Annotated in this window: 43 protein-coding genes (2 of these 43 cut by a window edge); 27 read left to right on the top strand and 16 right to left on the bottom strand. The window is 62.3% G+C overall.

Features of this window, described 5'->3' with window-relative positions:
* Window positions 1-1,788: the 3' portion of an OmpA family protein gene (locus E5K00_RS21745; RefSeq protein WP_167856995.1), read on the top strand. 210 nt of this gene lie to the left of the window's left edge; 1,788 of the gene's 1,998 nt are visible here — the last part of the coding sequence; the start codon falls outside the window, past its left edge; its stop codon occupies window positions 1,786-1,788.
* Window positions 1,789-1,918: 130 nt separating this feature from the next.
* Here E5K00_RS21745 and floA read toward each other — a convergent pair whose 3' ends face one another.
* Window positions 1,919-2,920: a flotillin-like protein FloA gene (gene floA, locus E5K00_RS21740; protein ID WP_135465416.1), complete on the bottom strand. Its 1,002-nt coding sequence runs from the start codon at window positions 2,918-2,920 to the stop codon at window positions 1,919-1,921.
* A gap of 75 nt (window positions 2,921-2,995) precedes the next feature.
* Window positions 2,996-3,463: an NfeD family protein gene (locus E5K00_RS21735; RefSeq protein ID WP_135465415.1), complete on the bottom strand. Its 468-nt coding sequence runs from the start codon at window positions 3,461-3,463 to the stop codon at window positions 2,996-2,998.
* 114 nt (window positions 3,464-3,577) lie between these two features.
* Here E5K00_RS21735 and E5K00_RS21730 point away from each other — a divergent pair, with 114 nt between their 5' ends.
* From E5K00_RS21730 to E5K00_RS21720, 3 genes are all read left to right on the top strand, one after another.
* Window positions 3,578-4,162: a Crp/Fnr family transcriptional regulator gene (locus E5K00_RS21730; RefSeq protein WP_135465414.1), complete on the top strand. Its 585-nt coding sequence runs from the start codon at window positions 3,578-3,580 to the stop codon at window positions 4,160-4,162.
* Window positions 4,163-4,235: 73 nt separating this feature from the next.
* Window positions 4,236-4,811 (top strand): DinB family protein, encoded by a 576-nt coding sequence (locus E5K00_RS21725; protein WP_135465413.1) that lies wholly within the window; start codon window positions 4,236-4,238, stop codon window positions 4,809-4,811.
* A gap of 43 nt (window positions 4,812-4,854) precedes the next feature.
* Entirely contained in the window at window positions 4,855-5,100 is a 246-nt protein-coding gene (locus E5K00_RS21720; RefSeq protein WP_245328390.1) for a hypothetical protein, read from the top strand.
* Window positions 5,101-5,231: 131 nt separating this feature from the next.
* Here E5K00_RS21720 and proS read toward each other — a convergent pair whose 3' ends face one another.
* On the bottom strand, window positions 5,232-6,707 hold the full coding sequence (proS, locus tag E5K00_RS21715; protein WP_135465412.1) for a proline--tRNA ligase: 1,476 nt from the start codon (window positions 6,705-6,707) through the stop codon (window positions 5,232-5,234).
* Between the two features lie 195 nt (window positions 6,708-6,902).
* Between proS and E5K00_RS22995 the strand changes: the two genes are divergently transcribed.
* Entirely contained in the window at window positions 6,903-8,273 is a 1,371-nt protein-coding gene (locus E5K00_RS22995) for a hypothetical protein (protein ID WP_210114352.1), read from the top strand.
* Window positions 8,274-8,332: 59 nt separating this feature from the next.
* Window positions 8,333-9,844, top strand: coding sequence for an OmpP1/FadL family transporter (locus E5K00_RS21705; RefSeq protein ID WP_135465411.1), 1,512 nt, complete (start codon window positions 8,333-8,335; stop codon window positions 9,842-9,844).
* A gap of 67 nt (window positions 9,845-9,911) precedes the next feature.
* Here E5K00_RS21705 and E5K00_RS21700 read toward each other — a convergent pair whose 3' ends face one another.
* Window positions 9,912-10,874 (bottom strand): hypothetical protein, encoded by a 963-nt coding sequence (locus E5K00_RS21700; RefSeq protein WP_135465410.1) that lies wholly within the window; start codon window positions 10,872-10,874, stop codon window positions 9,912-9,914.
* Between the two features lie 300 nt (window positions 10,875-11,174).
* Here E5K00_RS21700 and E5K00_RS21695 point away from each other — a divergent pair, with 300 nt between their 5' ends.
* The 4 genes from E5K00_RS21695 to E5K00_RS21680 all read left to right on the top strand — a co-directional run bounded on the left by E5K00_RS21695 (window position 11,175) and on the right by E5K00_RS21680 (window position 18,337).
* On the top strand, window positions 11,175-11,843 hold the full coding sequence (locus E5K00_RS21695; protein WP_135465409.1) for a hypothetical protein: 669 nt from the start codon (window positions 11,175-11,177) through the stop codon (window positions 11,841-11,843).
* Between the two features lie 8 nt (window positions 11,844-11,851).
* Window positions 11,852-14,380, top strand: a complete 2,529-nt coding sequence (locus E5K00_RS21690) for a T9SS type A sorting domain-containing protein (RefSeq protein ID WP_135465408.1) — start codon at window positions 11,852-11,854, stop codon at window positions 14,378-14,380.
* Between the two features lie 143 nt (window positions 14,381-14,523).
* Window positions 14,524-16,746, top strand: a complete 2,223-nt coding sequence (locus tag E5K00_RS21685; RefSeq protein ID WP_135465407.1) for a S9 family peptidase — start codon at window positions 14,524-14,526, stop codon at window positions 16,744-16,746.
* 109 nt (window positions 16,747-16,855) lie between these two features.
* Complete coding sequence (locus tag E5K00_RS21680; protein WP_167856994.1) at window positions 16,856-18,337, top strand: energy transducer TonB; 1,482 nt, start codon at window positions 16,856-16,858, stop codon at window positions 18,335-18,337.
* Between the two features lie 84 nt (window positions 18,338-18,421).
* Here E5K00_RS21680 and E5K00_RS21675 read toward each other — a convergent pair whose 3' ends face one another.
* The gene (locus E5K00_RS21675; RefSeq protein WP_135465405.1) at window positions 18,422-19,864 is read right to left on the bottom strand and encodes an aldehyde dehydrogenase; all 1,443 of its coding nucleotides are present in this window, start codon (window positions 19,862-19,864) and stop codon (window positions 18,422-18,424) included.
* A gap of 88 nt (window positions 19,865-19,952) precedes the next feature.
* On the opposite strand from E5K00_RS21675, the gene E5K00_RS21670 reads away from it, so the two are divergent.
* Together E5K00_RS21670 and E5K00_RS21665 are read left to right on the top strand one after the other, a co-directional pair.
* Entirely contained in the window at window positions 19,953-21,488 is a 1,536-nt protein-coding gene (locus E5K00_RS21670; protein ID WP_167856993.1) for an ArnT family glycosyltransferase, read from the top strand.
* A 60-nt stretch (window positions 21,489-21,548) separates the two neighbouring features.
* The gene (locus tag E5K00_RS21665; RefSeq protein WP_135465403.1) at window positions 21,549-23,303 is read left to right on the top strand and encodes a hypothetical protein; all 1,755 of its coding nucleotides are present in this window, start codon (window positions 21,549-21,551) and stop codon (window positions 23,301-23,303) included.
* A 27-nt stretch (window positions 23,304-23,330) separates the two neighbouring features.
* On the opposite strand, the gene E5K00_RS21660 is transcribed toward E5K00_RS21665, so the two are convergent.
* The 4 genes from E5K00_RS21660 to E5K00_RS21645 all read right to left on the bottom strand — a co-directional run bounded on the left by E5K00_RS21660 (window position 23,331) and on the right by E5K00_RS21645 (window position 29,206).
* Window positions 23,331-24,875 carry a DUF2079 domain-containing protein gene (locus E5K00_RS21660; RefSeq protein ID WP_135465402.1) on the bottom strand — a complete coding sequence of 515 codons (1,545 nt, stop codon included), beginning with the start codon at window positions 24,873-24,875 and terminating at the stop codon, window positions 23,331-23,333.
* A gap of 17 nt (window positions 24,876-24,892) precedes the next feature.
* Window positions 24,893-25,879, bottom strand: coding sequence for a glycosyltransferase family 2 protein (locus E5K00_RS21655; protein WP_135465401.1), 987 nt, complete (start codon window positions 25,877-25,879; stop codon window positions 24,893-24,895).
* 48 nt (window positions 25,880-25,927) lie between these two features.
* Window positions 25,928-26,677 carry a class I SAM-dependent methyltransferase gene (locus E5K00_RS21650; protein ID WP_135465400.1) on the bottom strand — a complete coding sequence of 250 codons (750 nt, stop codon included), beginning with the start codon at window positions 26,675-26,677 and terminating at the stop codon, window positions 25,928-25,930.
* Between the two features lie 222 nt (window positions 26,678-26,899).
* Complete coding sequence (locus E5K00_RS21645) at window positions 26,900-29,206, bottom strand: hypothetical protein (protein ID WP_135465399.1); 2,307 nt, start codon at window positions 29,204-29,206, stop codon at window positions 26,900-26,902.
* A 178-nt stretch (window positions 29,207-29,384) separates the two neighbouring features.
* On the opposite strand from E5K00_RS21645, the gene E5K00_RS21640 reads away from it, so the two are divergent.
* The 3 genes from E5K00_RS21640 to E5K00_RS21630 all read left to right on the top strand — a co-directional run bounded on the left by E5K00_RS21640 (window position 29,385) and on the right by E5K00_RS21630 (window position 32,947).
* Entirely contained in the window at window positions 29,385-30,290 is a 906-nt protein-coding gene (locus E5K00_RS21640; protein WP_135465398.1) for a hypothetical protein, read from the top strand.
* A gap of 189 nt (window positions 30,291-30,479) precedes the next feature.
* Window positions 30,480-31,037, top strand: a complete 558-nt coding sequence (locus E5K00_RS21635; RefSeq protein WP_135465397.1) for a carbohydrate binding domain-containing protein — start codon at window positions 30,480-30,482, stop codon at window positions 31,035-31,037.
* An 8-nt stretch (window positions 31,038-31,045) separates the two neighbouring features.
* On the top strand, window positions 31,046-32,947 hold the full coding sequence (locus tag E5K00_RS21630) for a hypothetical protein (RefSeq protein ID WP_135465396.1): 1,902 nt from the start codon (window positions 31,046-31,048) through the stop codon (window positions 32,945-32,947).
* Window positions 32,948-33,029: 82 nt separating this feature from the next.
* On the opposite strand, the gene E5K00_RS21625 is transcribed toward E5K00_RS21630, so the two are convergent.
* The gene (locus E5K00_RS21625; RefSeq protein ID WP_135465395.1) at window positions 33,030-33,821 is read right to left on the bottom strand and encodes an SDR family oxidoreductase; all 792 of its coding nucleotides are present in this window, start codon (window positions 33,819-33,821) and stop codon (window positions 33,030-33,032) included.
* A 190-nt stretch (window positions 33,822-34,011) separates the two neighbouring features.
* Here E5K00_RS21625 and E5K00_RS21620 point away from each other — a divergent pair, with 190 nt between their 5' ends.
* From E5K00_RS21620 to E5K00_RS21590, 7 genes are all read left to right on the top strand, one after another.
* Window positions 34,012-34,545, top strand: a complete 534-nt coding sequence (locus E5K00_RS21620) for a 3-hydroxyanthranilate 3,4-dioxygenase (RefSeq protein WP_135465394.1) — start codon at window positions 34,012-34,014, stop codon at window positions 34,543-34,545.
* Window positions 34,546-34,587: 42 nt separating this feature from the next.
* Window positions 34,588-35,628, top strand: coding sequence for an amidohydrolase family protein (locus tag E5K00_RS21615; RefSeq protein ID WP_245328389.1), 1,041 nt, complete (start codon window positions 34,588-34,590; stop codon window positions 35,626-35,628).
* An 84-nt stretch (window positions 35,629-35,712) separates the two neighbouring features.
* A complete protein-coding gene (locus E5K00_RS21610; protein WP_135465393.1) occupies window positions 35,713-36,234 on the top strand; it encodes a hypothetical protein in 522 nt (173 codons plus the stop codon).
* A gap of 172 nt (window positions 36,235-36,406) precedes the next feature.
* Window positions 36,407-37,744, top strand: coding sequence for a hypothetical protein (locus E5K00_RS21605; protein WP_135465392.1), 1,338 nt, complete (start codon window positions 36,407-36,409; stop codon window positions 37,742-37,744).
* A gap of 144 nt (window positions 37,745-37,888) precedes the next feature.
* On the top strand, window positions 37,889-39,175 hold the full coding sequence (gene kynU, locus E5K00_RS21600) for a kynureninase (RefSeq protein WP_135465391.1): 1,287 nt from the start codon (window positions 37,889-37,891) through the stop codon (window positions 39,173-39,175).
* 72 nt (window positions 39,176-39,247) lie between these two features.
* Window positions 39,248-39,943 (top strand): hypothetical protein, encoded by a 696-nt coding sequence (locus tag E5K00_RS21595; protein ID WP_135465390.1) that lies wholly within the window; start codon window positions 39,248-39,250, stop codon window positions 39,941-39,943.
* A 5-nt stretch (window positions 39,944-39,948) separates the two neighbouring features.
* Complete coding sequence (locus E5K00_RS21590) at window positions 39,949-40,548, top strand: alpha-ketoglutarate-dependent dioxygenase AlkB family protein (protein ID WP_135465389.1); 600 nt, start codon at window positions 39,949-39,951, stop codon at window positions 40,546-40,548.
* Between the two features lie 51 nt (window positions 40,549-40,599).
* On the opposite strand, the gene E5K00_RS21585 is transcribed toward E5K00_RS21590, so the two are convergent.
* Window positions 40,600-43,329, bottom strand: coding sequence for a TonB-dependent receptor (locus E5K00_RS21585; protein ID WP_135465388.1), 2,730 nt, complete (start codon window positions 43,327-43,329; stop codon window positions 40,600-40,602).
* 466 nt (window positions 43,330-43,795) lie between these two features.
* Between E5K00_RS21585 and E5K00_RS21580 the strand changes: the two genes are divergently transcribed.
* The gene (locus E5K00_RS21580; protein ID WP_135465387.1) at window positions 43,796-45,175 is read left to right on the top strand and encodes an FAD-dependent oxidoreductase; all 1,380 of its coding nucleotides are present in this window, start codon (window positions 43,796-43,798) and stop codon (window positions 45,173-45,175) included.
* A gap of 28 nt (window positions 45,176-45,203) precedes the next feature.
* Here the strand turns inward: E5K00_RS21580 and E5K00_RS21575 are convergent, their stop codons facing one another.
* Window positions 45,204-45,761, bottom strand: a complete 558-nt coding sequence (locus E5K00_RS21575; protein ID WP_135465386.1) for a hypothetical protein — start codon at window positions 45,759-45,761, stop codon at window positions 45,204-45,206.
* 217 nt (window positions 45,762-45,978) lie between these two features.
* Here E5K00_RS21575 and E5K00_RS21570 point away from each other — a divergent pair, with 217 nt between their 5' ends.
* Window positions 45,979-48,627, top strand: a complete 2,649-nt coding sequence (locus tag E5K00_RS21570) for a T9SS type A sorting domain-containing protein (protein WP_135465385.1) — start codon at window positions 45,979-45,981, stop codon at window positions 48,625-48,627.
* Between the two features lie 235 nt (window positions 48,628-48,862).
* Window positions 48,863-51,859 carry a T9SS type A sorting domain-containing protein gene (locus E5K00_RS21565; protein WP_135465384.1) on the top strand — a complete coding sequence of 999 codons (2,997 nt, stop codon included), beginning with the start codon at window positions 48,863-48,865 and terminating at the stop codon, window positions 51,857-51,859.
* Between the two features lie 95 nt (window positions 51,860-51,954).
* Here E5K00_RS21565 and rpoN read toward each other — a convergent pair whose 3' ends face one another.
* Complete coding sequence (gene rpoN / locus E5K00_RS21560; RefSeq protein WP_135465383.1) at window positions 51,955-53,541, bottom strand: RNA polymerase factor sigma-54; 1,587 nt, start codon at window positions 53,539-53,541, stop codon at window positions 51,955-51,957.
* A gap of 241 nt (window positions 53,542-53,782) precedes the next feature.
* Between rpoN and asnS the strand changes: the two genes are divergently transcribed.
* Window positions 53,783-55,186 (top strand): asparagine--tRNA ligase, encoded by a 1,404-nt coding sequence (gene asnS, locus E5K00_RS21555; RefSeq protein WP_135465382.1) that lies wholly within the window; start codon window positions 53,783-53,785, stop codon window positions 55,184-55,186.
* A gap of 111 nt (window positions 55,187-55,297) precedes the next feature.
* Here asnS and E5K00_RS21550 read toward each other — a convergent pair whose 3' ends face one another.
* The 3 genes from E5K00_RS21550 to E5K00_RS21540 all read right to left on the bottom strand — a co-directional run bounded on the left by E5K00_RS21550 (window position 55,298) and on the right by E5K00_RS21540 (window position 57,244).
* A complete protein-coding gene (locus E5K00_RS21550) occupies window positions 55,298-55,549 on the bottom strand; it encodes a hypothetical protein (protein ID WP_135465381.1) in 252 nt (83 codons plus the stop codon).
* A 55-nt stretch (window positions 55,550-55,604) separates the two neighbouring features.
* On the bottom strand, window positions 55,605-56,654 hold the full coding sequence (locus E5K00_RS21545; RefSeq protein ID WP_135465380.1) for a hypothetical protein: 1,050 nt from the start codon (window positions 56,652-56,654) through the stop codon (window positions 55,605-55,607).
* 116 nt (window positions 56,655-56,770) lie between these two features.
* On the bottom strand, window positions 56,771-57,244 hold the full coding sequence (locus E5K00_RS21540) for a hypothetical protein (protein WP_135465379.1): 474 nt from the start codon (window positions 57,242-57,244) through the stop codon (window positions 56,771-56,773).
* Between the two features lie 286 nt (window positions 57,245-57,530).
* On the opposite strand from E5K00_RS21540, the gene uvrA reads away from it, so the two are divergent.
* Window positions 57,531-57,671, top strand: partial view of an excinuclease ABC subunit UvrA gene (gene uvrA, locus E5K00_RS21535; RefSeq protein WP_135465378.1) — the beginning only. The gene runs 2,778 nt beyond the window's last position; the window shows 141 of its 2,919 coding nt (coding positions 1-141); the start codon lies at window positions 57,531-57,533; its stop codon lies beyond the right edge, outside the window.

The raw sequence follows: 57,671 nt of genomic DNA, 5'->3' as shown, positions 1-57,671 counted from the left end.
ATCATTGCCAAGCAAGTGACGGTCGTCGAAAACTTCAATCCGGGCTCCATCACTAAAATCGAGCTGGTCGATACCCGGGGCACCAAGCACCAGGTCTACGAAAACAAGAGCCCCGGCCCCGTTCCGGAGCTGTTTCGCTCCCTGAGCGTCACGTTTGCCGCCGGCACCTACCGCACCATCGGCGTGGTGGTTTCCATGAATACCAAGGCCGTGGAAGGCGTCAACCAGATCGACGCCATCGGCATTGCCGACGTGGCCGAGACGATGGTAAAAAAGGAGTTCAAGGGTGAAGCCGAAGGCGTGAGCTTCGACTCGGCCATGGTGAACCTGGGCCAGAACGTCAACTCGAAGTACGTGGATACCCACCCGGTGATTTCGCCCGACGGCAAGACCCTGTTCTTTGCCCGCCAGGAAAGCCCGCAGAACGTGGGCGGCAGCAACGACGTGCAGGACGTGTGGTACAGCACGCTGGCCAATGCCGCCAAGAAAACCTGGAACCAGGCCAAAAACATCGGTGGCCCCATCAATACGCCCGGCCCCAACGGCCTGGCCTCGGTGTCGTCGGACGGCAATACGGCGGTGCTCATCAACGTGTATAACCCCGATGGCACGCTGGACCCGAAAGGCGCCAGCATCTCGCGCCGCACCAAGACGGGCTGGGGCATGCCCGTCAAAATTGAAATTGAGGACTTTTATAACGACGACGAGGAAAACGTCGACTACTTCCTGGGTACCTCGGGCAAGGTGTTGCTGATGGCTGTGCAGCGCAAAGACGGACAGGGCCAGCAGGATATCTACGCCAGCTTCCTGAAGGAAGACAAGCGCACCTGGACCCGGCCCAAAAACCTGGGCAGCACGATAAATACCAAGAAAGCCGAGTTTGCGCCTTTCCTGGCCGCCGATGGCAAGACGCTCTACTTTGCCTCGGAAGGACTGGGCGGCTACGGCAAGAGTGATATTTTCTCCTCCAAGCGCCTGGACGACAGCTGGACCAACTGGAGCAAGCCCCGCAACCTGGGCCCCAACATCAACTCCCCCGACTTCGACGGCTACTTCACGCTGTCGGCGGCCGGCGAAGATGCTTACCTAGTGTCGTCGCGCAATGGAATCGGCGGCTCGCGCGACATCTTCCGCATCAACCTCACGCCCCAGTTCAAGCCCGAAGTGGTGACGCTGGTGCGCGGCCGGGTGCTGGATGCCTCCACCAAAAAGCCCGTGGCGGCTACTATCAAGTACGAAAACCTGCTGACGGGCGAAGAAATCGGGGTGGCGGAAACCAGCCCGGTGGACGGCTCCTATACCATCGTGCTGCCCTCGGGGGCCCACTACGGCTACCGCGCCGAAGCCGAAAACTACCTGGCCGAAAGCGACAACCTGGACGTGACGGACCGGCAGAACTACTCCGAGGTGACCCACGACCTGTTTCTGGTGCCGTTTGCCGTGGGCTCCACCATCAAGCTGACCAACATCTTCTTTGCCCAGAGCAAATACTACCTGCGCGACAACTCCTACCCCGAGCTGTTGCGCTTGGTGCGGGTTCTGAAGGACTACCCGACGGTGGAAATTAAGCTGGAAGGCCACACCGACAACCAGGGCGACCCGGCCCTGAACCTGAAGCTCAGCCAGGACCGCGTGAACGAGGTGAAAAAGTACCTCGTGTCGAAGGGCATCAGCGGCAACCGGATTACCACCGAGGGCTTCGGCGACACCAAGCCGATTGCCAGCAACGACCAGGAAGAAACCCGCAAGCTCAACCGCCGCGTCGAGTTCCGGATTACGAAAAAGTAAGACGCTGGCGGTGTCGACTGGCTAAGGCAACCACTTAGCGCACGGCAGCTCCAGGATAGGTAGTTTACCACAAAAAAGCCCCATCCGGTAGCGGATGGGGCTTTTTTATGGTAGGAAATAGCTGCTAGCCCTAGCTAAGACGCTGCTCGTCGCGGCCGGGTTTCGTGCTGCTGCTCTGGCCGCCGGGGTTGGCTATGGAGTCGCGCATGTCGGTGTCGGCCTGCACGTTGCGCATCTTGTAGTAGTCCATCACGCCCAGGTTGCCCGAGCGGAAGGCGTCGGCAATGGCTTTCGGGATTTCAGCTTCGGCCTCTACCACGCGGGCCTTGGCTTCCTGGGTTTTGGCGCGGTTTTCCTGCTCCACGGCCACGGCCATTGCCCGGCGCTCCTCGGCTTTGGCCTCGGCCACTTTCAGGTCGGCCGTAGCCTGGTCGATCTGGAGCTTGGCCCCGATGTTTTCTCCGATGTCGATGTCGGCAATGTCGATGGAGAGAATTTCGAAGGCCGTGCCGGCATCCAGGCCCTTGCTGAGCACGAGCTTAGATATTTTGTCGGGGTTTTCGAGCACTTCCTTGTGCGAGAGCGACGAGCCGATGCTGGTCACGATGCCTTCGCCGACGCGGGCCAGGATGGTTTCTTCGCCGGCCCCGCCCACGAGCTGGGTGATGTTGGCCCGCACCGTGACGCGGGCAATAACGATGAGCTGAATGCCGTCCTGCGACACGGCCGCTACGTTGGGCGTGTTAATTACCTTGGGGTTCACGGAGGTCGTCACGGCCTCAAACACGTTGCGGCCCGCCAGGTCGATGGCCGTGGCCTGCTTGAAGTCGAGCGGAATGTTGGCTTTGTCGGCCGAAATCAGCGCTTTAATGACGTTGGGCACGTTGCCGCCGGCCAAGTAGTGGGTTTCCAGCTCGTTGCTGGTAATGTGCAGCCCGGCCTTGGTGGCGGTTATCAGCGAGTTGACGATCAGTGTGGGCGACACCTTGCGCACCCGCATCAGCACCAGTTGGAACAAGCTGACCCGGACGCCGGAAAAGATGGCCGTAATCCAGAGGCTGATGGGGAAAAAGTACAGGAATACCAGCAGCGCAATGGCGGCTATGATAATCGGGGCGAAGGGCAGGTTCATGGAGGAGGGCTAGGTACCGGGGCCGAGTTACGAGTTTTTAGCTGGTTTTCCGTGCAGCTTGGCAAGCAGCGGCCCTCAGGCGGCCTGCTCCACCACGATGCGGTTTTGCTCGATGCCCAGCACGCGGACCATCGTGCCGGCCGCCAGAAACTCACCCCGCGTCACGACTTCGCGCCGGTCGTCCTCGAACAGGGCCGTGCCCGCCGGGCGCAGCGCCGACAGCGTGCGGCCCACTGAGCCCGGCTCGATATCGGGGCGCCGCGCGTCCCGGACGCTGCTGTTGTTCACGTCGGTAAGGGCGAACTTATGCAGGTTTTTGGGCCGCAAGCCAATGTAGAGAATCAGGCCCGCCAGCACGGCCGCCGTAACGAGCGTGATGTGGCCGGTCGAGCTGCCAAAGTCGCGGTAGCCCAGCCAGATGCCGGTGGCCAGCAGCGCGAAGCCCACCAGCCCGACCAGCGTGGTGCCGGGAATAAACAACACTTCGGCCACCAGAAACAGCAGGCCAAACAGGAGCAGTAGCGCAATGGTAATCCAGTCCATAAGCAAGGTGGGTATAGGGTATGCTAAATATACGCAGAAAAGGATGGCCCGCCGCGCCGGGCAACGGCTCGGAACTGCTATTTTAGGCGCAGTATTTCCCTTTACTCTCGTTGTATGTCCGCTGCGCCTCCCGATGATGGGTTAGCCATGCTGGCGGCCGTGCTGCGGCCCGTACCGTATTTGAGCGCCGCCGATATCGAGGAGTTTCTGACGCTCTGGAAACGGCGGGTCACGCTCCGGCGCGGCGACTTTCTGATTCAGGCCGGGCAGCTGGAGCACCACCTGTACTTCGTGACCAGCGGCGTGCTGCGCATCTTTTTTCCGACCCCGGCCGAAGAAATCTGCGTGGGCTTCGGCTACGCCAACAACATGGTGTGCTCCTTTCCTTCGTTCGTGGCCAATCAGCCTTCCGACTACTGCCTGCAGGCCCTGAAAAAGTGCGAGCTGCTGGCTCTTTCCCGCACCGACTTCACCGAGTTTGTGGAGCGTAACGCCGCGTTTGCCCGGTTTTGGCGGCAGGAGCTGGAGCGGGTGCTGGTGGGCCGCATCGAGCGGGAAATTGACTTGCTGCTGCCCGAGCCCGAGCGGCGCCTGGCCCGGCTGCTGGCCCGCAGCCCGCATATTTTTCAGCTGGTGCCCAAAAAGTACATTGCCTCCTACCTGCGCATGACGCCCGAAACCCTGAGCCGGCTGCGCTAAATCTTGATTCCGGTCAAGGTTTGGCAGGCGCGGGGCCGCCACCTTTGGGTCTGTCAACTTTCACGCCCTAGCCATGCTTTCAACCATTCTTTTGCGCCAGCTCACCGACCAGGTACGGGAGCTGCAAACCGCCGCCCGCCACCTCCAAACCCTCGACCTGGCGGCGTTGAATTTCAAGCCCACACCCGCCAGCTGGAGCGCCCTCGAATGTCTGGAGCACCTGAACCGCTACAGCCGGTTTTACAACTCGGAGCTGGCACAAGCACTGTCCGGCAAGGCGGTAAATATGACTCCGCACGAAGTCGGCTTTTCGTGGCTGGGCCGCAAATCCTACGACACGGTGCGGCCCGACAACGGCAAAAAGCACACGACCATCAAGCACATGAACCCGGCGGGCAGCCAGCTGGGGCCGGAAGTAGTAGACGAGTTTCAGCAGCACCAGCAGCGCCTGCTGGAGCTGCTGGCCGCCGCGCCGGGCACCAACCTGAACCGCAAGGCCGTGCGCGTCGAGTTTTTCCGGCTGCTCAAGCTGCGGATCGGCGAGGCCCTGCAGTTCGTGGTAGCCCACCAGCAGCGCCACGTGCAGCAGGCCCAGCGTGCCGTTGCGGCGGCCGCCGTTCCGCGCTCCGCGCCGGTGCTGGTCGTCTGAGGCCGGCGCGCATCATTACCGCCGGGGCCGCGTATGCAGCCCCATGATGAAACAACGCGAAGTAACCACCGCCGATAACACCCGCTGGACCTGCGTGCAGGCCTACGCCGCCGTAGAAAGCAGCACCGCCGACCAGGCCACTTCCCTGAGCGAAACCGAAGAGGGGGCCGTTCCCGTCGTGTGCACGCCCAGCGGCGGGGCCCAAACCGTGCGCCTGGAGCTGGGCAAAGACTGGCTCGACAACCTCTCTGATGACGAGCTGGCCACCGCTATTCAGGCCGCGCAATAACTGCCCAAAATCAAAAGCCCCGCTACCAGTGGTAGCAGGGCTTTTGGTTAAGTCGGGACAACAGAGCGTCCCGAAATCCGGCCAATCCGAGAAATCCGTCGGAACGGAGCTCGGCGTAGCCGATTCGTGGTCTAGTAGGCCCGGGCGAAGTACACGCGCCGGCTGCTGGGCTTGCCGGTCAGGATGCAGGTGCCTTCTTCCTCGGGCTCGTTCAGGGCAATGCAGCGGATAGTCGCCTTAGTTTCCTCTTTGATGCGCTCCTCGGTTTCGGAAGTGCCGTCCCAGTGGGCCACCACGAAGCCGCCTTCGCCTTCCAGGGCCTGCTTGAACTCCTCGTACGTATCCACGCGGGTGGTATGCGTTTCGCGGAAGTTCAGGGCGCGCTGGTAGATGTTGGTTTGGATGTCGGTCAGCAGCTGGTCTACGCTGTTCACGATGTCGGCCAGCGGCAGGTTCATTTTCTCCTTCGTGTCGCGGCGAGCCACTTCCACGGTGCCGTTGTCCAGGTCACGCATGCCCACGGCAATGCGCACCGGCACGCCTTTCAGCTCCCACTCGGCAAACTTGAAGCCGGGCCGCTCGGTGTCCCGGTCGTCAAACTTCACGCTGATGCCGCGCTCGGCCAGGCCCAGCTGCATGGGCCGGATCCGCTCGGTGAGTTCTTCCAGCTGGCCGGTCTTGTAAATCGGCACGATGACCACCTGAATCGGGGCCAGCTTAGGCGGCAGCACCAGGCCTTCGTCGTCGGAATGGCTCATGATCAGGGCGCCCATCAGGCGGGTGCTTACCCCCCACGAGGTACCCCATACGTGCTCCAGCTGGCCTTCCTTGTTGGTAAACTGCACGTCGAAGGCCTTGGCGAAGTTCTGGCCCAGGAAGTGCGAGGTACCGGCCTGCAGCGCCTTGCCATCCTGCATCAAGCCTTCGATGCAATACGTGTCGAGGGCGCCGGCAAACCGCTCATTCTCGGTTTTCACGCCTTTCACTACGGGCAGCGCCATCCATTCCTCGGCAAACTGGGCGTACACTTCCAGCATCTGCCGGGTTTCGGCTACGGCTTCCTCGGCGGTGGCGTGGGCCGTGTGGCCTTCCTGCCAGAGGAACTCAGCGGTGCGCAAAAACAGGCGGGTGCGCATCTCCCAGCGCACCACGTTGGCCCACTGGTTGATCAGCAGGGGCAGGTCGCGGTAGCTCTGAATCCAGTTTTTGTAGGTGCTCCAGATAATAGCCTCCGAAGTGGGCCGCACGATCAGCTCTTCTTCAAGCTTGGCGTTGGGGTCCACGCGGAGCTTGCCGGGCTTGTCCGGGTCGTTCTGCAGGCGGTAGTGGGTTACTACGGCGCATTCCTTGGCAAAGCCTTCCGCGTTTTTTTCCTCGGCTTCAAACAGGCTTTTGGGCACGAACAGCGGGAAATACGCATTCTGGTGGCCCGTGCGCTTGAACATGTCGTCGAGCTGGCGCTGCATCTTCTCCCAGATGGCGTAGCCGTAGGGTTTGATGACCATGCAGCCCCGCACGGCGGAGTTTTCGGCCAGGCCGGCCCGCTTTACCAACTCGTTGTACCACAGCGAATAATCTTCGCTGCGTTTCGGCAAACTTTTACTCATCTTCGAGGTATCTTTGGGTAAGCGAAATAGTTCCCCAATCTGGTATAAGATTTGTCATAGGAAAAGGGCACCGTTTCGGGGCCAAATTACGTTATTAAACTGGAGCTCACCGCGCCAGTCTATAGAAGTCAGGCAACCATTCGGCGGTTTCTCCCCTCTGTTCCTTGCAAGGTCTCCTTTTCAGCGTCAGCAGCCATGAAATCAATCCTTAATACCGTTTTGCCCGCCATGGCCCTGCTCGCGCTGGGCGGCTGCGCAACAACCTCGGGTCTTACCTCCACGGAGGGCGACGGGGTGTATTATTCGTCGAAAGACCGCACGACTTACAACGCCCCGGCGCGCAGCACGGCGTCGGCCCCGGATAACTCGCCGCAGGACAACACCTCCTCCGACGCAGAAACCAATCCGGACTACGCCAGCTCCGGTTCTGGCCGTTCGTCGGCCCAGGGTGGCAGCTCAGAATATTACGATGACGACTACAGCTACTCGGCCCGGATCCGGCGCTTTCACCAGCCCGTGTACCGCAGCTTTGGCTACGGTTACTACGACCCCTTCTACTCCGACCCGTTCTGGTACGGCGGCGGGGTGTATTCCTACGGCTACTCGCCCTACAGCTGGGGCCCCGGCTACGGCTATTATGACCCCTTCTACGGCCCATACTACGGTGGCTCGGCCGTAATTATCAACATCGGCATTGGCCGGCCCTATTACAACCCCTGGCGCTACGGCTACGGCGGCTATGGGTACGGTTACGGTGGCTACGGTTACGGCGGTGGCTATGGCCTGGGCTACTACGACGGCTACCGCAACGGCTTATACCGCAACAGCAATTATGGCTACGGTGGTACCGTGCGCAACGTGCGGTATGGCCCACGTAGCGGCCGGAGCGTAGAAGCTACGACGGCCAGTGGCCGCACGACTACCGATGCCGGCTCCGGTCGGGGCCGCGGACGGGAAGGCGGCGTGGCTGCTCCCGTCGATGGTGTTACCTCCACGGGCAATGCGACGGGGACCAGCACCGCCACGCCTTCCTGGAATGGCCGCGGCCGCCAGGCTCAGCCGCAGGCCGCGGGTGGCGTAACCGAAACGCCGGTTTCCACTACTCCCAACGTGCGCTCGGGCCGCAGCCGCTCGGCTATCTTCGAAGATACCCGGGGGCGGGTAGTAGAGGGCGGTGGCACGCGGGAGCAAGGCATGGAGCAACCTCAGGTGACGCAGGGCAACACCCGCCGCTGGCGCACCGTGGAGAATACCGGGGAACAAGGCGTTTCGACTCCCTCGGCCCCGAACTACGAGCAGCGTCGTCGTTTTGGCAACATGAACCAGGGTAGCCAGAACGACGGGCAGAACTCGGGTGGCCAAGCCGTAGAGCAGCCCGTTCGGCGGCAGCGCGTCTACAACTCGCCGCAGCAGCCCCAGCGCACGTACGAAGCTCCGCAGCGGAGCTATGAGGCCCCAAGCCGCTCGTACTCGGAGCCTTCCCGTGGCAGCTCCTCGCCCTCTATGGGCGGCGGCAACAGCGGTGGCGGCGGTGGCCGCAGCAGCGGCCGGGGCCGTGGTGAGTAAGTAGTTATCTGGAAATCCTATCGTGGCCGGCATCTAGTCGGCCACTTCCTTTCCTTCCCATGAAAAACCTAAAATATCTGCTCGCCGTGGCCTTCGTAGGCCAGGCCAGCTACGGCTTTGCCCAATACCAGGTAGACGCGCTGCGGTTTTCCCAGACCCAATTCGGGGGCACTGCCCGCACGTTGGGCAGCGGTGGTGCTAACGTGGCCGTGGGTGCCGACCTAGGCAGCTTAGTAACCAACCCCGCCGGCTTAGGCATGTACCAGCGCTCGGAGTTCAGCTTCTCGCCGGGCCTGGGCCTGGGAAGCACCGAAAGCACCGGCCTGGGCACCACGACGTCTGATAACCGCAACAGTCTGTTTATTGGTAGCCTGGGCGCGGCCTTTGTGAATCGGAGGCCCGATAGTGACAACAACAATTGGCGCGGGGGCACCTTTGCGCTGGGCCTCACCCGCCTCAACGACTTCAACCAGCGCTTCCGCTACCGGGGCAAGCCTAGTGCCGAGCAAGATATCTTTCAGCGCCTGAGCGAACGGAAGGACCGGGTTGGCTACGATCCGGACCCCCTGGACGACTTGGCCTACAACACTTATCTGACGGAGAAGGACTCGAAAGGGTACTACGTTCCGGCGGATTACAAGGCATCGCGCGGTAACCTGAACCAGGAGGAAACCGTGCTGACCACCGGTTCCCAAACCCAGTTTGACCTAGGATACGGCGCCAGCTACCGCGACCGGCTTTACATCGGCGGCGCTATCGGTATCATCAGCACGCGCTACTCTTCTACCAGTACACTGACGGCCAACGACCCAGCGGCGCCCAGCGCGGCGGTTGGTACCGCTTTCGGCTCCCTTTCCTACCGCGAGACGCTGGAAACCCGCGGAGCTGGTATCAACGCACGTATCGGGGCCATCTACCGAGCCAACGACGTGATTCGCGTCGGTGCCTCGATCCAGACGCCGACCTACATGACCTTGTCGGAAACGTATGGCGAGTCGATGAACGTGACGTATGATCAGCCGATTGATACTGGCGGCGGTAAGACCATTACCTCGGCCAGCGAAGCCTCGGACCCCGGCGAGTTCAACTACGCCCTGACAACGCCGTTCAAGGCTTCGGGTGGGGTGGCAGCCATTATCGGTAAGCACGGCTTCGTGAGTGGGGATGTAGAATACCTTAACTACGGCAGTGCCCGCCTCAGCAATGATAACAGCGACCCGGCGGTTAGCAACGACTACTTCTTTGATACGGATAACGACAACATTCGCCAGCTGTACCGGTCGGCGGTGAACGTGCGGGTGGGCGGCGAGCTGCGCTTCGACATCTTCCGGCTGCGGGCCGGCTACGCCCGCTACGGCGACCCCTACAAGCAGAACGACTTCGACCGGACCCAGAATTACTTTACGGCCGGCGCTGGCATTCGGCAGAGTAATTTCTTCGTGGACGTGGCCGGCGTGTATGGCACCAGCAAGCGCTTCTACAGCCCGTATGCCCTCGAAAACGGTGCGCCCGTAATCGGTATCGATGGCAACCGCTACACGACTACCGTTACGGCTGGCTGGACCTTCTAACCAGCATAGCGTAGCAGCAAAAAGGCCGCCCTGTGGATACAGGGCGGCCTTTTTGTTGGTCAGGAATTTACTTGGCAATGCGGACCTGCAGATTCAGGGTAGGTACCGGCGTGGTCTTGACATCCTGCACCAGCAGTAAGCCATACTTATTATCAGCCGTGAGGAAGGCTACCAACTGGTTTTTCTTTAGCAAGCCCGTTGAGCTTGGATCTGCGGGCACGGGTGCACGGCCGAAAATTGCCTGGAAGCTTGCCGCGGAAGTAGCCGAGCCAAAGCCGGTACTGTCGCTACGGCTTACGAAGCGGAGCTGCGTGGTCCGGCGGTTGGCGGTGGCCCAGGTGGAGGTAGAGCCCAGATAGGGCTTAGCTTCCGGGCTGGCAGGGGAGGCCAGCACCACGCCGGCGGCGGTGGGCAAATAAATCAGGTCAATCAGCTGCTGGGCGGCCGGGTTGGTGCGCACCGTGAACTTGGGCAGGGTGAGGCCCGGCAGCAGCGCCAGGTAGCTGCGGCTGGCGGCCGTGTTGGCCCGTTGCAGCCGCACGGCGTAGCGGTGGTACACCAAGGCCGAGTCGGAATTGCGCAGTGTGAGGCGGTAGCTGCGGCTGGCGGTGCGCTGCTGGCTGTCCTCGATTTCGAAGCGCCACAGCTCCCGCCCCGAGGTAGTGCGAGTGCCATAAGTAAACTGAAACGCCAGCTCCTTCAGCGGCGGCTTGGCCCGCAGCGCGGTGTCGAGGTATACCAGCTCTTCCTGCTGGCCTTCCACACTCCGCGGGTCGTAGCCGGCCGGGTACGACAGCGGGTTTTTCTGGGGGCTGTACGTCACCGTGATGCGCAGGCGCTGGAGCGAGTCGCTGCCGGCCAGGTTGGCAATGGCGGCGTACACCTTGCTGGTGAGCGTGTCGCCGGGAGTGCCGATGGTGCGGTTGGTGCTGACGTAGCGGGCGCTGCCCACCAGATCCAGATACGGGTTGGGGTCCGAGTTCAGGTCAGAGGAGCAGGAGGTTGCCAGCCAACCGAGTAGGAGCAGCAAGGGGGGGCGGTGGGGGCGGCAAGTCGTCATGGAAGCGGGGCGTTTGAAGCTTCAAATTAACGCATAAGATTACGGTGCAGTATGGACCGGCTACGAATTGACCGCGCTGCCAGCCGTAAAAGTATTCGCCCAACAGCCTGTTGTTATAACGGGCCGGTGAGTTGGTCCGTGGCAAACCCGGTGTTGGTGTATCAAATTTCGGAGACTGACTCAGGGCTGACAGTTTTGGCCGCAGATCCATATCGCCAATGGTAGGGCCTGTAGTCGTCTTTTTATTTCTAAGCCATCAATCCTGCTCCAATGAAATCAATTCTTACGCTTGTAGTAACCAGCCTGTGCCTGGGGGCCGCCCAGCATGCTGCGGCCCAGGCTCCCGCCTTTGGTTCCAACTCGGTAATCGGCAACCAGGCCACCGGCAACTTTTACATCCAGCAGGCACCCAGCGGCGGCGCGGGTTCCTACGTGGAGATGATCAATAACAACTCCGCTGATGCCTCGCGGGCGGGTAGTATTGGCTACATCGCCGGCTATAACGCGGTAAACCCCTCGGGAACATCGCACACTTTCTACACGCGCACGGGCGGTGGGGGCTGGGTGTCGCAGCTGCGCATTACCCAGGACGGCAAAGTGCAGATCGGGGCGCAGATGCCCCAGTCGCAACCGGATTACCGGCTCTGCGTCGATGGTAAAATTGTAGCACAGTCGCTCTATATCACCAACCCCAGCGGCTGGGCCGACTACGTGTTTGAACCCAGCTACGTCCGGATGCCCCTTAAGGAAGTGAAGTCTTACGTGGCGCGCTACAAGCATTTGCCCGAAGTGCCCACCACCGCCGACGTTCAGCAGAATGGCGTGGATCTGACCGCCATGAACGTGCTGCTGCTGAAAAAATTGGAAGAGCTGACGCTGCACCTGATTGAGGCGACCGAGCGTATCGAGAAGCTGGAAGCAACCCAGGCCATCAAATAAGCGGGGGTATGATGAAGCTAACCCGCCAACAACGCGCCCTGGGCCTTGGGGCTGCCCTGCTACTGCTGGGCGGGCTGCCTGCGGCCCAGGCCCAGACCCAGCAACCCGCCACCTGTATCACTACCCCCGATGTGGTGAGCGGACAGCCCAACTGGAACTGGGAAGTCGATTTATACGACCCCAACTACCGCAAAACCTGGTCGGCCTACACCTACAGCAGCGCCGTAGGTTCAAACAGTTCGGTGGTGATGGGGGCTCCCTGGAATACCAACAGCACCGAGCAACTGGCCCAGATAGCCGCTACCCGCGACTATACCAAAGCCAAGGGCTGGCAGCTGCTGCGGGTCAATTTTGGTTGCGCCGCCGCCGAAGAGCACCCGTGGTTTGTGCTTTATAACAAGTACACCGGCGTCATTCGGGTGTATATATGGCTCAATAATGTGAACAACATGAATCAGGGAGCCATGATTTCGCTTAAGCAGTCGGGCTTCCGCATTACGGCGCTGGGGTCCAACGCCAACGTGCTGCGCCGCGCCCCCGACTCGTACCTGACCACAAGTCCAAATCCCGACACCGATTACGTATCGGTGCTGGTGACGACGGCCGGCTCGGTAAAATGGGCCTCCGCTGACTTCCAGACCACACTGGATCCGAATGTCGGCAACTCGGCGTATACCGGCTCCGAGCTGGTATTCCAGATTCACGCCATTCAAAAATCCACGGTCGATTTGGCCGGGCAGTTCAAGTTTACCACCGAGGAAGCCACGCCCGCTCTGGCCGGCGCGCCCACGCCTACGCCCAATGTCGCCCGTGGCAGCACGTTCGTGGCAGACAGTAAAAAGGTTATTGCCAACGTCAACAGCGGCCTGAAAGGAGCCCAGAAAGTGCTGGGTCAGATCAACTCCGGCGCCCTTGAGGTTAAAAAATTCGTGGCCAAAGGTGCAAGCACCGATGCCACCGGCCGGCCCAACCTTAAACAATACGTGCTGGACCTGGCTACCACGGTAGCCGACCTCACGACCCCGCCCAACGGCAACGCCAGTGGCTCGGCCATTCAAAGTATACTCAAGAAGGCGCTGAAAGTGGGTTCCGGGGTGGCATCCGCTATTCCGGCCCTCAGCTTCCTGGGGCCGGTGCTGGGTATCATGTTCCCCAGCGACGACGAGACGGCCGCCAAGAGCATTCCGTTTACGCCCACCATTTCGACCGGGGAAATGTCCCTGAAGGGCACAATCGAAACCATAACGTCCCAGAACACGCTCCGCATTCAGACGCCGGGCACCGTGCATAACGACGCTGTGAGGCCGACGCTGCCGTACTACAACTGCCCGCTGGGGGTTTTCAACATCTCCAACACGCCCGTGCTGCTGAAAAGCGCGCCGCGCACCGTGCTGCTGGAGCGGGGCTACTACGATGAGTACGACGACTGGAACCGGCAGTGGTACCAGCAGCCCTTCACGACTAATATGGACCTGGTCGTGTACAAGCTCAACAATGATTTGAACCCGGTGTTCAATGCCTCGGCCGGCGTGACGCCCCTGTCGGTGCAGGGCGCCCTGGTGTTCCGGCGGCACAACCGGCCCAGCGACAGCCGCAACGGCGACTACGGCACTGCCGCCACCGACCTGCTGGCCGACCCCTATACGTACTACGACTACGCCATGAACACGCACGTAACCAGCTCCAGCAACCCGATGCTGCAGCAGTTCGAGGCCGGCAACCTGACGGTGAATACGATGAATGCGTCGAGCATCGAGTTTCAGACGCCCTTCGTGAACGTGAACTGCCTGAAGGGCGTCACGGCCCAGGTGCCCGCCGACGTATCGGTTTTCGTGCGGGTGCGGGCCATGTTTACGCGCAACGATGCTCCCTCGGAGCCGCCGATTGTGCTCGTCTACGACTACGCGGTGCAGGAAACGCCCAATGCCAACGTCACCCATGCCTACCCGGTGGCGGGCAGTGCTACCGACTACTGGCCGGTGTCGCAGCCGGGCTCGGGCTACCAGACCCTGGGAATCTACGGCGACGAGTTCAGTCCGCTGGTATTTGGCACCGCCGCCGGTTCGGCGGGCAACAATCTGGTGGTACGAGCCGGCAACAGCATTGAAGTGGAAGGCACGGTGCATATTCCGGCGGGCAGCACTATGGCTTTCACCACCGAGTTTCAGCCTGTAAGCTGCACGACCAACAGCCTGGCCGCCAGCGTGTCGGGCACGGGCTGCGAGGCCTACGCCCAAACCTGGTGGCGGCCTGAAAAAGTGCTGGCCGCGGCCCAGCCGGAAACTGCTCCGACTCGCCTGGAGGTATTTCCCAACCCTACCCGGGGTGCCTTCAGCGTGGAGCCGCACGTGGCGGCCGGTGAAACCGTGCACCTGACGGTGCACAACCTGCTGGGGCAGCAGCTCTACGCCCAGGATTACGTGTACCAGGGCCACGCCCTGCTGGTGACGCACGCCGCGCTGCCGACGGGTATGTACGTGGTGAAAGTGTCGTCGGCCAAGACCGGAGTGCGCACGGCCACGCTGCAGGTAAACTAAGTAGTCCATTTTCGACCCGCAGCCACACGAGGCCCGTTACCCCTGGTAGCGGGCCTCGCGTGGCTGCGGGCCGCGTGCAACCATAGGGGCATCTTTCTCTACCTTTACCCTCTGCGTTTTAGCCGTTCACTTTTTCCGCTTCTATGAATTTTCGCTTTCTCGGTCTGGCTTTCTTTCTGACCACTGCCAGCCCCGCCCTGCTGCCCGCCTCGGCTCCGATGGCCGTAGCCCAGCAGAAACAGAATATTACCCTCGAAGATATCTGGTCCAAAGGCACGTTTCAGGCCCGCACCGTGCCGGGCTTCAACTGGATGCGGGACGGCCGCTACTATTCCTCGCTCGACAACGGCGACCTGGTGCAGCACGACGTGACCAGCGGCAAAGCCGTGCAAACCCTGGTGGCCGCCCAGGACCTGAAACTGGCCGGCACCACCCAGCCCGTGCCGGTGGAGGGCTACGTGTTCAACTCCGACGAGAAGAAAATCCTGTTCTGGACGGCCGAAGAGCCGATTTACCGCCGCAGCTCCCGCGCCACCTACTTCGTCTACGACCGGGCCAGCAAGCAGCTGACGCCCCTGAGCGCCGGCGGCAAGCAGAGCTACGCCACTTTCTCGCCCGATGGCAAGCGCGTGGCCTTCGTGCGCGACAACAACCTGTTCGTGACCGACCTGGCCACGATGCAGGAAAAAGCCGTGACCACCGACGGCGTGCAAAACAAGATCATCAACGGCTCGACGGACTGGGTCTACGAGGAGGAATTTGAGTTTGCCCAGGCCTTTTTCTGGTCGCCCGACTCGCGGCAGCTGGCCTTCTACACCTTCGACGAGAGCCAGGTGCCCGAGTACAACATGCAGGTGTGGGGCGAGCTATACCCGCAGGACTACCGCTACAAGTACCCCAAGGCCGGCGAGAAAAACTCGGTCGTTAGTATTTCGGTGCACGACGTAACGGCCGGCCGCACCACCAAAATGGACGTGGGCCCCGAGCCCGACCAGTACATTCCCCGCATCATCTGGACCGAAACGCCCAACCTGCTTAGCATCCGGCGCCTGAACCGCTTGCAGAACAAGCTCGAAATCCTGCACGCCGACGCCAACAGCGGCAAAACCCAGGTGGTGCTTACCGACGCGGACAAGGCTTACGTGGAAGTCAACGACGACTTGCGCTACCTCGCCGACGGCAAGCAGTTCCTGTTCAGCAGCGAAAAGGACGGCTACCGCCACCTCTACCTCTACAACATGCAGGGCCAGCTGGTGCGCCAGCTCACCAAGGGCAACTGGGAAATCACCAGCATCGACGGCTTCGACGAAGACAAGGGCATCGTGTACTACAGCAGCACCGAGGCCTCGCCCTTGCAGCGCCAGCTTTACCGTATCAACCTGAAAGGCAGCGGCAAAACCCGGCTGAGCGAGGTGGCCCACGGCAACAACACCGTGAACATGAGCCCCGACTGCCGCTATTTCCTCAACTACTTCTCGGCCGCCGGCGAGCCCACCACGGTGAGCGTGCGCAACGGCAAGGACGGCAAGGTGGTGAAGGTGCTGGAAGACAACACCAAGCTGCGCCAGACCCTGAGCCAGTACAACCTGGGCAAGCTGGAATTCATCAGCTTCAAAACCTCGGAAGGCGTGACCCTGAACGGCTCGATGCTGAAGCCCGCCAACTTCGACCCCAATAAGAAATACCCGGTGCTGATGTACGTGTACGGCGGCCCCGGCTCCCAGACCGTGAAAGACGACGTGGGCGGCGGCATTGCCCTGACCAACTACCTCTGGCACCAGCTGCTGGCCGAGCAGGGCTACATCGTCGTGTCGGTGGATAACCGCGGCACGGGGGCCCGGGGCGCCGAGTTCAAGAAAAGTACCTACGCCAACCTGGGCAAGCTCGAAACCATCGACCAGGGCGAAAGCGCCAAGTATCTGGGCACCCTGCCCTACGTGGACAAGGCGCGCATCGGCATCTGGGGCTGGAGCTTCGGGGGCTACATGACGGCCCTGGCCATGACCAAAAACGCCGATCTGTTCAAGATGGCCATTTCGGTGGCGCCCGTCACCAACTGGCGCTACTACGACTCGGTCTACACCGAGCGGTTCCTGAAAACGCCCCAGGAAAACCCCGGCGGCTACGACGACAACTCGCCCGTGCAGTTTGCCCAGCAGCTCAAGGGCCGCTACCTGCTCGTGCACGGCACCGGCGACGACAACGTGCACTTCCAGAACTCCATTGCCTGGGTTGATGCGCTGGTAAAAGCCAATAAAGACTACCAGACGTTATACTACCCCAACCGCAACCACGGCATCTACGGGGGCAACACCCGCCTGCACTTATATCGGCAAATGACTGACTTCGTGCTGAAAAACCTGTAAATAGCGGGTGCTACGCACCGTTATTACCCGCTTCACGTAAGAAAATGCTGGTCGACGGCGTTTCCTTCGGATAGTTTTCGCGTAGAGTGACTTTATGCGCATGCTCCGAATGAAACGCCGTCTACTTTTTAGTTTATTAGGAATAGCCGCTCTGGCGGGTTGCCAAAGCGAAAAACCGGCCCGGGTCGAAGCGGCCCGGCCCGCCGAGGTAGCCCCGGCCCTGGCCGACTCACTGCCCGACATGCCCGCCTCCGGTGCCGTGGGTACCCGCGACTGGCACCACCTGAGTAGCCGCACCAGCCGCACCGCCCCGCTGATCGTGTACCGGCGCGGCGTGCTGCGGGCCCCCGGCTCCGATACTACCGCGCTGCCGCCCTCCGAGGCCCAGCTCCATGACCTGACGCTGAAGGCCAGTGAGTACTTCCAGATTGACCCCACCCAGCCCGCCGAAGTGCACGGCCGCGAAGGCACCGTGGTCCGGATTCCGGCCGGGGTGCTCGTGACCAGCGCTAACCAGCCCGCCGCTAACCCGGTGTGGGTAGAGCTGAAAGAGTGCTACAGCGTGGCCGACATGCTGCTTTCCAACCTCTCGACGGTGACGCCCGATGGGGAGCTGCTCGAATCGGGTGGCATTGTGCTGGTGCGGGCTTCGGCTAAGGGACAGCAACTGCGGCTGGCCCCGGGAGAAGCGTTTCAGCTGGAGATGCCCGGCCCGGCGGCCCGCAAAAAAGAGCTGAAACTATTTTACGGCCAAGGTGGCCGGGGCCGGCAGCCGGTGCGCTGGGTAGCCGCCGGTCCTGCCGCCGAATTGCCCTTGCCCGCCAAAACCGCCGCCGCCGCCGACCAGATGCCGTCTTACGGCAGCGGCCCGGCCGACATCAACAAGCTGGTGCGCTACCCCCAGACGGCCGTGGCCAGCCGCACCGAAGGCATCGTGTACGCCTCTTTCCTGGTTGATGAAAATGGCCGGGTCGAGTCGCCGGAGATTGTGCGCGGCATCGGGGGCGGCTGCGACGAGGAAGTACTGCGGGTGCTGCGCCAGACCTCGGGCCAGTGGACGCCGGCCCGTAGCGGCGGCCAGCCGGTAAAGGTGAAAATGATGCTGCCCATCCGCTTCGCCTTCCATGATGGCCTGGCCAACGCCGCCGAAACTCCCGCCACCGCCGACTCGGTGGTGCCGGGCGCTACGGCCCGGGAAGCCGCCACCGACGAAGCTGATGCCGAGGAAAGCAGCGCCAACCGCCGCGTGTACACCTGCCGCCGCCTGGGCTGGCTGAACGCCGACAAGCCCCTGGCTGCTCACTCGCCCGTCGACTTTACCGTGCCGGTCGACGTGGAGCCGGGCACTAGCATCCGGCTGGTGCTGGAGGATTGCCTGGCCATTGCCGAAGCCCGCCCCCAGACCGATGGGTACTCGTTTCAGGGCATTCCCGGCAACCGCAAAGTGTTGATTATCGGGTTGCAATACCGCAACGGTACGCCTTTCGTAGCCATGCGTCGCACCGTGACGGGCCAAGCCGCTTCCGAGCAGCTGGAGTTTCAGGAAACCACCCTGGCCGACCTGGAGCGCACGATGGAGCGGCTGCAATAGGCCCGGACAAGCTCCCCACAGTGAAGGCCGCGGCTGTTCGTTTGCTACGAACGGCAGCGGCCTTTTTTACGGGCGCCTTGGCTGCTACAATTTCACGCACACGTTCTGGGGCTCGGTGAAGAAGCGCAGGGCTTCCAGGCCGCCTTCCCGGCCCACGCCCGAGTTTTTCATGCCCCCAAACGGGGTGCGCAGGTCGCGCAGCAGCCAGGTGTTAATCCAGACCACGCCGGCGTGCAGCTGGTGGGCCACGCGGTGGGCCCGGTCCAGGTCGCGGGTCCAGATGGTGGCCGACAGGCCGTAGTCGGTGCCGTTGGCCCAGTCCAGCACTTCCTCTTCGGTGTCGAAGGGCGTGAGGGTGACGACGGGGCCGAAGATTTCCTCGCGGTTGGTGCGGCAGTCGGGGGCCAGACCCTCAAACACGGTGGGCGCCAGGAAAAAGCCGTCGGCACAGCGGCCTTCCAGGTGCACGCGCTGCCCGCCGGCCAGCAGCTGCCCGCCTTCCCGCTGGGCCAGCTCGATGTAGGACAGCACTTTTTCCAGGTGGGCCTCACTGACCAGGGCGCCTTGCCGGGAGCTTTCCAGCAGCGGGTCGCCGACTTTCAGGCCCTGCACCCGGGCCAGAAATGCTTCCTTGAACTGCTCGTAAATGGGCCGCTCGATAAAAATACGGGAGCCGCACAGGCAGATCTGGCCCTGGTTGCTGAAGCTGGACTGCACGCTGGTGCTCACGGCCGCCGCCAGGTCGGAGTCGGCGAAAATCAAGTTGGGGTTTTTGCCGCCCAGCTCCAACGAGAGCTTCTTGAACATGGGCGCGGCGGTGCGGGCAATATGCTCGCCGGTTTTGGTGCCGCCGGTAAAGCTGATGGCCTTCACCAAGGGGTGCTCCACGATGGCCTGCCCCGCGCCGGGCCCCGTGCCGTGCACGATGTTGAGCACGCCGGCCGGCAAGCCCGCTTCCTGGCACAGCTCGCCCAGCCAGTAGGCCGTGGCCGGCGTGATTTCCGAGGGCTTGGCCACCACGCAGTTGCCGGCGGCCAGGGCCGGGGCTATTTTCCAGGTGAACAGGTACAGCGGCAGGTTCCAGGGCGAAATGCAGCCCACTACGCCCAGCGGGTGGCGCACGGTGTAGTTCAGCGACTGGCCTTCCTGGAAGTGGCTTTCGGAGGAAAAATGGCCGATGCCGGTGCCGAAAAAGGCGAAGTTGCTGGCCGCCCGCGGAATATCCACGACGCGGGCCAGGGCCACGGGCTTGCCGTTGTCCTGGCTTTCGGCCTGGGCCAGCCGCTCCAAATCCCGCTCGATCAGCTCGGCGATGCGCACCAGCAGGCGGCCCCGCTTTTCGGCCGGCAAGGCCCGCCAGGCGGGAAAGGCGGCCTGGGCGGCGGCCACGGCCTGGGCCACGTCGGTGGCGTCCGAATCCGGTATCTGGCTGTAGACCTGGCCGGTGGCGGGTTCCACGTTGTCGAGGTAGCGGCCGGCGGCGGGCGGCACAAACTGGCCGTTGATGAAGTTCTGGAGCTGAAGCATGGGCGGGCGGGCAGGGTGGGCGTTGTACAAATCTAGCCATAGTAAACCACTACTTTTGCCTTTCCGGCCAAGCCCGAATGCTGACCTTATGAAATTACCTCTCCTGGATGGCCACTCCGTGCCGCGCTGGTTTTGGCCGCTGCTGCTGGGCCTGAACCTGCTGCTGCACGCGCCGTTTTTCAATCAGCCGCCCAACAGCGTGCACGTGTGGCGGCAAAGCAACACGATGGCCGTGGCCCGCAACCTCTACGAGGAGGACATGAACCTGCTGCGCCCCCGCGTCGACCGGCGCAACGAGTCGGATGGCGTCACGGGCATGCAGTTTCCGAGCTACGAGTGGCTGGTGGCCGTCGGCTACAAGGCCCTGGGCTTCCACGAGGCCATTCCGCGGGTAGTCACCTGGCTGATCTTCGCGGCCGGCGTGGTGGCGTTTTTCGGGTTGGTGCGCCTGCTGACGGGCTCCCGCTGGCTGGCGGCCGTGGGCGCGTGGGGACTGAGCTGGAGCCCGGAGCTGTTCTACCATTCCATCAACGCCCTGCCCGATATTCTGGCGCTGTCGGCCTCCATTGCCGGGCTGTATTTCTTTCTGCGCTGGTATCAAGGGCGGGCCGGCATCCATTTCTGGCTGAGCCTCGGGCTGACGACCCTGGCCGGCATGACCAAGCTGCAGTACCTGGTCGTCGGGTTTCCCATTGCCGTGCTCATTCTGCGCGACCTGTGGCAGCGCCGCCTCTCGTGGCGGCGCGACGCGGCCCCGCTGGTGCTGTTTGCCCTCGTTGCGGTGGGCTGCACGCTGGCCTGGTACGCCTACGCCGTGCGCCTGATTGAAACCTCCGGCCTGGCCGACTTCGGCCTGGAGCTGCGCCCCGCCACCGACCTGGGCGTGGCCATCAAGACATTGACCCACAACATTATTTCGGATATTCCGGAGCTGCTGATCAACTACGGCAACTTCGCGCTGTTGCTCATCGGGCTGTTTGCCATCGGGCGGGGCCGCTACTACCGCAGCGCCTGGTTTGGGCCGGTGCTGGTGTGGGCCCTGGCACTGCTGGCCTACCACCTGATTGAGCTGCGGCAGATGAGCGTGCACCAGTACTACATGCTGCCCTACCTGCCGGTGCTGCTGCTGCCCGTCGTGGTTGGGGCCGGCTGGCTGGCCCGGCAGCCCCGGTGGCGGCCGGTGCTGGCGCTGCTGTTCGTGGCCCAGCCCGTGCTGGCCTTCGTCCGGATTGCGCCGGCCCGCTGGATGGGCGGGGCCCGCGAGGTGCCCGTTGAGCTGTTTGAACCCGCTACCCGCGCCGCGCTGGAAAACGCCGTGCCCAACGACGCGCTGTGCGTGGTCGGCCCCGACGAATCGGGCTGCAAGTACTTCTACTTCCTGCACAAGAAAGGCTTCGGCTACAACGAAAGCGCCCAGCTGTTTCAGCCTTTCGTGGGCGCCCAGCCCTATTTGGCCAACTGCATTCAGCGCGGGGCGCGCTACCTCTACACCAACGATACCACGCTGGTCGCCAGCCCGCAGCTGCAACCCTATCTGCGCCGGGTTATCAAACGGGTCGGCGACTTTCAGGTGGTGGAACTACAATCTGCTGGTACTCAATCCGATTCTTCCGCTATTCGCTAACTCCGGCACCCGCGCTACGCTATTCGGCCCGGCCCGGCGGAGGTATTGATTTTCTGCTTTATGAAGTCCGAGTCTCGGGGATGGTTGCTGCTGGTGGCGGCGCTGTACGCGGTGGTGTTTTTGGCCTGGACCTGGCCGCTGGGGGCGCACCTGGCGGACGGCTTTCCGGCTATGCCCCACGGCGACGCGGCCATCTACGTCTGGAACGTGTGGCACTTCCGCGAGGCCGTGCTGGCGGGTTCCAACCCCTTTTATACCAACTGGCTGCTGTATCCGCAGGGGGCTTCGCTGGTGATGCACGCCTACATTCCCATCGTTGGGTTGTTTAACCTACTCATTGGGCAGGAGCTGCTGGCTATCAACCTGTTCCTGCTCCTGAGCTACGTGCTGTCGGGCACGGGCGGCTACCTGCTGAGTCGACGCTGGGTGCGCCACCCGCTGCTCGGCTGGCTGGCCGGGCTGGTTTTCGCCTATTCGCCTTACAAGCTGCTGCGCCTGCAAGGGCATTACAACCTGGTGCTCACGGCCACGGTACCGTTTTTCGTGCTGGCATTTCTGCGGGCTTTCGAGTGGGAGGACGGTTGGCGCTGGCCCCGGGTGAAAAGCTGGGCGGCGGTGGGCTGGTGCTGCGCGCTGGGCCTCGTCACGCTGCTCAGCGACTATTACGTGCTGTTTGGGCTGCTCTATTTTGCGCTGGCCTACGCCCTGTGGTTCTGGCTGCGGCTGGGCCAGATTCGGTGGCAGCGGCCCCGCACCTGGCTGTGGCTGGCTCTGGGCATCGTGGGCAGCCACGTTGCCATCCGGCTGCTGCGCCTGGCCGGCCCTTCCGACAACGGCGGCTTCTGGTGGGGCGGCGACGTGCTGGGCTACCTCGTGCCGCCCGCCGCCAGCCGCTACCTCGATGTTGCCTGGGCCGCGCGTCTGCACAGCAGCCCGGCCATCTTCAACACGCCCGGCAGCATCGAAAACGTTATGTTTCTGGGTTACACGCTGCCGCTGCTGGGCCTGGTGCTGGCGCTGTGGCCCGGCCGGCCGGCTTCGGCCCGCCACCTCGATGCGGCGGGCCGGCCGCTGGCCTGGGTGCTGCTGTTTTTCGTGCTGCTTACGCTGCCGGGGCTGCGGTTTTTTGGCAAGGATCTGCTGAACCTGCCCACCAGCATTCTGCACTTTATTCCCTTCTTCAACAACATCCGCTGCCCCACGCGCTGGGTGCTGCTGGTAAGCTTGCTGCTGCCCATCGTCGTGTTCAGCGCCCTGGAAGCCTGGTGGCAGCCCCGGCTGCGGCGCGGCCCGCAATGGTCGTTTGGCCTGCTGCTGCTGGGCTGCGTGGCCCTGGAATTCTGGCCCAAGCCCACGCCCGTACAATACGCCACTGAGCTGCCAGCCGTGTACAAAGCCGCTGCCAAGTTGCCCGGTGCTGCCATGCTGCCCCTGCCGGTCGGCCTGCTCGATGGGCACCGGCAACTGGGCATCGTGCAGCCGGAAATCTTCTTCTACCAGACCCGCCACCGCAAAAAGCTGCCCGCCGCCTACTTCTCGCGCATCGCCGAGGAGCGGTTTCGGGAGTTTGAGCAAGACCCGGTGATGCGCACCCTGCTGGCGTTGCAGCAAGCCCCGGCCGATACCGTGGCCGCTCCGCCGCTACCGGCCCAGGCCGCCGCCTTCCGTCGGCACTTCGGCCCGGCCCTGGTGGTCGTGCACCCCGATTGGCGCAACGGCCCGGCCCACCGCTACCTGCGGCTGGTGTTCCCCGATTTCACCGAGCGCACCTTCCCCGATGGCTACGTGCTGTTGGCCCCGGCCGCTGGGAAGTAGGGGAGAAGAGAAAACCCGGCAGCGGGGCTACGGCGCTACGGCCTGCTCCGTCGAGCGAAGCTCAAAGTAGCGCCGGGCCGGCGTCGGCTTGGGGTGAATCCGCTTCAGAATCACCAGGGGCTCTTGGTCGTACACCGTCTGCCACTCACCCGACTGCTGGTAATTCCGGATCTTGGTTTCCAACTCTTCCTCCGAAATGGGGTAGGGGTTATCGTGGCGCAGCACGGCAATGTAGTTGGCATTGGCCACGTACGGGAACGGGAAAACGTAGGGCCGGAACGCCAGGTGCGGGGCCAGCGGCGACAACACGCTGATGGCCGCGTCGTCCGGAATCAGCGCCAGGCCTTTGTACACTTCGCCCACGTCGAACCCGCGCCGGTAGTGGCGGGGCAGGTAAAACTGCGACAAACTCTTGTCGTGCCACTTCGACACCCGGATTTCCATCGACACGATGGTGGTGGCCAGGGTCACGAAAGCCGCCAGCCAGGCCCAGCGTGCGGCCTGCCGGGGCGTGGTGCCAATGAGCATGTGGCCCAGCGCGGCGCTGATAACGGGCACGTATTCAATGGAGTACTGATAGTTGATGCCCCAATGCGCAATTTCGGCCGATAGTAGTTTTTGAGCGTAAATCGGGGCCAGCATCAGCAGGTAGGCCGGGCGGCGCAGCAAGGCAAAGCCACCCGAAAGCAGCACCATCAGGTGCAGCTCCACCTTGATCCAGTCGCCAAACTGGCTGTAGGGTACGTTCTGAAACAGCATGCCCAGCACGAAGCCGGGGCGGGTAAACACGGTGTGCAGCACCTGCGCCGACGTGGTGCCGATGGCCGCGTAATTCTGCTGGTAGTAAAAGCCCCGGCCTTCGCCAATAGCCGGAATAGCCACTTTAATGACCAGCACAAAGTACACGGCCGCCACGGCCGCCATGCCCAGGGCCACGGCCACCCGGTCGCGGCGGCGCCAGTGCAGCCACGCCAGGCCCAGGCCCACAAACACCAGCCAGAGGGCCATGTTTTCCTTGCTGATGAGCATAAGCAGGGCCACACCCGCCGCCGTCCAGCGCCGATCCTGCTCGAAGAAGTAGAACAGCCACGGCAGCAGCATGGCCGCCACCACGTTGTCGTGGTAGTCGAAGGCCAGGGCCGAAAAGATGCCCCAGATGCTGAAATACTGCGCCAGCAGACCCAGCGCGGCCGTGGTCTGGGTGCGGCCGGTGCGCAGCAGATGCAGCCGGTAGGCCCCGTAGCCACCCACCAGCACCGCCGCAATCTGCACCACGACCAGCGTGTAGGAGCCCAGCACCCAGTACAGCGGCGACCAGAGCAGCTGCAGCAGCACGAAATGGTCGCCGAGCAGGTTGTTGTAGCGCATCAGCGAGTTGGCATTCCAGCGCAGATGGGCGTAGTCCCACATGGCCTGGTTGTAAATTCCCAGGTCGTAGGCAAACGTGCGGAAATTGTAGTGGTTAACTACGGCCAGCAGCACGTAGCACAGCGCGAAGAAGCCCACGATTCCGGCAAGCCAAGCGCGCTGCTGACGACGGGAAAAGCTGGCCGAAGCAAAGCGGGTAAGCATGGCGGAAGAAAACGGGCTTAGTAAGCGGAGGCGGCCGGTGGCACGACGCCCGCCGGCGCCGGCTGCGCCTGCGCGGCCGGGTGCGTGATGTTGGTATCGGAAATGATGTAGAGGGGGCGCTGCCGCACGTTGGCGCTCAGGCGGGCAATGTACTCGCCGATGATGCCCACGGCAATCAGTTGCACGCCGCCCAGAAACAGGATGCTGACCATCAGCGAGGCCCAGCCCGGCTCGTACTCGTGGCTCACGAAGCGGGCGTAGAGCGTGTACACCATTACCAGAAACGCCAGGCCCGACACGATGAAGCCGCTGATGGTGGCCGCCTTCAGCGGGGCGTCGGAGAAGCCGGTGATGCCGTCCAGGGCCAGCCGGATCATCTTGCGGTAGGTGTAGCCCGTTTCGCCGCCGGCCCGCTCGGCTCGGTCGTACTCGATGTAGGTCTGCCGGTAGCCAATCCAGGAAATCTGGCCCCGGATAAACTTGTTCTGCTCCGGCATCTGCTTCAGCGCGTCCACCACCTTGCGGGAAATGATGCGGAAGTCGCCGGTATCGACCGGAATGGAAATGTTGGTGATGCTGGCCAGTAGGCGGTAGAACAGCTTGGCCGTGAGTTTTTTGGCCGCGCTTTCGCCCTGGCGCGAGCGGCGCTTGGCGTACACCACCTCGTAGCCTTCCTGCAGCTTCTGGTAGAGCTGCGGAATCAGCTCGGGCGGGTCCTGCAAGTCGGCGTCGATAATGACCACCGACTGCCCCGCTGCCAGGTCGAGGCCGGCCGTGACGGCAATCTGGTGGCCGAAGTTGCGGCTGAAGTCGATGAAACGCACGCGCGGGTCGCGGGCGGCCAGGTTTTGCACCAGCGCCAGCGACTTGTCGCGGGAGCCGTCGTTGATAAAGATAAACTCGTACTGCAGCCCCATCGGGTCGAGCACGCCGCCGAGGCGGGTGTAGAGGGCCGGGATGTTGGCTTCTTCGTTATAGATGGGAATAATGACGGAGAGGTCCACGGGGTAGGGGCAAGGGTGGGGAAAGGAAAAGCCGCGGGAAGAGCGGGCTTAGGCTTTTTTGGTGGCCAGCACGAAGGCGCTGATGCCCACGGGCAGCTTGAAGCGGCGGAACAGCTGATTCTCGGCCCGCAGCAGCGTCAGTAGTGTCCCGTTCAGGAAGCCGGGCAGAATCTGCAGGTCGCCGCTGTCGGTGGCCGCTTTGTTTTTGCTGGTCAGGGTGCGCTGAGCCAAGCGCATCACGGCCGCCGGGAAAAACAGGGCCGAGTTCCAGTACGAAGCCCGGCTGATGCCCAGGCCCGACTGTTCCACCACCGCGCGCAGCTGGGGCAGGGAGTAGCGCCGGAAATGGTAGTTTACCTCATCGTGACGGCTCCACAACGATTTGAAAGCCGGCACGAATACGATGAGCTGCCCTTTAGGGCACAGCACCCGCCGCCATTCGCTGAGGGCCTGCTGCTCGTTCTCAATGTGTTCGAGGACGTCGGAGGCAATAACCAGGTCGAAGGAGTTGTCGGCGAATTCTAGATGGGCTCCGTCCATCACGGCCACGTTGGTCAGGCCGCGCGACTGTGCCACCCGAATGCCTACCTCACTTACGTCGATGCCGTGCAGGTTCTGGTAGCCAGCGGCGCGCAACGCCAGCATCAGGGGGCCACCCGAGCAACCGATTTCCAGGATGCGGGCCGAGGGCGGCAAGTTCAGTTGTTGAATCTGATTGAACACGGCTTCACGCCGGGCCACAAACCACCAGTGCTGTTCTTCCAGTTGATGATAGGCTTGCTCGTAAGTAGGGTGCACAGGCTAGAAGTTGAAAACGGGTAGCAAAGATAGTAACTAAATCACGTCAGCTTCTGCCCGTTAAAGCAAGCGCCAGCCCTAAAGTACGGAGGTAGCGTTGCGGGTTGCCGCTATTTGCGGTGGCAGCCGCCAGAGCAGGCTGGTGCTGGCCCCGTGTGTAGCACGGCGCGCGGCCCAGCACGCAAAGTCGCGTCGCCTCTTGGTCAAAGACCAAGAGAACCGCTATTTCCCGAGTTGGTAGCCGTTGAGAATCGGTTGCTTCTGGGCATCAAGCCAGTACACATCCGTGTTCAGGGGCCGGAGCAAAAAGTCATCGGCCAGCACGTCGCGGCCACCGTAGAGCACCTGAATCCGGTCTACGTTCGGCGCGGGCCGAAACAGGACGCGCATGCGCACCCAGTCGCCGGCAATTTCAGTAGCCAGCCGGCCGTCGGCCACCTGCTCGTCCACCTGGGTTCCGTTGCTGAACTGCTTGACCAGCATGTAGCCGTAGCCATAGTCCATCTTGCCATTGATCCAGACGCTGGCTTCGTAGCGGCCCGTATCGGCGGGCGTCGGAATCGGGCCATCGTAGAGCATGCTCTGCTTTTCGGCCTTCTCGTAGAAGGCCCCGGGTGCTAGGCGGCCCCGGCGCTCCGGATTCTGATCGAAGGGCAGGTGCACAATGCCGCGGTCAGTAGTCACGTACAGGTTGTTGGCACGCTTGGGGAGGGTTGGCAGCAAGGTGGCCGCTTTAGTCCGCTCCTGGGCTAGGGTCGTGGCCGCCAGCGCCGCAATGGGCAACTCGTAGAGTGCTACGCCTTCGGCTTGGAGCAGGGGCTTGGCAATACTGACCAGGCGCTGCTCTTCGGGCGTCAGCACGTCGGGCGTCACGACCAGTAGTAGGGGCTTGGCCGAGGGAAATTGCCGCAGCAACGGTTTGTCGATCAGCGGGCTGCTGAGCAGCTGCACGTGCCGCAGCATCTGCTCGATGGAGGAGCGCGGAATGTAGGTGGACAGAACCGGTAGCCCCATGGCCAACGAGAGCTTGTAGCCCTGGTAAGCCGAGGCGGCCGAGCCGTTGAGGTCGATCCGGTCGGTGCCCTTGTTAATGTAGGGCAGCGGCATAATTGCCTGAAAATCGGATGGTCGGCGGTTCGCCCAACTCAGTTGCTGCACGGGGCTGGTGGCGGGGTCGAGGTAGGCCTGGGCACCCACGCCCTGCTCTACCGTTTTGGCTTTCGTGGAGATGTTAATCCAGGCTTCGGCCGCCCAGAAAGCCAGCAGAAGGGGAAGCCAAGGCAAGGCCAGCAGCGGCACGCGGTGCTGGCGCTGGTAGCGCAACAGCCGGTAGAGGTAGTAGGCCGAATAAACGCTGAGCGCATAGTAGAAAGGCCAGGCAAACCGGCCCAACGCCCGAAACTGCTTTAGCGGGCCCAGGTACTGCACCAGGTTCTCGAAGCCGGGGAAAATAAAAGGCACCGCGAAGGAAAACACCAGCAGCAGGGCCGAGGCGAGCAACCCGGTTAGCAGGTGCTGAGGCAGGCTGCGGCCTAGCATGCGGCGGGGCTGGCGGCGGCGCTTCCAGAGGCGCCCCAGCAGCAGCAGCCCCGAAATAGCCAGGATACCGGTGCTCACCAGGCCCACGTACGACATTGACTCGAAGGCAATGTCTTCGGTGGGGAAAACGGCTATCCACAGGCTGCGCAACGGCTCCAGGTAGGGCGTGAACACGCCCCGGGGCGTGGCCATGTAGGTCAGAAAGCCGTAGGGGTTCGGGGGCCGGTCGGTGATTGGGTCGGTGGCCCAGAGCAGCACCCGGAACAGCAGCAGCGGCAGCAGCGCCGCCGCGGCCATGCGCCCCAGCTGCGGCCACGACCGGGTGGGGCGCAGCGCCAGCACTAGCACGTGGCACAGCAGAAAGAAAGTGCCGCAGGCCAGGAAGTAGGGCTGCACCATGCCCATGAGCAGGCTGCTGACCGCGAACAGCACGTACCAACGGTTGCGCCGCGGCTCGTCCTGCATCCGGATAATGAAATACCACAGCAGGGGAACAAAGCAGGCGTAGCTCAGCGACATATGGTCGCCGAGGCGCTGCACCTGCGGCGAAAGAAAGCCGATAATCAGGGCCAGTACCACCGCATAGCCTACGCCCATGCGCGTGCGCCGCAGAATGGCGTACAGCACCAGGGGCGTAAGCAGCACGCCCAGCAACGCCACCATGTTAGTGATGCCGACCGTGTGCTGGGCCGCCGGAATGCCCAGGCGCTGCAATACGCTGATCAGCCAGGCAATCAGCGGCTGTAAGTTCGGGTAGTTGAAATTTTCCCCGAACGGGTAGTTCATGCCGGAGAAATGGGACCCGGAATCGTACAGCGCATAATAGGTAGTAACAAAGTAGCTCTGCAACCCGTCGCCGCCGGCCGAGAAGAAGTAGTCATCGGGGTTGCGTAAAACGGCGGAGAATAGCGTGGCAAGCAGCCCCGCAGCAGCTAGCCCGACCCCGGCCATGCCCAGCCAATGCGGTGTATTGCGGCGAAAAGAAATCATGTGGAGAAATAACGGCAGCGTGTTCGGAGAAAGAGGCTCGACCTCCCGGCTGTACTACCCGCCTCGGTTCAAGCCGTCAAAACTAAGGCATTGACCGGACAATAACCGTTCGTATACTAGCTAAGGCCTCTATCTTTGGTTCTTAGCCTTTCCAGCAGGTTTCTTTTCGGAAAACGCATTGGCTGGTAGCTGTGGTGGTGAGGCCAGTCATGCGGGCTTCTTAGCCGCCGCCGCGCGCCGGTTCGGCAGGTGCGTGGTGGGCTATGCCGGCACCGGCCTGCTGCGGGCCCGCAAAATGCGTCGGGAAACACCAGCGGGGCAGCGGTATTTTATATCGCAAAGAAATGTTCAGCACTCAATTCTCTCAATTACTTTTGTAGCCAGTCTACTTGCGCAACGTGTTGTGCCAGCGGGCGGGCCGCTGCTTTTGCCTGGTCTTCAACTGCCGGGCCCGAGCCGGGCTTCACAGCGTCGATTCTTCATTTCCTTCGGGTATACCACACAGCAGTACTTCACTTTCTTCTTTAAAAACTTTATGCGCACTCTTACTGCATCATGCTCTTTGCTGCTCACAGCCCTTTTGTTGACCAGCTGTAACAAGGATGGTGATGGTGCATCCGGCAAGGATGACAAAACCCTGGTGAAAACCGACTTCGATGGCCTGCAGGGCTGGGTCGACAATACTGCCGGTTCGCTGACGAAGAAATTTGCTCATAGCGGACGCTATTCCCTCACCGTGGGCGGTGGCAAGGAATACGGCACAACGTTCACGGCTCCCCTGGGCGAACTGATGGCAACCAAGCCCCGGAAGGTAAGCGTAGAGGCCTGGGTGCGAACCGAAGAAGAGAATACGCCCACGCAGCTGGTTATTCAGGTGACGAAGCCCGGCAGCGGCGAGCATGTCTTCTGGAAAGGCCTGCCGCTGGCCGGAAAGGCCAAGCCCGGCGAATGGAGTGAAATGAAGGCCGAAGTTGAGCTGCCCGAAAATATCTCCTTCGATCAGGTGCTGAAAGTGTACGCGTGGGGCAACAACGCCGGCAAGCCCGTGTACCTGGACGACCTGCAAATCATGACGGTTGAATAAACCGGGCTGTAGCGCCAGGCTCCTTTCGTAGAGCCTGTTGACAGCCGCCGCTATAGCAGGGCTTCTGTGGTGACGAGAGCAGTTGAACTATCTGTCTTGGAACCCCGGAAGCCCTTTCTATTGGCCCAGGGTGGGCGTGAGCTGCTGTCCTTTTTGCCTGAATATCGCCATATACTCATTTCCCTTTCTATGAAATTCACGCATACCCTCCCTCTGGCTTGGGCGGCGCTGCTCGCGCTGGCCAGCTGCCAGCAGTCGGCCCCCGACACCACAATTCCGGACAACCAGCTAATGGCAAACGACTTCGAGGCCAGCGTAGGCTGGAATGAAGTGCAGGAAGGCTCCCTGACCACGGCCAAGGCCCACTCCGGGCGCTGGGCGCTACAGGTCGAGCCGTCGATACCGTTCAGCTACACGTTCGTGACCCCGCTCGGGCGCCTCGACCCCAAGCTCACGCGCAGCTACGTACTTCAGGGCTGGGCCCTGCGCGCCAGCACTGGCAGCACCGCCCGGCTGGTAGTCCAGATCAACAAGAGCGCCCAGGACACGGCCAAAGTCTACTACGGCTCCTTGGCCCTGGCCGACGCGGTAAAATCCTTCGACAAGTGGGAGGAAGTATCGTTGCCCTTCACGTTGCCGGCCACGGCCAGCGCCGAAAACGTGGTGAAAATCTACCTCTGGAATGAGCAGGGCACGGCGCCCTCCTTCCTCGACGACCTGGTGCTGACGGCGGCCCCGGCCAAATAAGTCTGCTGATGCTTTCCTCAACTCCGGCGGCTGCGGCCCCGTCGCGGCGGGCCTGGTGGAGCGGCCTGGCCCTGGTCGTGCTGTTTCTGCTGATGGTGCAAGCCCGCCTCTGGGCACCCTACTGGGACACGCGCAACGTGCAGGCCATCCTGACCTGGGACGTGATGGGGTATTACCTCTACCTGCCCGCCCAGTTTATCTACCACGACCTGTCGTACCAGAAGTTCGTGGCCGACATCATGCGCGAGTACAGCCCCAGCGGCTCGTTCTACCAGGCGTTTCAGGTGCCGGGCGGGCCCGCCGGGGCGCTGGTGATGAAGTACACCTGCGGCCTGGCCGTGCTGTTTACGCCCTTCTTCTGGCTGGGCCACTGGGCCGCCGGCCTGCTCGACTACCCGCAGGACGGCTTTTCGGCTCCCTACCAGATTGCCATTGCCTTCGGCGGACTCCTGTACGCGCTGCTGGGCCTGGGCCTGCTGCGCCGGGTGCTGCTGCGCTACTTCTCCGACGTCGTCACGGCCCTGGTGCTGGTGCTGCTGGTGCTGGGCAGCAACTACTTTCAGTACGCGGTATTCGACGGGGCTATGGCCCACAACTACCTCTTTACGCTCTACGCCCTGCTGCTATGGCTTACCATCCGGTGGCACGAGCAGCCCGGCCTGAAGTGGGCCGCCGCCATTGGCCTGACGCTGGGCCTGATGATTCTGATCCGGCCTTCGGAAGCCGTGGCGGGCCTGATTCCGGTGCTCTGGGGCGTCACGTCCATCGGGGCGGCCCGGCAGAAGCTGCTGCTGGCCCTGCGCCGCTGGCCCGACGTACTGGTGGCCGGCTTCTTTCTGGTGCTGGGCGTGCTGCCGCAGCTGCTGTACTGGAAGTGGGCTACGGGTCATTTTCTGTTCTACAGCTACCAGGAGCAGTCCTTTAATTTCCTGCGGCCCCATACCTACCAGGTGCTGTTCAGCTACAAGAAAGGCTGGCTGCTCTACACGCCGCTCATGGTGCTGCCCCTTATCGGGATGGTGATTCTGTGGCGGCGCAACCGGGCTTTGGCCGTGCCGGTCGTTGCCTACTTTCTGATTAACCTGTGGGTGGTATCGGCCTGGGACATCTGGTGGTATGGCGGCAGCATCGGGCAGCGCGCCCTGGTGCAGTCGTACGCGGTGCTGAGTGTGCCGCTGGCGTATTTCCTGACCTGGCTGCTGGAACCGCAGCGCCGCCGGGCCCTGCAGATGGCCGTGGCCGTGCTGGTCGTGCTGCTGATTGATTTGAACCTGTTTCAGCACTGGCAGTACATGGCCTCCATCATCCACGCCGAGGAAATGAACCGCGACTATTACTGGGCCGTGTTCAACAAAACCAAGCCCGGCCAAGCCGACTACGCCCTGCTCGACGTGCCCAACCGCCTGCCCCAGCCCGAGCGCGACTACGACCTGCGCACCCTGGGCAAGCTCGACTTCGAAAATGAAGCGCCGAGTGCGGAAAATGGCTTTAACGCGGAGGTCGGGTACTACAGCAAACAGTCGTTCCACTCGGAAGCGGCCCGCCAGTACAGCCCCGCCCTGACGGTGCGCGCCGGCGACGCCCGCGCCCAGCCCGGCCAGTGGCTGCGGGCCTCCTGCCAGGTTTATTCCGACTACGGGGCCTGGAATACCAAGCTGGTCATGTCGATTGAGCGCGACGGCAAGAACGTGCAGTGGAACGGCATGCGCCTGCAAAACAACCTGAGCGTGAACCGCGCCTGGAATCAGCCCTGGTTCTACGCCCCGGTTCCCGACGACGTGCAGCCCAACGACGTTATCAAGGTGCTGGTGCTGAACGAAAACGGCTCCCCCAGCTTCATCGATGACCTGCAGATTGACCTGCTGACGCCCAAGCCGGCGGCCGGCACCAACCTGGCTGCCGCGCAGTAATCTGCGGCGGTAAACAAAACGGCAACGGGCTGGCCTACCACGTTGGTGGGGCCAGCCCGTTGCCGTTGGGGGGCGGGAGAACTTACAGGTTGCCGGTCCGGCCGCCGTCGACCGGCACGTTGATGCCATTGATGTAGCCCGCTGCCGGCGAGGCCAGAAAAGCTACGGCCGCCGCTACTTCCGAAGCCTGCCCGAAGCGGCCGGCCGGGATGGTGCGCAGCATGTTGGCCTCAATGTCTTCCACCGACTGCCCCGTCTGCTCCACGCGCTTCTCAATCAGGGAGGTGTGGCGCTGGGTGACGGTGGCGCCCGGCAGCACGTTGTTGACGGTGATGCCCGCGCCGCCCAGCTCGTTGGCCAGAGTTTTGGCCCAGTTGGCCACCGCCGCCCGAATCGTGTTCGATACGCCCAGGCCGGCCAGCGGCTGCTTCACCGAGGTGCTGATGATGTTGATGATGCGCCCGTAGCCCCGCGCCTGCATGCCCGGCACCACGGCCTGCGCCAGCAGGTGGTTGCACACCAGGTGCTGCTCAAATGCGTCCCGGAAAGCCTGCACCGGCGCGGCCAGAATGGGCCCGCCGGCCGGCCCGCCGGTGTTGTTGACCAGCGTATGAAAGCCTTCGGGGTGCGCGGCCAGGTAGTCGTGCAGGCGGCCGGCCAGCGTGTCGGGGTCGTTGAAATCGGCCACGAGGTAGTCGTGGGCTTGGCCGTGGGGGCGGGGCAGCTCGGCCACGGCCTGCTGCAAGGTCGCCTCGTTGCGGGCCAGCAAGGTGACGGTAGCCCCGAGCTGGGCCAGTTCCTCGGCAACGGCGCGGCCGATGCCCTGGGTGCTGCCCCCCACGAGGGCGCGATGGGAAGTAAGGTCGAGATTCATGCGTTAAAAGTAAGGCGAATACGGCCGGCAACGGTCTGCCGGGCTCAGTTACGCGGTTTTGCGTAAGTTGGGCGGAAAAGTGAAATGGTGAGGTGGTGATTTGCCGTTCAATCAGCACAAGTAGCGCAGCCCCGCGCCACCATAACAACAACTCACCATTTCACCACCTCACCACCTCACCACTCGCGCCATGCCCGTTTCCCGCCCTTTTAACTTCCAGAAGTGGATTGATGAACACCGCCACCTGCTCAAGCCGCCCGTGGGCAACCAGCAGGTATTCAAAGACAACAAGGACTTTATCGTGATGGTCGTGGGTGGCCCCAACGCCCGCAAAGACTACCACTACGACGAGGGCGAGGAGCTGTTCCTGCAGATCGAAGGCGACATCGTGGTCAAGATCATCGAGGACGGCAAGCCCGTGGACATTGAAATCAAGCAGGGCGAAATGTTTTTGCTGCCCGGCGGCGTGCCCCACTCGCCCCGGCGGCCGGCCGGCACGGTGGGCCTGGTGCTGGAGCGCTACCGCACGCCCGGCGAGCTGGACGGCTTTCAGTGGTACTGCGAAAACTGCGGCACCAAGCTCTACGAGGAGTTTGCCGAAATTACCGACATCGTGCAGCAGCTGCCGCCCATCATGAACCGCTTCTGGCAGTCGGAAGAAAAGCGCACCTGTAGCAACTGCGGCACCGTGATGGCGCCGCCCGCCCCCGTGCAGGCAGACTAACCCACTGCTTTCCCGGCTCCCTCTACCACTCCTTCCCCCGACGTGCCCGTCGGCAGCATCCCACCCGTGCTCAAAATTGACATTCACACCCATATTCTGCCCGAAACCTGGCCCGATCTGCGCGAGCGGTACGGCTACGGGGGCTTTATCCGCCTCGAACACCACAAGCCCTGCTGCGCCCGCATGATGCAGGACGACAAGTTCTTCCGCGAAGTGCAGGACAACTGCTGGGACCCCGCAGTCCGGCTGCGCGAGTACGACCAGTTCGGCGTCGATGTGCAGGTGCTCAGCACCGTGCCCGTCATGTTCAGCTACTGGGCCAAGCCGCTCGACGCGCTGGACCTGAGCCGCCTGCTCAACGACCACATTGCCGGCGTGGTGGCCCGCTACCCCACGCGCTTCGTGGGCCTGGGCACCATCCCAATGCAGGCCCCCGACCTGGCCATCCGGGAGCTGGAGCGCTGCGTGAAGGAGCTGGGCATGGCCGGCGTGCAGATCGGCTCCCACGTGAATGACTGGAACCTCGACGCGCCCGAGCTGTTCGAGGTGTTTGCCGCCGCCCAGGAGCTGGGCGCGGCCGTATTCGTGCATCCCTGGGACATGATGGCCCAGCAGAAAATGCCCAAGTACTGGCTGCCCTGGCTGGTGGGTATGCCCGCCGAAAGCACCCTAGCCCTCTGCTCCCTGATTTTTGGGGGCGTGCTGGAGCGCCTGCCCAAGCTGCGCGTGGCCGTGGCCCACGGCGGCGGCTCGTTTGCCAGCACCATCGGCCGCATCGAGCACGGCTTCCACGTGCGCCCTGACCTGTGCGCCGTCGACAACCCGGTGAACCCGCGCGAGTACCTGGGCAAGTTCTGGGTCGATTCGCTGGTGCACGACCCGCTGATGCTGGATTATTTGGTGAAGACCCTCGGGGCCGACAAAATCACGCTGGGCACCGACTACCCGTTTCCCCTGGGCGAGCTGGAGCCCGGCCAGCTGATTGAGTCCATGCCCTTTCCCGACGAAATGAAGGCCCGGATGCTGGGCCAGAACGCCCTGGACTGGCTGGGGCTGGGGGCGGATAGTTTCGGCTTTCGGTAGGCGCGCCGTAGAAAAGTGTGGTTGCTGGCGTAACTTGCCCGCTACTACAACTACGGCCAAATAGAAGGATACATGAGTAATTTGATGGCATGGCACACCCGCGCGGCCGTGCTGATACTGAGCCTGGGAGCTTTCCTGCTGACGAGCTGCTCCGCGGTGCCCGAGAAGGTTGTCCAGATTGGTTTCGAGGATATTGACGGCTGGGTCAGGACGCCTCCGGCGTGGCTGACCGATAGTACGGCGCACAGTGGCCGCTGGAGCGGGCAGCTGCTGGCCACCGCTGACTTCGGCCCCGGTTTTTCCCGCACCTGGCAAGACCTGAACAATCCCAAAACCATTCGGGTGGGCAGCTGGGTGTGGCTGCCCCACGGCCGGGTGCATACCGCCCTGGCAATAGAAATAAAACGGGGGGAGGAGTCGCTCTACTATCAAAACCTAGGGTTGCAGGATGTAGTGAAGCGCTATGACCAGTGGGAGCTGGTGCACCAAACCCACGAGCTCCCGGCCGACATGCAGCCCTCAGATGTGATAAAAGTATACGTGTGGCAGTGGGGCGGCCATTATACTATCAAGTACGATGATATGTTCGTGGAGAAATTACGCTAGCTGTTAGCCGCAATGCTTTGCGCCGTTACGGTCGGCGCCGCCGAAACCAGTGAGTAGCTGCGGCAGCCCAGCTCCCGGCAAGGGCTTTGGTCCACTAGCTGCCCGCTTTTCAGGGACCTACCGGAAGGCCGCCTGATACCTTTTTCTTTTTTTGTGAATACTCTACCTGCCGATGCTCTTATCTGATCCTGCATCACTTCAACCGGCCGCCCAGCGCCTGCCTGCCTTCCTGCGCAAGCGGGCAAGTTTGATAGTGCTGGCGGTACTCCTGCACGTTGTGCTGGGCGTGGCCGCCTACGCGGTGCTGTATACGTTTGGTATTATCCCGCACCTGCCTTCCGACCAGAACCTGCTTACCTGGGACGCCGGCCTTTTCTACCGGTTGTCGCAGACGGGCTACGACGACCCGACCAATGGAATTAACGCGTTTTTCCCCCTGCTGCCGCTGGTGTGGCACTTTGCCGGGTTCAGCGCCACTACCATGAGCATCGTCAATGCCTGCTGCGCCTGGCTGGGCACCGGCTTGTTGGCCTGGGGCTTCCGCTTGTCGTTTCGGCAGACGCTGGTCGTGCTTTCCACGCCGATGCTGTTTTTTACCCTGGTGCCCTATGCGGAGGCGTTCTTCTTTCTCTGGTCGGCGCTGATGCTGGTGGGCATGCACCGCCAGCGGCAGTGGCTGGTGGTGGTTGGGTTGCTGGGCGCGTGCCTGAGCCGTTCCGCCGCGACGCTGTTTGTGCCGGCCTACGTGTTTGCCGAGCTGCTGTGGTGGGGGCAGCCCTCGGGGCGCGTGAGCGTAGTTCGCCTGGTTACGGGCCTGTTGGCCATCATGGCCGCCGTGGGTAGCGTCATGTTTGCTCAGTACCAAAGCCACGGTGATGCCCTGGCTTTTTACAACGTTCATGAGTTGTGGCAGCACAAAATCAGGCTTCCCGAGCAAGTACTCTACAGCTCAGCCGGTATCAACGTGCTCTGGCTCGATGCCCTGGGCGTGCTTGTTGCCCTGCTGGGACTGGTGGCCTGCGCCGTGCTGGGGCTGCGGTGGCTGCGCCACTCGCGGGCCCGGCAGCAGGAGTTGGGCGGATTGCCTTCCCGCGCCGTGCTGTTTTCGCTGGGCTACTGCGTGGGCGCCGGATTCTTCATTGTTTTCTACCAAGGCGGCGACCTGGTGGGCCTGGCCCGCTACATTCTGGCCTCGCCTTTCTTTGTGGTGCTCCTGGCCTGGATCTGGTCGTTGCCCACCCGCTCGCAGCGCTGGCTGCTGGCCATTGTGCTGGGTGGGGGCTTGCTGGTAGTGCTGGCAATGGGGGGAATATGGCGCTTCAGCAGCTTCTACCCCGGTCAGGCCGCCGTTTATTTTGCCTTGTTTCTGCTGTATGCGCTGGTTCACTTGGCCGTTAGTTCCAACGCCGTCCGCTGGTACCGGGAAGCCGCTACGGGGCTCTACGCCCTCAACCTGCTGGTGATGGTCTACTTGTTTGTTCTCTTCACGCAGGGTATCTGGGTGAATTAACTTCTCAGCTGCCACCGCCGGCCGTAATTGCGTGTGCTAAAAAGCACCGGGCGCTACGTACTGGCTTGGGTAGCTTGGGGTCAACCTTCCCGCAACTCTCCTTTCCGGCCGCCGCCTGGCGGTTCGCGTCTATCTTTGCCGCCGATGACTTCTTTCGAGCCCACTCCCGACTTTGCCGCCCACCTCGACGCCACCGACCCGCTGCGCGACTTCCGGCCGCGCTTTCACATTCCGCCGGCTTCCGATGGGCAACCCAGCGTGTACCTGTGCGGCAACTCGCTGGGGCTGCTGCCCAAGGCGGCCCGGGCGGCGGTAGAGCAGGAGTTTGAAAGCTGGGAAAAGCTCGGCGTGGAAGGCCATTTTCACGGCACCTCGCCCTGGATGCACTACCACGAAACCCTGACCGACAGCACCGCCCGCCTGGTCGGGGCCAAGCCGATAGAGGTGGTGGTGATGAACAACCTGACCACCAACCTGCACCTGCTGCTCATCTCGTTTTACCAGCCCACGGCCTCGCGCTACAAGGTGCTGATGGAGGGCGGCGCTTTTCCCTCGGATCAGTACGCGCTGGAGTCGCAGGTGAAGCTGCACGGCCTCGCGCCCGACGAGGCCATTGTGGAGCTGGTGCCCCGGCCCGGCGAGCATACGCTGCGCACCGAAGACATTGAGGCCAAAATCCGGGAGCTGGGCGACTCGCTGGCCGTGGTGCTGCTGGGTGGGGTGAACTACTACACCGGCCAGGCCTTCGACATGGAGGCCATTACCCGGGCCGGCCACGCCGCCGGTGCCACCGTGGGCTTCGACCTGGCCCACGCCGCCGGCAACCTGGAGCTGCACCTGCACGACTGGGACGTGGATTTTGCCTGCTGGTGCACCTACAAATACCTGAACTCGGGCCCCGGCGGCACCTCCGGCATCTACGTGCACGAGCGGTTTGCCCACCGCCCCGACCTGCTGCGCCTGGCCGGCTGGTGGGGCCACGACCCGGCCGACCGGTTTCAGATGAAGAAGGGCTTCCGGCCCATGCCCGGGGCGGCCGGCTGGCAGCTCTCCAACGCCCAGATTTTCCCGATGGCCATTCACCGGGCCGCCCTGGCTATTGTGGATGAGGCCGGCGGCATGGCGGCGCTGCGCCGGAAAAGCGAGAAGCTCACGGCTTACCTTGAGTTTCTGATTCGCCGCCTGGAGCTGCCCCCGCAGGTGCTCGAAATCATTACGCCCCACCAGCCCGAGGCCCGGGGCTGCCAGCTCTCGATGCTGGTACACAAAAATGGCCGGGCGCTGTTTGACTATTTGGCCGGCGCGGGCATCATCGCCGACTGGCGCGAGCCCAACGTGATTCGCCTGGCCCCGGTGCCGCTCTACAACTCGTTCAGCGACGTGCAGCGGGCCGGCGAGGTGCTGGCCGAATGGGCCGGAAAAGCCAAATAGTTGTTCATTTTTTCTTGCCCGTTTTACGTAAGTACAGGCACATCCTCATTGAATCAAGTTCACCTGTAGATCATGGCTGAAGAATACGCGGAGAAAATGTCCCGCAAAACCGACGCCGAGCTGCGCCAATACGTAACGGGCCGCGCCCAGTACCGCGACGATGCCGTGCTGGCGGCCTTCGACGAGCTGGCGCGCCGCGGCCAACCGCACCCCGATGCCGCCCTGGTGCGTCCCGAGCTGGAAGCCGCCGTGCAGGCCCAGGCCGAGGCGCTGCGCGAGGCCGAAGTGCGGCGGACCGCCGAGCTCGAAGTTCCCGAAGCCGAAGCGGCGGCCGTGCCGGAGCTGTATTCGCAGGGTACCATTGCCCTGTTTTCCATCCTACCCATGTCGATGATGATTGGGGGCGGGGTGCTGCTGGGCATGAATATGTTCCGGCTGGGCCGCAAGCGCGCCTTGCTGGGGCTGATCCTGTTTATCGTGGTCTACCTGATGATTGGCTCCAACCTCATGGCCTGGGCCATCATCCAGCACGGCCTGAACCCATTCCTGGCCACGCTGCTGTTCAATATTCCGGCGGTGCTGGCGTATCTGCTGTGGTTTTGGCCGCGCTACGTCCAGACTACCGCCTACCGCAGCCGGGGCATCGTGCTGCCGATGGTGGTGTGCTTTCTGGTGGTGTGGGGGCTGCAAAAGGCCTTGCCCTTCCTTATCAAGCAGCAGCCCAAAAGCGTGCAGGTAGAAATGGAGCAGTTCATGAAACAGCAGTAAAGCCCGTGGCGCTGACCCGGCTGCTTCTGCCCAACGCGGACGTCTGGCTCGACGAGCAGTTTCTGCCGGAGCCGGCCGCCGCCGCGCTGCTCACCGAGCTGACGCAGACCATAGCGTGGCGCCAGGAATCCATTATGCTGTTTGGCAAAGCCGTGCCCCAGCCCCGCCTCACGGCCTGGCACGGCGACGCCGGCACGCGCTACTCGTATTCGGGCCTGGTCTGGGAGCCTGAGCCCTGGACGCCGGCCCTGCAACTGCTTCGCACCCAGGTCGAAGCCGCCACGCAGGCTACCTTCAACAGTGTGCTGCTCAACCTCTACCGGGCCGGGCCGGACAGCATGGGCTGGCACGCCGACGACGAGCCCGAGCTGGGCCCCGCGCCGGTTATTGCCTCCCTGAGTCTGGGGGCTACCCGCCGGTTCCGGCTGCGCCCCCGCCGCCCGTTGCTGACCCCGCACGCCCCGGTTTCCCTCGACCTGACTTCGGGCAGCCTGCTCCTGATGCGGGGCGCTACCCAGCAGCACTGGCAGCACGCCGTGCCCAAAACCAGCAAGAGCGTCGGCCCCCGCCTCAACCTGACTTTCCGCCGGATTATATCCGCATAAAAAAAGGCTCCTCAATACCTGAGGAGCCTTTTTTTATGCGTTTCAGACTTACTACTTGATGTCAATCAGCAGGCCGGCGAAGAGCAGGCGCCCGATGTTGGGGCCGCCATACACCTGGGTGTTGTTGGCGTCCAACAGGTTGGAGCCGCCCACCTGAATGGTAGTGTTGACCTTCGGAATAACGTAGCCCACGTAGGCATCCATCGAGCTGTAGTCGGACAGGGTGCCCACGGCAAACGGCATTTCGTACAGGTGGCCCTGGGCCCAGCGGTAGTTTACCGAGTAGTTGAAGTGGCGCGCCACCAGGCCGTTGGCCCCGAGGTTGTACTTGTGCTTAGGCGTGTTGAAGAACGCCTGGAAACCCTCGGGCAGCTTGCTCTTGTCAATCAGGTTGAGCGAGTAGTTGGCCGTGATGGTCAGCGGGCGGGCCACGTTGTAGCTCAGGCCCAGCGCCGCGCCCTGGGTTTGTACTTCCTGGCGGGCGTTGGTCCACACCTGCAGGACGCGGGTCTGGGACGTGCGCACCTGGTAGGGAGTGCCGGTGCCGGCCTGGGCGCTACGGGCGTTTTCAGCGTCAAGCTGTTCCTTGGTCGGGCGGCTGCCGTTCCGGTTGCCAATGAAACGCTGGGCCCCGATGAAGTCGTTGTAGTAGCTGCGGAAATAGTTCACGTCCACCACTATCTTATCCCGGAAAGTGCCCTTGTAGCCTACTTCGTAGGTGTTCAGGCGCTCCAGCTTCAGCTTGGCAATATCCACGGCCACCTGCCCGGTGGGGCTGGTGTAGCCCTGGAAGCCACCCTCAACGTTGCCCAGCAGCAGCACCTGCCCAATGTCGATGCGCACGTACTGGTCGAGCTGGGTCGGCGAGCGGAAGGCCCGGCCAAACGAGGCGCGGAAGTTGTGCTCCTTGTTGGCGCCGGCCGAGTACACGGCCGAGGCCCGGGGCGAGAAGGCGGGGCTGAAGTTCTTGAAGTCATCTACGCGGCCGGCCAGGGCCAGCTTCAGCCGGTCGCCCAGCAGGGTGTGGCTCAGCTGGGCATAGCCGCCCAGCTCGTGGTTCTGAATCCGCTCGTTGTCGTCGGAGAAGAAGTTGCCATTCGAGCCCAGACGGAATTTGCGGTAAGCCGCGCCCACAATCAGGCTGGTTTTCTCGCCTAGCGTGAAGTTGTACTGGGCGTTGCCTTCGTTCAGGTAAGAGCTGGGGTTCAGGCGGGCACCCTGGCCCGGCGTGGGGTCACCAATGATTTTCGAGCGCAGATCCTGGAAGCGCGGGTCCGAAGGCTTCAGCAGGGTAGCGTTGGCGGCCTGCTGAGCGGCCAGCTGAGCCTGCTCTACCGTCAGGCCGTTGGTGCCGTTCAGGTACTTGGTGGCAAACTCCCGGGCGTAGGTCTGGAAGTAGTTGGCCGCGTAGCTGGTGGGGTTGCCGTTGGCATCCTTCAGATCGGGGGTAGTCTGAATGAATGCGCCCAGGAAGCTCAGGTCATAGGAGTTGGATCCGTAGTCGCGCACTGTCTGGCCGCGCAAAAACCACTTAGAACCCTTGATTTCGCCGTGCAGCTGGTTGGTGCCAAAATCGCGCAGACGGTAGCGGCTGCTGCTCTGGTAGCTGGCCGTGCCGCGGGCGTAGTTGGCGCCCACGGTCAATTTCACGTTGTCGGTGAGCAGGTAGGAGAGGGTCGGGTGAATCTTGACAGCCTTGGCCTGGTCATCATTGCCGATGAGTTCCCGCTCGGTGTAGCCGGGCAGAAACACGGTTTTGCCGCGTAGCTGCGCGGGCGTCTGAGCATAGCCAGGCTGGGTGGGCAAGCTGGGGAAGGTGTTGCTCACGTCGCCGTAGCGGTTCACGGCGTTGTAGCCCAGCGACGAGCCTTCGGGGTTGTTGGCCCGCTCAATCAGGGTGCTGGTGGCCGAGTAATTTTCCGCCAGCCAGTCGTTAGCGCGGGTGTAGGAGCCCACCACTTTAAAGGCAAACTTCTCGCCCAGCTTCTTGGCGTAGCGCAGCTGCCCGTCGAAGTAGCTCCGCTCGCCGCCGCGCACCCGCACGCTCAGGCCTTCACTCACGAAGGGGTCTTTCGAGTTCAGCAGCAGCACGCCGTTGAAGGCGTTGGCGCCGTACAGGGCCGAGGCCGGGCCGTGAATGATTTCCACGCTTTCCACGTCCAGCTCGGGCAGGCCCGTCAGGTTGCCCGCGTTCAGGTTCAGGCTGGGGCTCTGGGTATCGAAGTAGTCGGTCAGCTGAATCAGGCGCTCCGATTTGGCCGAGTTGAAGCCGCGGGTACTGATGGAGTTCATCAGCAGGCTGCTGCTGTTCACGTCGATGCCCTTGTACTGGCTCAGGCCACCCTGCAAATCGGCGGTGGTGATGCGCTCTACCTGCTGGGCGTTCAGCTTTTCTACCGTCACGGGGGCCTGCAGAATGCCTTCCTCCACGCGCGAGGCCGAGGCAATAACCTCGCTGGTCAGCACCGAGTTGACTTTCAGCTGCACCTTCACGGCCTGGTCGGGCTGTTGCAGGGTTATTTCGCGGCTTTCGTAGCCCACGAAGGAAACCGACAGCACCACCGGCGGCACGCTAAAGTCGGCCCGGAGCTGGAATTTGCCTTCCCGGTCGGTGCTGCTGCCAATAAAAGTGCCTTTGACAAATACCGTAGCGCCGGGCAGGGCTTCGCCGGTTTCGGTTTGTACTACTCCGCTAACGGTAATGTCGTCCTGAGCCCAGGCCGAGCTGCTGGCCAACAGTAAGGAAAATAGCAGGAGTAGAAAACTGTAGGGTTTTCTCATAGTAAAGTGTGCAAAAGGTGGGAGAGAAGCTTGTTTTCTAGCGGAAAATCTCACAAAAATATAGTAGTCATGCCGAATATCCAAATGCCAACTTCCTGAGTGCCACGTTGCTGCTGTTGGTAAGACAATTGAAATATTCTAAGCATGCCTTACAGTGCCCCGCGCTCCGCGGCACCGGGTAAATCGAAAAAGTTATACTAGCTGACTGGAAGAGCCGCCCGGTGTCTGGTAAAACGTATTAGTACGGCTGCCGTGCCCCCACGAGTCCTTCTCCATCGTTCTTCGTCCCCGGAATCCGGGCCAACCGGGGGGCAAGTTACGGCACCCGCCCCCGGAATTATCGTATTTCCGCCCAACCTCCACTGTGCGCCGGTGAAGCCCGCCAATTTCCGGCCCAAGCAACTACCGGGAAAGGGTTACTTTCGCCCTGACTAGTTCCGCTCTTCTTTCTCTCCTGTTTCCCACTATGCCTACTTCCTCTTTCCCTGCTCCCGAACCTGCCGAAACGCTCACCGTCATGGGTGCCGGCCTGGTTGGTTCTCTCTTATCCTTATTCTTGGCGCGGCGCGGCCATACCGTCGAGGTCTACGAGCGGCGGGCCGACATGCGCCTCAGCGGGGCCGTGGAGGGCCGCTCCATCAACCTGGCGCTGTCGGACCGGGGCTGGCGGGCCCTGGAGGGCGTCGGCATCGGCGACGAAATCCGGCAGGTCGCCATTCCGATGTACCGGCGCGTGATGCACGACGCGCAAGGCAACCTGAGCTACCAGCCCTACGGCCACGACAACCAGGCCATTTACTCCGTGTCGCGGGCCGGCCTGAACCGCACGCTACTCAGCCTGGCCGAGGCTAATCCGCGGGTGCGCCTGCAGTTCAACCAGCAGTGCCTGGGCATCGACACCCGCGCCCGGCACATGGAGCTGCGCGACACCACCACCGGCGAGGAGCGGCAGGTAAATTTTCGGCGGCTGTTTGGCACCGACGGCGCTTTTTCGGCCGTGCGTAGCGCTATGCAGAAAACGGAGCGCTACAACTATTCCCAGAGCTACCTCGACTACGGCTACAAGGAGCTGAACATTGAGCCGGGCCCGAACGGCGAGTGGCTGCTGGAAAAAAATGCCCTCCACATCTGGCCCCGCGGCCAGTACATGATGATTGCGCTGCCCAACCTGGATGGCTCGTTCAACTGCACCCTGTTCTTCCCCTACGAGGGCGAGCATTCCTTTGCCGCCCTCCAAACGCCGGAGCAGGTGCAGGCCTTCTTCGAGGAGGTATTTCCGGACGTGGTGCCGCTGATGCCCGAGCTCACCGACGAGTACTTCCGCAACCCCACCGGCTCCCTGGTCACGATTCGGTGCTTTCCCTGGGCTTTCCACGATGATGTGCTGCTGCTCGGCGACGCTTCGCACGCCATTGTGCCCTTCTACGGGCAGGGCATGAACGCCGGCTTCGAAGACTGCACCGTGCTCGACCAGCTGCTGGAGCAGTTCGGCCCCGACTGGCACCGGATTTTCGACGAGTTTCAGCGCCGGCGCAAACCCGATGCCGACGCCATTGCCGACCTGGCCGTGTATAACTTCGAGGAAATGCGGGACCGGGTCGGCGACCCGCGCTTCCTGCTGCAGAAGAAGATAGAGAGCAAGATTGCGGCCCAGTTTCCCGGCCACTGGACCCCGCTGTATTCGCAGGTCACGTTTTCGCACACGCCCTATGCCGAGGCCTGGCAAAGCGGCCAGGCGCAGGAGCAAATCATGCGCCGCCTGATGCCCCACATCCAAACCGAAGCCGACTACGACCGGCCCGAGGTGCAGGCCCTGGTAGCCCAGGAAATGGCTGACCGGCCGTAATGACGGAAGCAGGCCTCTGGTTTCAGCTTTAATTGCTGAGCCAGAGGCCAACGCTCAGGCCAAACACCAGCCCGATACCCAGGCTGAGGCCCGCCCACGCTTCGCCGGGGGTATGGGCCCCCAGGGCAAGGCGCGCACTCAGCACGCTGCCGGCCAGCAGTACCGTCAGCACCAGGCCCCAGAGCGTGGGTCCGGAAGGCCCCGTGAGGTGAAACAGCAGCAGCAGCCCCAGCGCGCCGCCCACGCCCACCCCGTGCGCGCTGATTTTCCAGCGCAGGGAAAACAGAAAGGTTAGGAATACGGCCAGCGTCATGCCCGTCATCACCTGGCTGAGCAGCCGGTCGAAAATGGCGGGCTGGTGCAGAATGATGCTGGCCATGCCAAAGCTGAACGCGCCCAGCAGCAGGGGCAGAGGCCGCTGGGCCCGCTCCCGCAGCATCAGCGAGTCGACGTGGCCAAACCAGTACAAGACCCCCGTACCCAGGGTCGGCAGCAGAAAAGTAAAAACGAAAACAATAGCCATAATCACCCACCGGTCGGCCACGTCGGGCAGCAGAATAGTACCCGGCAACTGATAACATATCATATAAAATAGATACGAAGGCATCAGAAGCGGGTGGGCTAATCCGGATAAGATATTGGCTATCAGCTTATTCAAGAATTAATGCAAAATTAATGTAGGAGCCGGAGTGAGGTCAAAACTACCAAAAGCATTATATTTATTCCTGATTAAGACGCACTTACTCTGCATCCTGTCATCATTCAAATCCCCCCCTTTTTGTTCTATTTTACTCTTTAAACACGTGAAATCATCAACTCCACGCACCCGGCAGTGGTGGGCTTTGCTTTTGCTGAGCGTCATTACGGCCTTTGGCGGCCTGTTTTTCTGGCAGCGCGCCTCTCTTTCCGGCGTGTCTCAAACCCTTGAGCAACGGCTCGAAGGCGAGGAAGGCGAGGAAGAGGAAGAAAACGAAGACCGCCCCGACCTGGCTTTGGAGCAGGACGTTGAGCGGACCCTCGACCCGGCCCTGGGCTATGTGCCGCGCGAGCGGCTGCTGGCGGCTCAGGAATACGCCCAGGAGCTGCTAGCCCAGCGCCCCAGCCGCCGCCTGCCCGTGAACAGCCTGACCCAGACGACCTGGGTAGAGCGCGGCCCCGGCAACGTCGGGGGCCGGATACGGTCCCTGGTGGTTGACCCCGGCGATGCGACCGGTAACACGGTATGGGCCGGTGCGGCCGGTGGTGGCCTCTGGAAAACCACCACGGGCACCGCTACCACGCCTACCTGGCAGAGCATCGACAACTTCTTTGCTAACCTGGCCGTGACGGCCATTGCCTTCAACCCAGCCAACCCCGACATCATGTATTTCGGTACGGGGGAAGGCTACTACAACGCCGACGCCGTGCGCGGCCTGGGCATCTGGAAGTCGACTGACCACGGCGTGACCTGGACCCAGCTGAGCTCGACTTCCCGGAGCATCAACTTCCAGTACATTCTCAAGCTGGTGGTGCACCCCACCACCGGGCACGTGTACGCCGCGACGCGGGCGGGCCTGTTCCGCAGCACCAACGCCGGCACCTCGTGGGAGAAAGTACTGGGCGCTGGCGCCGGAGCCGTTACCGACCGGGCTGCCGACATCGAAATCGGTGCCGACAACAAGATTTACGTGGGCATGGGCATTCAGACCGGTGATGCCATTTACAAGTCTACGACGGGTGCCCTCAACAGCTGGACCAACCTGAACACGGCCGCCAACTCGGGTCTGCCGACCTCGGGCTACGAGCGGATTGAGCTAGCCTGCGCGCCCAGCGACGCCAACGTCGTGTACGCCATGTTCCAGGCCACCAACGATGCTATTCTGGACATCTTCCGCTCGGCGGACGGTGGCAACACCTGGACGGCCCTGAACAAGCCCCGGTGGGAAAACTCGGATGACTTCACCCGCGGCCAGGCTTGGTACGACCTCTCCATCGGCGTATCGCCCAGCAATGCCAACCAGATCTTTATCGGTGGCGTTGACCTGTTCCGCACCCTCGATGCCAGCGCTACGCCCGTGGTCTGGAACCAGACTTCCTTCTGGAGCACCAGCAAAACCAGCTCGGCCTACGTCCACGCCGACCAGCACGCCGTGGCCTTCGCCTCCAATGATGGCAACATGGCTTACTTCGGTTGCGACGGGGGGGTATTCCTGACGACCAACGCCTTCACTACCTCCGGCAACGTTGCCTTCAAGCAGCGCAACAACGGCCTGAACGTAACCCAGTTCTACGCCGCCGCTTTGCACCCCACTAACCGGGACTATTTCCTGGCCGGTGCCCAAGACAACGGCAGCCAGAAATTCACGGCCGCCGGTATTAACAATACCACTGAGGCTTCGGGCGGTGACGGCGCGTTCTGCTTTATCGACGAAGACCAGCCGCAGTACCAATTCACGTCCTACGTGTACAGCAACTACTTCCGGTCTATCAATAACGGCAACACTTTTCCCCGGATCATCAATAACAACAACGGCTCGTTTATCAACCCGACCGATTACGACAGCAAGAATAACACGATGTATGCTGGCTCGACGGCCGGAACGCTGTTCGTGTGGCCCAAGGCTACTACCTCCAACACCACGCAAAGCCTGGCCCTGCCTTCGGGCTCGGGTTCGGTAACGCACGTGACGGTATCGAAAGAGCCGGGCAACCGGGTGTTTGTCGGCACCAGCACCGGCAAAGTGCTGCGTATTGACAGTGCGTTGGCCGTATTGCCAGCGAACCGAACTATCACCGAAATCCGGACCGGCGTTGGCTCGGTATCGTGCGTGGCTGCTGAGGCCGGCAACGACAACCACTTGCTGGTCACGTATTCCAACTACGGGGTAACCAGCGTGTGGGAAACCCGCAACGGCGGCACCACGTGGCGCAACGTAGAAGGCAACCTGCCCGATATGCCGATCCGCTGGGCCCTCTTCGACCCGGCTAACCCACTGCGGGCCCTGCTGGCTACCGAGCTGGGCGTGTGGGGCACCGACAACCTGGATGCCACCGACGTAACCTGGGATCCTGCCAACACGGGCATGGCCAACGTCCGCGTCGACATGCTGCGGATGCGTACTTCGGACAAGCAGATTGTAGCCGCTACCCACGGCCGGGGCCTCTACACCACGGAGGTGTTCGTGCCGCTGGCCAGCAAAGGGGCCGTAGCCGTCAACAACAAGTTTATCAACAGTGCTTACCCCAATCCCTTCGTGCAGACGCTGAACGTAGAGCTCAGCCAGGCTGCCGTCAGTGGGGCTTCCATCACGCTTTCCGACCTGCAGGGCCGCGTAGTGTATAAAACTGAGGTAAAGACCACCGACCGTTTGCTGAAGCTGAACGTGCCCGGCAATCTGAGCGCCGGCGTATATACGCTAACTGTGCGCGATGCCAAGCAGCAGGCCACCCGCCAAGTAGTATTAAAGCGGTAGTCGCGAAGCTTTGTATCCGTGATAAAAAAAGGGGAGCCCACTAGCTGGGTTCCCCTTTTTTTATGGAACAATAATCTGACTTAGAATTACCTGTCAGCAGATGCTGGGCTTTTCGAGGCTTGCGGCGGTAGATTTAGATGCTACCAGAATAAAGAGATTAAATCAAGGTAGGGTATAAAGAAACAAGTGTTTATATTTGAAATCCCTAATAATTGGGCCTTATTTTCCGCAACATTTGAAAACAGCTTTACGCGCTGTAAGCGGCATCCAATGGGTATGCGCCAGCTTACTTACTATTGGGGTTGCCGCCGGTAGCTTCAGCCTGCAACAACTCTCCGCGCCCCACCGCCCGGCTCCCCACGGACTGAACTCCGCCGCAGAAGAAGAAGAGGAAGAGGAAGAGGAGAAACGCCGTGACCGGCCCGACCTGGCGTTAGCTCAGGATGCCGCCTTCACCCGCGACCCGGCCACGGGCACGGTGCCGCGCGAGCGGTTGCTGGTCGCCCACGAGCAGATTGAGCAGATGCTCGACGAACGGGCCAGCCGCCGGGCAATCGGGGGCAGCCTGAGCGCGGCCAACTGGACCGAAAAAGGCCCCAGCAACATCGGGGGGCGGGTGCGGTCCATTCTCATCGACCCGGCCGATGCCAGTGGTAATACCGTGTGGGCCGCGTCTGTGGGCGGCGGGCTCTGGAAATCGACCAACGCTATGGCCACCACGCCCACCTGGACGCGCGTCAACGACTTGTTCGGTAACCTGGCCATCACTACGCTGGCCGTAGACCCGGGCAATTCCGACATCATGTATTTTGGGACCGGCGAGGGTTTTGGCAACGCCGATGCCATCCGGGGCCTGGGTATCTGGAAATCGACGGACCACGGCGTAACCTGGGCCCAGCTGGCCAGCACCTCGAATAGCTCGTTCTATTACGTCAATAAGATTGTCGTTGACGGGGCAGGACGCATTTATGCGGCCAATACCAACGGCGGCCTGCGGCGCAGCACCGATGGCGGCGCTACCTGGACGGCCGTGCTCTTTACTACTACCAGCGTGGGCGACGTAGATATCAACCCAAGCACCGGGGCGGTATACGCTGCCAGTGGCCCTGGTACTACGGGACAAGGCATCTTCCGCTCGCCGAGTGGGGATGCCGGGACGTTTACTAATCTCAACACGCTGCCCGGTAATGGCCTGCCACCCAGCGGAACTACCACCCGGGTAGAGGTGGCGCTGGCCCCAAGTGCTCCGGACCAGATGTATGCCATGTTCTGCAGCGGCGGCGGCGGCACCCCGGCTATTACCCGTAACACCCTCTACGGTATCTACCGCAGTGCCGACGGCGGCAATACCTGGCAGGCCCTCCCAAAGCCGAACGACGCTGATACGGGTATTCCGGATGCCGACTTTACCCGCACCCAGGCCTGGTACGATTTGGAAATAGCCGTGTCGCCGACGGATCCGGGTACGGTGTTCGTGGGGGGAGTAGATATTTTCAAAACCTCCAATGGCACTACTGCCACCGCCGCCAACGTAACCTGGCGGCAGGTAACGCACTGGTACGGCGGCTTTGGCTTCCAGAATATTCACGCCGACCAGCACGCCATTACCTTTCTGCCCGGCTCGGGTGCCATAGCTTTCTTCGGCAATGATGGGGGCGTGGCCCGGACCGCCAATGCCTCGGCTATTACTCCCACGCTGACACACATCAACTCGGGGCTCAACGTCACGCAGTTCTACAGTGTAGCGGCTCACCCCACCGATTACAGCTACTTCCTGGCCGGGGCCCAGGACAACGGCACCCAGCAGTTCCGCAGCACCAGCGGCACTACCACCCGGGACATCAACGGCGGGGACGGCGCCTTCTGCTTTATCGACGAGGACCAGCCGCAGTACCAGTTTGCTACCTACGTCTTCAGCAACATCTACCGTACCTCCACGGGCGGTGCGGAAACGCAGTTTCCCGAAACCGTATTTGAGTCGAATACGGGCTCTTTCATCAACCCGATGGAGTACGACAGCAAGGCCAACGTGCTGTATTTTTCCTACGGCTCCACTACGCTGGGACGGATTATCCGGGCGACGGGCCCCATTGGCAACGCCACGACCGGCCCGGCCCAGTCGACGATTACGCTGCCCTCCGGCTCGGGTACGGTGACGCACGTGGCCGTGTCGCCGAACGTGGACAACCGCGTGTACGTGGGTACCAACACGGGGCGGGTTATCCGGATCGACAACGCCAACGGTACGGCCACGGCCACGACCATCTATAACTACGGTTCCAGCGTTTCGATTTCCGGCGTCGCCGTGGAGCGCAGCGCCGTAACCCCCGACCCCGACCAGCACATCCTGGTGACCATCGCCAACTACGGCGCTACCAGCGTGCAGCAAACCACCAACGGCGGCACTTCCTGGGCTTCGGCCGAAGGCAACCTGCCCGATATGCCGGTGCGCTGGGTGATTTTTGACCCCACCGGCGGCAAGCGGGCTATGGTGGCCACCGAGCTGGGCGTCTGGAGCACCGACGATCTGACGGCCGCCTCCGTGGTGTGGCAGGTGTCTAACACCAACCTGGCCAACGTGCGCGTGGACATGTTGCGGGTGCGTAAAGCCGACCGGATGGTAGTAGCCGCCACGCACGGCCGGGGTGTTTTCACCTCCAACGTCTTTATCGTCAACCCGCTGCCGGTGGAGCTGACCAGCTTCACGGGCCAGCCTACCGAAGCGGGCGTCGCGCTGCGGTGGCAAACGGCCTCGGAGCACGGCTCGCGCAGCTTTGAAGTAGAGCGGGCCGCTGAAGGCCAGGCTTTCCAAGTGGTTGGCTCGAAACCGGCGGCGGGCACCAGCAGCACGGCCCGCACCTACAACTTCCTCGACGAGACGGTGGGCACGGGTAAATACGCGTACCGCCTGCACCAGCTCGACCAGGACGGCTCGGCTTCCTACTCGCCCGTCGTCACCGTGACGATGACGGCCAGTGCCACGCCGCTGCTCACCAGTGCTTTCCCGAACCCCTTCAGCGACCAGCTGACCCTGCAGCTGCGCGAGCCGGTGCGCGGCGACATCGTTACGACCCTCACCAACGTGCAGGGCAGCGTGGTGTACCGCGCGCGCCAGCAAAGCGTCGGCCGGCAGGTGCCGCTGGCCATGCCAGCTACGCTGGCGGCGGGCAGCTACCTGCTCACGGTGCAGGCCGAGGGGCAGAAAGCAACGCGCCGCGTGGTGCGTCGCTAAACGTCTTCAGCTGAGTTATACCCAAGCAAAAGGCCGCCGGAAATGCTTCCGGCGGCCTTTTTGCCTTCTGTAAACCTCTGTAAGCGGCAGCGGTCCTACAGCTCCTTGCGCAGGCGAGCCACCGGAATGTTGAGCTGCTCGCGGTACTTGGCCACCGTGCGGCGGGCAATGTTGTAGCCGCGGGCGTTGAGCATCTTTTCCAGCTTGTCGTCGCTCAGGGGCCGGTTCTTGCTTTCCCCCTCAATGATTTCCTTCAGGATGTGCTTCACCTCGCGCGAGCTGGCATCCTCGCCCGAGTCGGTGGCAATGCCCTCGGAGAAAAAGTATTTCAGCGGGTAGATGCCAAACTCCGTCTGCACCGACTTGGAGTTGGCCACCCGGCTCACGGTGCTGATGTCCATGCCGATTTCGGTGGCTATGTCCTTCAGAATCATGGGGCGTAGCTTGCTTTCGTCGCCTTCCAGGAAAAAGTCGTGCTGGTAGCGCACGATGGAGTCCATGGTGCGGAGCAGGGTTTGCTGGCGCTGCTTGATGGCGTCGATAAACCAGCGGGCCGAGTCCAGCTTCTGCTTGACGAACGTGACGGCCTCCTTCATCTTCTTGTCCTTCTTGGCCGCCTTGTCGTAGGTCTGGAACATCTCGGTGTAGGCCGGGGCCACCCGCAGGTCCGGGGCGTTGCGCGCGTTCAGCGTGAGGTTGAACACGCCGTTGTCGTTGGTCAGGATAAAGTCCGGGATGATGTACTGCACCTTGCCCATGCCCACGGGGCCGGTGCCGCCGGGCTTGGGGTTGAGCTTCAGAATCAGGGCAATGGCGTCCTTGAGCTCGTCTTCTTCCAGGTCCAGCTTCTGCTGAATCCGCTGGTAGTGCTTCTTGGTAAACTCGTCGAAGGTGTCGTGCAGAATCTGCTCGGCGTGCTCGGTCACCGCATCCTGGTGCCGGCGTTCCAGCTGCAGCAGCAGGCACTCCTGCAGGTCGCGGGCGGCAATGCCGGCCGGGTCGAAGCTCTGAATCAGGTGCAGCACGCCCTCGATTTCGGCTTCGTCGGCCTCAATGTTCTGGGAGAAAGCCAAATCGTTGGCAATGGCCGACAAATCGCGCCGGATGTAGCCGTCGCCGTCGATGGAGCCGATGAGCTGGCGGCCAATGGCTTCCTGCTTCTCGTCGAGGTCGGCAAAGCCCAGCTGGTCGAGCAGGGAGTCGGTGAGGGAGGCGCCGGTGTCGGCCAGGGGCATTTCCCGGTCGTCGTCGGGCTCGCCGGGCCCGTCGCCCTGCATCTTGTAGCCCGCTATTTCGTCGTCGTTGAGGTAGTCGCCCAGGTCCAGCTCGTCGTTGTCCTTGGTGGTTTCCTCGGGGCCTTCGTCCTTGGTTGGTACCTCAACTTCGGGCTGCTCTTCGCTGCCGGCGTCGAAGTCCTCATCCAGGGTGTTATCGTCGTTGTCGAACTCCGAATCGGGGTCGTCGTAGTCGTCGGCGTCCTCGTCCGAGTCGTCGTCGCGCTCCTGGTCTTCCAGCTCGTCGTCGGTATTCTCGTCGCCTTCCTCCAGGGCGGGGTTCACCTCCAGCTCTTCCTTGATGCGCGCCTCCAGCTCTGCTGTCGGAATTTGCAGCAGCTTAATGAACTGTATCTGTTGGGGAGACAGCTTCTGGGAGAGAAGCTGCTTCATGTCAAGTCTTTGCATACTCGGAAAAGCGTGTAGCGCCGGGGCAAAACACCGCCGGGGCTCTCAGTAAAGATAGACCTTTCTGTACTTGAGTTCGGTCAAAAAAGTTGAGCCCGGGGCCCCACATCATTTTGGCAAAACAACGCGCTGCACCCCGATTCACAAAACAAACGAGTGGAATCCCGGAAACTGATCTTTCCGCCCCGCAAAAGTCCTACCTTTGCCGACTTAATGATTTAAATACAGAAAGCTAAGTCCGATGTCTGTCAGAAGGTCGAGTGTGCAGGAGCTGCTCCAGAGCCAGGAGCTGGAGCGCGAGGTGGTGGTGAAAGGCTGGGTGCGTACCCGCCGGGGCAACAAATACGTGCAGTTCATTGCCGTCAACGACGGTTCCGGCTTCAATTCCATTCAGGTGGTGGCCGACGCCGAAAACTTCCCCGAGGAAAAGCTTAAGGCCGATGGCGTCGAAAACGGCGCGGCCGTGATGGTGCGCGGCAAGCTGGTGGCCTCGCAGGGCAAAGGCCAGAGCGTGGAAATCCAGGCCGCGGAAATCACCGTGTATGGCAAGGCTGATACCGAAACCTACCCGCTGCAAAAGAAAGGTCACTCGCTCGAATTTCTGCGCGAAATAGCCCACCTGCGCCCCCGCACCAACACGTTTGGGGCCGTGCTGCGCATCCGGCACGCCATGGCCTTCGCCGTGCACCAGTACTTCAACGACCGGGGCTTCTACTACGTGCACACGCCCATCATCACGGGCTCCGACGCGGAAGGCGCCGGCCAGATGTTCCGCGTGACCACGCTGCCCGACCAGAACCCGCCCTTGACCGAGGACAAGTCGGGCTTGGACTACAAGCAGGACTTCTTCGGCAAGCAAACCAACCTGACCGTTTCGGGGCAATTGGAAGGCGAAATTGCCGCTATGGCTCTGGGTAAGGTCTACACGTTCGGACCCACGTTCCGGGCCGAAAACTCCAACACGGCCCGTCACCTGGCCGAGTTCTGGATGATTGAGCCCGAAGTAGCTTTCAACGAGCTGCCCGACAACATGGATCTGGCCGAGGACTTCCTCAAGTATCTGGTGCGCTACGCCCTGGAAAACTGCCAGGACGACCTCAAGTTCCTCAACGAGCAGTACGACAAGGAGCTGCTGGGCCGCCTGCAGTTCGTGGTGGATAACGACTTCCAGCGCCTGACCTACACCGAGGCCGTCGAAATCCTGAAAGGGGCCAAGCAGAAGTTCGAATTCCCCGTGGAGTGGGGTACCGACCTGCAGAGCGAGCATGAGCGGTACCTGGTCGAGAAGCACTTCAAGAAGCCCGTTATCCTGATTGACTACCCCAAGGATATCAAGGCGTTCTACATGAAGCTCAACGACGACGACAAAACCGTGCGGGCCATGGACGTGCTCTTCCCCGGCATCGGCGAAATCATCGGCGGCTCGGAGCGCGAGGAAAGCCTGGAGAAGCTCACCAAGCGCATGGCCGAAATGCACGTGCCCGAGCACGAGCTGTGGTGGTACCTGGAGCTGCGCAAGTACGGCACCGCGCCCCACGCCGGCTTCGGCCTGGGCTTCGAGCGCCTGATGCTGTTCGTGACCGGTATGGGCAACATCCGGGACGTCATTCCCTTCCCGCGCTTCCCCAAGAGCGCCGAGTTTTAGACCACGGATTCCGGCGGATTTTTCGGATTCGTCGGATTTTGTGGACGATTGTTATAGTCAACGGCCGCCTCGTATCATGCGAGGCGGCCGTTGTTGTTTCTATAACAGTGGTTAGCAGTAGTTGCGCAGCTCCTTATCGTCCACGGCTACCAGCGCATCGAGGCGCAGCTCGAAGCCGTCTTCCAAGCGCAGGTATTCTACTTTGTCAGTGATAAATAGGTCGGTGATGATGCCGGTGTAGGTGCTCGGCGGCGTGTCGGGCTCGGTGCGGTAGAGCAGGGTGCAGACCTGCCGGGTGGTGGCGCGGGCTTCCAGCTCGTCGTAGAACGAGCAGCTGATGGGTTGATAGGGGTTGTGGGCCATGATGTAAGGCGGAGCAGGGTTGAGAGTATGCTCTACGTATTTCGGCGTCAGCGGGCTACTCAACGGGGCTTTTTGCCGTGGTGCCCAGCAAGTGGCGCAGGGGCGCAAACAGCGGGTGTCGGTCCAGAATCAGGGCCACGGCTACGGCCACGGCCGGGCCGGCCAGCAGCAGCATGCGGCTCATTTCGCCCGAAAGCAGCATATGGGCCAGCACTGCCGTCAGCAGCAGCAAGGTAGGGCCCGGCCGCAGGGGCCGCAGCCACTGCCCGATTGTTGCGCTGCCGCCCCAGCAGCCGGCCAGCAGCACCGCGTTGAACAACCCATAGACGCCGGCGCAAATCACCAGTCCGCGTAGAGAGAACAGCCAGCCCAGGTTGCTGACGATGCTGCGGCTGTGAGCCAGGGCATTGGCGATGCTGCCCGCTGAGGCGGCCGCCGCCACGTGCGTGTCGATGCTCCAATGCACGGCCAGCAGCAGCAGCAGCCCACCAGCCGAAGCCAGCAGCCGGTGCCACCACCGGGCATACCCTCCATACAGCACCACCAGCGGCAGGAACAGCAGGAAGGATTCTTTGAGCACCGGTCCCAACACCACGGCCGTGAGCAGGGCGGGGGCCGAGCGGGCCTGCACCGAGTAATACAGCAGCGCCACCATCAGCACCAAAGCGCTATCGACGAGCAGCCGGCCCGAAACATAGGTAGCCGACCCGCAGGTGACCAGGGCCGCCATGCCCAGCAGCGCCGCCCCCGGAGCCGCCCCGGCCACTACGGCGCTGCGAAAGGCCAGCAGCCCGGCCCCGGCCAGCAGCAGGGTGTTCACCAGAAAAAAGCTGAACCCCAGCGGGGGCTGGTCGGAAGGCGAAATAAGGTTGGCCAGCCCCTGGGTGCCGTGGGCCAGGCCGCCGGCCAGCAGCGGCACCACTACCCGGTAGCGGTGAGTGACGGGCACGTCGAAGCGGCCCTGGGCCATCTGCAGGTAGCTTTGCTCGTCGATGGTATAGGCGGCCGGGTGGTTGACCAGCACGAAATAGGCATTGCTCCAGAGCAGCGCCAGGGCCAGCAGAAACACAAGCAGCAGAGACTGGCGGGGAAAAGCGGGCGGCATACGGCGCGGGAAAAACAGGGAAACTACGGCGGCAATGTTACGGGAGTCCAGCCACATTAAACGCAGGAAGGCTCCTCCGCGGGGAAGAGCCTTCTGTAGTGGGCAGTCCGGCGGGCTTAGTGCTTGCCCTTGCCTTTCCCGTTGCCATGTCCATTTCCCTGGCCGTTGCCTTTGCCCGGGTGGTCCTGGTAAGCGGCATTCTGGTTAATGATGACCGTCTGGCCGCCGCGCATTTTCTTGGCCTGGCCGGGGGGCATGCCGTGGGGGTGGCCTTTATATTTAGTGCGGTATTCTTCGATGCGCACCCAGGGCTGGGCCCCCACGTAGTCGACTACCACGGGGTGGAAAGTGCGCGGGTCGCGGCCCGCATTGGTTACCCGGGCCCAGCGGCCGTCGCGCAGCAGCACGTACTGCCGGTCGCGCACGTCATAGTAGCCGTCAACCTCGGGAATGTAGTAGTACTGGGTATTCGGCCCCACGGCGGGGCCCCAGGAAGGCGGCGTGATGTTGATGTTGACCTGGGCCTGGGCCGTGGTGGTGTGCAGGGTGAGGGCAAAGAGGCCCGCGGCGGCAATTTTGAGCAGTTTCATGATGCGGTGGGGTGAGGTGGTGAGAAGTAAAGCTGGGCTTCTGGCAAATACGACGCCAAGCCGCTACAGTTCTGCTGCCGGCCCGTCGCCGGGGCCGGAACGATTAATTTATTTCCCAGCGGGACAATCCGGGCCGCTACGCTGTTGTACCTCCTCTGCCCGACTCCCACTCTCGTCGGTGGCTTCCCGCGGTGCCAGGCGCTAAAACCACTGGCAAATAAGCTATTCGGGGTAGCCAAAGGGCCGCGTTTTGCGTACCTTTGCGGACTTATTCGACTTGCTTTGCATGGCCAAGAAAACGACTGCCTCTATTCCTTCTGCCAAATCAGCTGCTCCCGTCGTAGCGCCGCCCGTGCCGCAGCCGCAACGGGCCGCCGACGTGGAAGCGCCTTTCATTGAGGTGTACGGGGCCCGGGAGCACAACCTC

This window comes from Hymenobacter aquaticus, from assembly GCF_004765605.1.
In the GTDB taxonomy this organism is placed as follows: Bacteria; Bacteroidota; Bacteroidia; order Cytophagales; family Hymenobacteraceae; genus Hymenobacter; species Hymenobacter aquaticus.
The sequence above is the reverse complement of the archived record's forward strand: the minus strand, read 5'-3'. Positions and strand labels throughout refer to the sequence as shown.

What these genes read in the sequence shown, in the direction of transcription:
- rpoN (WP_135465383.1), bottom strand. Translation starts at nt 53,541, where the DNA reads ATGCAAAGACTTGACATGAAGCAGCTTCTCTCCCAGAAGCTGTCTCCC.
- E5K00_RS21690 (WP_135465408.1), top strand. Translation starts at nt 11,852, where the DNA reads ATGATGAAGCTAACCCGCCAACAACGCGCCCTGGGCCTTGGGGCTGCC.
- E5K00_RS21575 (WP_135465386.1), bottom strand. Translation starts at nt 45,761, where the DNA reads ATGATATGTTATCAGTTGCCGGGTACTATTCTGCTGCCCGACGTGGCC.
- E5K00_RS21625 (WP_135465395.1), bottom strand. Translation starts at nt 33,821, where the DNA reads ATGAATCTCGACCTTACTTCCCATCGCGCCCTCGTGGGGGGCAGCACC.
- E5K00_RS21635 (WP_135465397.1), top strand. Translation starts at nt 30,480, where the DNA reads ATGAAATTCACGCATACCCTCCCTCTGGCTTGGGCGGCGCTGCTCGCG.
- E5K00_RS21735 (WP_135465415.1), bottom strand. Translation starts at nt 3,463, where the DNA reads ATGGACTGGATTACCATTGCGCTACTGCTCCTGTTTGGCCTGCTGTTT.
- E5K00_RS21645 (WP_135465399.1), bottom strand. Translation starts at nt 29,206, where the DNA reads ATGATTTCTTTTCGCCGCAATACACCGCATTGGCTGGGCATGGCCGGG.
- E5K00_RS21685 (WP_135465407.1), top strand. Translation starts at nt 14,524, where the DNA reads ATGAATTTTCGCTTTCTCGGTCTGGCTTTCTTTCTGACCACTGCCAGC.
- E5K00_RS22995 (WP_210114352.1), top strand. Translation starts at nt 6,903, where the DNA reads ATGAAATCAATCCTTAATACCGTTTTGCCCGCCATGGCCCTGCTCGCG.
- proS (WP_135465412.1), bottom strand. Translation starts at nt 6,707, where the DNA reads ATGAGTAAAAGTTTGCCGAAACGCAGCGAAGATTATTCGCTGTGGTAC.
- asnS (WP_135465382.1), top strand. Translation starts at nt 53,783, where the DNA reads ATGTCTGTCAGAAGGTCGAGTGTGCAGGAGCTGCTCCAGAGCCAGGAG.
- E5K00_RS21680 (WP_167856994.1), top strand. Translation starts at nt 16,856, where the DNA reads ATGAAACGCCGTCTACTTTTTAGTTTATTAGGAATAGCCGCTCTGGCG.
- E5K00_RS21675 (WP_135465405.1), bottom strand. Translation starts at nt 19,864, where the DNA reads ATGCTTCAGCTCCAGAACTTCATCAACGGCCAGTTTGTGCCGCCCGCC.
- E5K00_RS21630 (WP_135465396.1), top strand. Translation starts at nt 31,046, where the DNA reads ATGCTTTCCTCAACTCCGGCGGCTGCGGCCCCGTCGCGGCGGGCCTGG.
- E5K00_RS21605 (WP_135465392.1), top strand. Translation starts at nt 36,407, where the DNA reads ATGCTCTTATCTGATCCTGCATCACTTCAACCGGCCGCCCAGCGCCTG.
- kynU (WP_135465391.1), top strand. Translation starts at nt 37,889, where the DNA reads ATGACTTCTTTCGAGCCCACTCCCGACTTTGCCGCCCACCTCGACGCC.
- E5K00_RS21580 (WP_135465387.1), top strand. Translation starts at nt 43,796, where the DNA reads ATGCCTACTTCCTCTTTCCCTGCTCCCGAACCTGCCGAAACGCTCACC.
- E5K00_RS21695 (WP_135465409.1), top strand. Translation starts at nt 11,175, where the DNA reads ATGAAATCAATTCTTACGCTTGTAGTAACCAGCCTGTGCCTGGGGGCC.
- E5K00_RS21670 (WP_167856993.1), top strand. Translation starts at nt 19,953, where the DNA reads ATGAAATTACCTCTCCTGGATGGCCACTCCGTGCCGCGCTGGTTTTGG.
- floA (WP_135465416.1), bottom strand. Translation starts at nt 2,920, where the DNA reads ATGAACCTGCCCTTCGCCCCGATTATCATAGCCGCCATTGCGCTGCTG.
- E5K00_RS21540 (WP_135465379.1), bottom strand. Translation starts at nt 57,244, where the DNA reads ATGAAACTGCTCAAAATTGCCGCCGCGGGCCTCTTTGCCCTCACCCTG.
- E5K00_RS21660 (WP_135465402.1), bottom strand. Translation starts at nt 24,875, where the DNA reads ATGCTTACCCGCTTTGCTTCGGCCAGCTTTTCCCGTCGTCAGCAGCGC.
- E5K00_RS21610 (WP_135465393.1), top strand. Translation starts at nt 35,713, where the DNA reads ATGGCATGGCACACCCGCGCGGCCGTGCTGATACTGAGCCTGGGAGCT.
- E5K00_RS21595 (WP_135465390.1), top strand. Translation starts at nt 39,248, where the DNA reads ATGGCTGAAGAATACGCGGAGAAAATGTCCCGCAAAACCGACGCCGAG.
- E5K00_RS21665 (WP_135465403.1), top strand. Translation starts at nt 21,549, where the DNA reads ATGAAGTCCGAGTCTCGGGGATGGTTGCTGCTGGTGGCGGCGCTGTAC.
- E5K00_RS21620 (WP_135465394.1), top strand. Translation starts at nt 34,012, where the DNA reads ATGCCCGTTTCCCGCCCTTTTAACTTCCAGAAGTGGATTGATGAACAC.
- E5K00_RS21730 (WP_135465414.1), top strand. Translation starts at nt 3,578, where the DNA reads ATGTCCGCTGCGCCTCCCGATGATGGGTTAGCCATGCTGGCGGCCGTG.
- E5K00_RS21550 (WP_135465381.1), bottom strand. Translation starts at nt 55,549, where the DNA reads ATGGCCCACAACCCCTATCAACCCATCAGCTGCTCGTTCTACGACGAG.
- E5K00_RS21545 (WP_135465380.1), bottom strand. Translation starts at nt 56,654, where the DNA reads ATGCCGCCCGCTTTTCCCCGCCAGTCTCTGCTGCTTGTGTTTCTGCTG.
- E5K00_RS21705 (WP_135465411.1), top strand. Translation starts at nt 8,333, where the DNA reads ATGAAAAACCTAAAATATCTGCTCGCCGTGGCCTTCGTAGGCCAGGCC.
- E5K00_RS21585 (WP_135465388.1), bottom strand. Translation starts at nt 43,329, where the DNA reads ATGAGAAAACCCTACAGTTTTCTACTCCTGCTATTTTCCTTACTGTTG.
- E5K00_RS21725 (WP_135465413.1), top strand. Translation starts at nt 4,236, where the DNA reads ATGCTTTCAACCATTCTTTTGCGCCAGCTCACCGACCAGGTACGGGAG.
- E5K00_RS21720 (WP_245328390.1), top strand. Translation starts at nt 4,855, where the DNA reads ATGATGAAACAACGCGAAGTAACCACCGCCGATAACACCCGCTGGACC.